At 57.1% G+C, this 57,671-nt stretch carries 47 protein-coding genes (2 of these 47 only partly in view); 37 read left to right on the forward strand and 10 right to left on the reverse strand.

Annotated features, from left to right (window positions below):
• The 6 genes from BLQ12_RS09255 to BLQ12_RS09280 all read left to right on the forward strand — a co-directional run.
• A protein-coding gene (locus BLQ12_RS09255) for an amino acid ABC transporter permease (RefSeq protein WP_092210358.1) crosses the window boundary here: on the forward strand, nt 1-361 show its final stretch. 662 nt of this gene lie to the left of the window's left edge; 361 of the gene's 1,023 nt are visible here — the last part of the coding sequence; its start codon lies off the left edge, out of view; the stop codon is at nt 359-361.
• On the forward strand, nt 348-1,148 hold the full coding sequence (locus BLQ12_RS09260) for an amino acid ABC transporter ATP-binding protein (RefSeq protein ID WP_092210359.1): 801 nt from the start codon (nt 348-350) through the stop codon (nt 1,146-1,148). The genes BLQ12_RS09255 and BLQ12_RS09260 overlap by 14 nt, the downstream gene beginning before the upstream one ends.
• 398 nt (nt 1,149-1,546) lie before the next feature.
• Entirely contained in the window at nt 1,547-3,949 is a 2,403-nt protein-coding gene (gene lon / locus BLQ12_RS09265; RefSeq protein ID WP_092210360.1) for an endopeptidase La, read from the forward strand.
• A gap of 185 nt (nt 3,950-4,134) precedes the next feature.
• The gene (locus BLQ12_RS09270) at nt 4,135-5,178 is read left to right on the forward strand and encodes a sensor histidine kinase (protein ID WP_175469606.1); all 1,044 of its coding nucleotides are present in this window, start codon (nt 4,135-4,137) and stop codon (nt 5,176-5,178) included.
• 131 nt (nt 5,179-5,309) lie between these two features.
• Nucleotides 5,310-6,134 carry an SDR family oxidoreductase gene (locus BLQ12_RS09275; protein ID WP_092210362.1) on the forward strand — a complete coding sequence of 275 codons (825 nt, stop codon included), beginning with the start codon at nt 5,310-5,312 and terminating at the stop codon, nt 6,132-6,134.
• A 47-nt stretch (nt 6,135-6,181) separates the two neighbouring features.
• Nucleotides 6,182-6,724, forward strand: coding sequence for a GNAT family N-acetyltransferase (locus BLQ12_RS09280; RefSeq protein WP_092210363.1), 543 nt, complete (start codon nt 6,182-6,184; stop codon nt 6,722-6,724).
• 247 nt (nt 6,725-6,971) lie between these two features.
• Here BLQ12_RS09280 and BLQ12_RS09285 read toward each other — a convergent pair whose 3' ends face one another.
• From BLQ12_RS09285 to BLQ12_RS09295, 4 genes are all read right to left on the reverse strand, one after another.
• A complete protein-coding gene (locus tag BLQ12_RS09285) occupies nt 6,972-7,397 on the reverse strand; it encodes a DUF3783 domain-containing protein (RefSeq protein ID WP_175469607.1) in 426 nt (141 codons plus the stop codon).
• A gap of 19 nt (nt 7,398-7,416) precedes the next feature.
• Nucleotides 7,417-8,544, reverse strand: coding sequence for a hypothetical protein (locus BLQ12_RS27380; RefSeq protein WP_175469608.1), 1,128 nt, complete (start codon nt 8,542-8,544; stop codon nt 7,417-7,419).
• Between the two features lie 77 nt (nt 8,545-8,621).
• On the reverse strand, nt 8,622-9,926 hold the full coding sequence (locus BLQ12_RS09290; protein WP_092210365.1) for a COG3014 family protein: 1,305 nt from the start codon (nt 9,924-9,926) through the stop codon (nt 8,622-8,624).
• A gap of 149 nt (nt 9,927-10,075) precedes the next feature.
• A complete protein-coding gene (locus tag BLQ12_RS09295; RefSeq protein ID WP_092210366.1) occupies nt 10,076-10,678 on the reverse strand; it encodes a penicillin-binding protein activator LpoB in 603 nt (200 codons plus the stop codon).
• Between the two features lie 949 nt (nt 10,679-11,627).
• On the opposite strand from BLQ12_RS09295, the gene BLQ12_RS09300 reads away from it, so the two are divergent.
• From BLQ12_RS09300 to BLQ12_RS09385, 17 genes are all read left to right on the forward strand, one after another.
• A complete protein-coding gene (locus BLQ12_RS09300; RefSeq protein WP_175469609.1) occupies nt 11,628-12,047 on the forward strand; it encodes a cytochrome c3 family protein in 420 nt (139 codons plus the stop codon).
• Between the two features lie 112 nt (nt 12,048-12,159).
• Nucleotides 12,160-12,831, forward strand: a complete 672-nt coding sequence (locus BLQ12_RS09305; RefSeq protein ID WP_092210367.1) for a methylenetetrahydrofolate reductase C-terminal domain-containing protein — start codon at nt 12,160-12,162, stop codon at nt 12,829-12,831.
• A gap of 149 nt (nt 12,832-12,980) precedes the next feature.
• Nucleotides 12,981-13,616, forward strand: a complete 636-nt coding sequence (locus BLQ12_RS09310; RefSeq protein WP_254782028.1) for a respiratory nitrate reductase subunit gamma — start codon at nt 12,981-12,983, stop codon at nt 13,614-13,616.
• A 36-nt stretch (nt 13,617-13,652) separates the two neighbouring features.
• Nucleotides 13,653-14,051: a 4Fe-4S dicluster domain-containing protein gene (locus BLQ12_RS09315; protein WP_092210369.1), complete on the forward strand. Its 399-nt coding sequence runs from the start codon at nt 13,653-13,655 to the stop codon at nt 14,049-14,051.
• A 75-nt stretch (nt 14,052-14,126) separates the two neighbouring features.
• Nucleotides 14,127-15,053, forward strand: coding sequence for a methylenetetrahydrofolate reductase (locus BLQ12_RS09320; RefSeq protein WP_092210370.1), 927 nt, complete (start codon nt 14,127-14,129; stop codon nt 15,051-15,053).
• A 118-nt stretch (nt 15,054-15,171) separates the two neighbouring features.
• On the forward strand, nt 15,172-16,641 hold the full coding sequence (locus BLQ12_RS09325) for an ATP-binding protein (RefSeq protein WP_254782029.1): 1,470 nt from the start codon (nt 15,172-15,174) through the stop codon (nt 16,639-16,641).
• The gene (locus tag BLQ12_RS09330; protein WP_254782030.1) at nt 16,638-18,155 is read left to right on the forward strand and encodes an ATP-binding response regulator; all 1,518 of its coding nucleotides are present in this window, start codon (nt 16,638-16,640) and stop codon (nt 18,153-18,155) included. The genes BLQ12_RS09325 and BLQ12_RS09330 overlap by 4 nt, the downstream gene beginning before the upstream one ends.
• Nucleotides 18,152-18,436 (forward strand): hypothetical protein, encoded by a 285-nt coding sequence (locus BLQ12_RS09335; protein ID WP_092210371.1) that lies wholly within the window; start codon nt 18,152-18,154, stop codon nt 18,434-18,436. The genes BLQ12_RS09330 and BLQ12_RS09335 overlap by 4 nt, the downstream gene beginning before the upstream one ends.
• Before the next feature lie 326 nt (nt 18,437-18,762).
• Complete coding sequence (locus BLQ12_RS09340) at nt 18,763-19,533, forward strand: enoyl-CoA hydratase/isomerase family protein (protein WP_092210372.1); 771 nt, start codon at nt 18,763-18,765, stop codon at nt 19,531-19,533.
• A 240-nt stretch (nt 19,534-19,773) separates the two neighbouring features.
• The gene (locus BLQ12_RS09345) at nt 19,774-20,841 is read left to right on the forward strand and encodes a sensor histidine kinase (RefSeq protein WP_092210373.1); all 1,068 of its coding nucleotides are present in this window, start codon (nt 19,774-19,776) and stop codon (nt 20,839-20,841) included.
• Nucleotides 20,828-21,592, forward strand: coding sequence for a LytR/AlgR family response regulator transcription factor (locus BLQ12_RS09350; RefSeq protein WP_092210374.1), 765 nt, complete (start codon nt 20,828-20,830; stop codon nt 21,590-21,592). The genes BLQ12_RS09345 and BLQ12_RS09350 overlap by 14 nt, the downstream gene beginning before the upstream one ends.
• 552 nt (nt 21,593-22,144) lie before the next feature.
• Nucleotides 22,145-24,559 carry a 3-hydroxyacyl-CoA dehydrogenase/enoyl-CoA hydratase family protein gene (locus BLQ12_RS09355; RefSeq protein ID WP_092210375.1) on the forward strand — a complete coding sequence of 805 codons (2,415 nt, stop codon included), beginning with the start codon at nt 22,145-22,147 and terminating at the stop codon, nt 24,557-24,559.
• 100 nt (nt 24,560-24,659) lie between these two features.
• Nucleotides 24,660-25,832, forward strand: a complete 1,173-nt coding sequence (locus BLQ12_RS09360) for a thiolase family protein (protein ID WP_092210376.1) — start codon at nt 24,660-24,662, stop codon at nt 25,830-25,832.
• Between the two features lie 646 nt (nt 25,833-26,478).
• Entirely contained in the window at nt 26,479-28,818 is a 2,340-nt protein-coding gene (locus BLQ12_RS09365) for a molybdopterin-dependent oxidoreductase (protein ID WP_092210377.1), read from the forward strand.
• Between the two features lie 119 nt (nt 28,819-28,937).
• Nucleotides 28,938-30,521, forward strand: coding sequence for an FmdE family protein (locus BLQ12_RS09370; protein WP_092210378.1), 1,584 nt, complete (start codon nt 28,938-28,940; stop codon nt 30,519-30,521).
• 33 nt (nt 30,522-30,554) lie between these two features.
• Nucleotides 30,555-31,388, forward strand: a complete 834-nt coding sequence (locus BLQ12_RS09375; RefSeq protein WP_092210379.1) for an alpha/beta hydrolase — start codon at nt 30,555-30,557, stop codon at nt 31,386-31,388.
• 446 nt (nt 31,389-31,834) lie between these two features.
• Nucleotides 31,835-33,100: an OmpP1/FadL family transporter gene (locus BLQ12_RS09385; protein WP_092210381.1), complete on the forward strand. Its 1,266-nt coding sequence runs from the start codon at nt 31,835-31,837 to the stop codon at nt 33,098-33,100.
• Nucleotides 33,101-33,164: 64 nt separating this feature from the next.
• Here BLQ12_RS09385 and BLQ12_RS09390 read toward each other — a convergent pair whose 3' ends face one another.
• The 5 genes from BLQ12_RS09390 to BLQ12_RS09410 form a co-directional block, all read right to left on the reverse strand.
• Nucleotides 33,165-34,148 (reverse strand): alpha-L-glutamate ligase-like protein, encoded by a 984-nt coding sequence (locus BLQ12_RS09390; RefSeq protein WP_092210382.1) that lies wholly within the window; start codon nt 34,146-34,148, stop codon nt 33,165-33,167.
• A gap of 2 nt (nt 34,149-34,150) precedes the next feature.
• Nucleotides 34,151-35,665 (reverse strand): UUP1 family membrane protein, encoded by a 1,515-nt coding sequence (locus BLQ12_RS09395; protein ID WP_092210383.1) that lies wholly within the window; start codon nt 35,663-35,665, stop codon nt 34,151-34,153.
• Nucleotides 35,666-35,668: 3 nt separating this feature from the next.
• Complete coding sequence (locus BLQ12_RS09400; RefSeq protein ID WP_092210384.1) at nt 35,669-36,199, reverse strand: ATP-dependent zinc protease family protein; 531 nt, start codon at nt 36,197-36,199, stop codon at nt 35,669-35,671.
• Nucleotides 36,200-36,594: 395 nt separating this feature from the next.
• Nucleotides 36,595-37,314: a BON domain-containing protein gene (locus BLQ12_RS09405; protein ID WP_175469610.1), complete on the reverse strand. Its 720-nt coding sequence runs from the start codon at nt 37,312-37,314 to the stop codon at nt 36,595-36,597.
• A gap of 35 nt (nt 37,315-37,349) precedes the next feature.
• Nucleotides 37,350-38,384 carry an NAD(P)H-dependent flavin oxidoreductase gene (locus BLQ12_RS09410; protein WP_175469611.1) on the reverse strand — a complete coding sequence of 345 codons (1,035 nt, stop codon included), beginning with the start codon at nt 38,382-38,384 and terminating at the stop codon, nt 37,350-37,352.
• 752 nt (nt 38,385-39,136) lie between these two features.
• On the opposite strand from BLQ12_RS09410, the gene BLQ12_RS09415 reads away from it, so the two are divergent.
• From BLQ12_RS09415 to BLQ12_RS09450, 9 genes are all read left to right on the forward strand, one after another.
• On the forward strand, nt 39,137-40,657 hold the full coding sequence (locus BLQ12_RS09415) for a DUF1846 domain-containing protein (RefSeq protein WP_092210387.1): 1,521 nt from the start codon (nt 39,137-39,139) through the stop codon (nt 40,655-40,657).
• Between the two features lie 538 nt (nt 40,658-41,195).
• Complete coding sequence (locus BLQ12_RS09420; protein WP_139163920.1) at nt 41,196-41,996, forward strand: DUF3592 domain-containing protein; 801 nt, start codon at nt 41,196-41,198, stop codon at nt 41,994-41,996.
• Between the two features lie 203 nt (nt 41,997-42,199).
• Complete coding sequence (locus tag BLQ12_RS09425; protein ID WP_139163921.1) at nt 42,200-42,919, forward strand: esterase/lipase family protein; 720 nt, start codon at nt 42,200-42,202, stop codon at nt 42,917-42,919.
• A gap of 116 nt (nt 42,920-43,035) precedes the next feature.
• A complete protein-coding gene (locus BLQ12_RS09430) occupies nt 43,036-43,605 on the forward strand; it encodes a response regulator transcription factor (protein WP_092210389.1) in 570 nt (189 codons plus the stop codon).
• Between the two features lie 263 nt (nt 43,606-43,868).
• Entirely contained in the window at nt 43,869-45,200 is a 1,332-nt protein-coding gene (locus tag BLQ12_RS09435; protein ID WP_175469612.1) for a metal-dependent hydrolase family protein, read from the forward strand.
• A gap of 30 nt (nt 45,201-45,230) precedes the next feature.
• Complete coding sequence (locus BLQ12_RS27385) at nt 45,231-45,401, forward strand: hypothetical protein (RefSeq protein ID WP_175469613.1); 171 nt, start codon at nt 45,231-45,233, stop codon at nt 45,399-45,401.
• 425 nt (nt 45,402-45,826) lie between these two features.
• Complete coding sequence (locus BLQ12_RS09440) at nt 45,827-47,335, forward strand: DUF1214 domain-containing protein (protein ID WP_092210391.1); 1,509 nt, start codon at nt 45,827-45,829, stop codon at nt 47,333-47,335.
• Nucleotides 47,336-47,423: 88 nt separating this feature from the next.
• Nucleotides 47,424-49,142: an alkaline phosphatase family protein gene (locus BLQ12_RS09445; RefSeq protein ID WP_175469614.1), complete on the forward strand. Its 1,719-nt coding sequence runs from the start codon at nt 47,424-47,426 to the stop codon at nt 49,140-49,142.
• Nucleotides 49,143-49,500: 358 nt separating this feature from the next.
• Nucleotides 49,501-49,908: a hypothetical protein gene (locus tag BLQ12_RS09450; protein ID WP_139163923.1), complete on the forward strand. Its 408-nt coding sequence runs from the start codon at nt 49,501-49,503 to the stop codon at nt 49,906-49,908.
• 162 nt (nt 49,909-50,070) lie between these two features.
• Here the strand turns inward: BLQ12_RS09450 and BLQ12_RS09455 are convergent, their stop codons facing one another.
• Nucleotides 50,071-51,594 carry a purple acid phosphatase family protein gene (locus BLQ12_RS09455; RefSeq protein ID WP_175469615.1) on the reverse strand — a complete coding sequence of 508 codons (1,524 nt, stop codon included), beginning with the start codon at nt 51,592-51,594 and terminating at the stop codon, nt 50,071-50,073.
• Between the two features lie 699 nt (nt 51,595-52,293).
• On the opposite strand from BLQ12_RS09455, the gene BLQ12_RS09460 reads away from it, so the two are divergent.
• The 5 genes from BLQ12_RS09460 to BLQ12_RS09480 form a co-directional block, all read left to right on the forward strand.
• Complete coding sequence (locus tag BLQ12_RS09460) at nt 52,294-52,944, forward strand: flavodoxin family protein (RefSeq protein ID WP_092210395.1); 651 nt, start codon at nt 52,294-52,296, stop codon at nt 52,942-52,944.
• Between the two features lie 267 nt (nt 52,945-53,211).
• Nucleotides 53,212-53,430 carry an amphi-Trp domain-containing protein gene (locus tag BLQ12_RS09465; protein WP_092210396.1) on the forward strand — a complete coding sequence of 73 codons (219 nt, stop codon included), beginning with the start codon at nt 53,212-53,214 and terminating at the stop codon, nt 53,428-53,430.
• 310 nt (nt 53,431-53,740) lie between these two features.
• The gene (locus tag BLQ12_RS09470) at nt 53,741-55,012 is read left to right on the forward strand and encodes a paraquat-inducible protein A (protein ID WP_092210397.1); all 1,272 of its coding nucleotides are present in this window, start codon (nt 53,741-53,743) and stop codon (nt 55,010-55,012) included.
• A 75-nt stretch (nt 55,013-55,087) separates the two neighbouring features.
• Nucleotides 55,088-56,671 carry a PqiB family protein gene (locus BLQ12_RS09475; protein ID WP_092210398.1) on the forward strand — a complete coding sequence of 528 codons (1,584 nt, stop codon included), beginning with the start codon at nt 55,088-55,090 and terminating at the stop codon, nt 56,669-56,671.
• A 457-nt stretch (nt 56,672-57,128) separates the two neighbouring features.
• On the forward strand, nt 57,129-57,671 hold the 5' portion of the coding sequence (locus BLQ12_RS09480) for a phage tail protein (RefSeq protein WP_092210399.1). Its footprint extends 57 nt past the window's final position; the window shows 543 of its 600 coding nt (coding positions 1-543); it begins with the start codon at nt 57,129-57,131; the stop codon falls past the right edge of the window.

Consider the following 57,671-nt stretch of genomic DNA (forward strand, 5'->3'; position numbering starts at 1 on the left):
GGCGTATCTGGCGGAAATTATCCGGGCGGGCATCGAGAGCATCGACAGCGGTCAGATGGAGGCGGCCAAGGCCATCGGCATGACCTACACCCAGGCCATGCGCCGGGTCATCGTTCCCCAGACGTACAAGCGGCTCATGCCCCCTGTGGGCAACGAGTTCATCGCATTGATCAAGGACACCGCCCTGGTCTCCACCATTGCCATGGTGGAGTTGATGCGCTCAGCAAACCAGATGTTCAACACCTACTTCAACGTGAACGTCCTGATCATTGCCGCCATGATTTACCTGTTGTTTACCACCGTGTTTACGGTGACCTTCGAGAAAATTGAAAAGCGAGTCGGAGCCTATGAAAACAGATAACGTTACAAACCCGACCCCGGGCAATGCACCGATTATCAGCCTGTCGAAGATCACCAAACGCTTCGGAAAAACAACGGCCGTGGATGCCGTGGACCTGTCCGTCATGCCCGGAGAGAAGGTGGTGATCATCGGGCCCTCCGGTTCCGGAAAGTCCACCCTGTTGCGAGCCGTGAATATCCTGGAAGAGATCGACGACGGAGACCTCATTTTTGAAGGTCGGACGGTGGGTTATGTCGAGAAAAAGGGAAAACGGGTTTTAGATACTCAGAAGAATATCTGTGCCCTGCGAGCCGAGATCGGCATGGTGTTCCAGCATTTTCACCTGTTTCCTCACATGACCGTCCTTGAAAACATCATGGAAGGGCCCGTTACGGTCCAGGGCAAGAGCCGTGAAGAGGCGCATATCATCGCAGAGGACATGCTGGAAAAGGTGGGCCTTTCGGAGAAGCGCAAGGTCTACCCGGCCACCCTGTCCGGCGGTCAGAAGCAGCGGGTGGCCATTGCCCGCGCCCTTGCCATGAAGCCCAAGATCATGCTTTTTGACGAACCCACCAGCGCCCTGGACCCCGAGCTTGTGGGTGAGGTGTTCAATACCATCAAAGGCCTGGCAGATGAGGGGATGACCATGATCATCGTCACCCATCAGATGGGGTTTGCACGGGAAATCGCAGATCGCGTTATCTTTATGGAAAAAGGGCAGTTTGTCACCGAGGCGCCCCCGGATGAGTTCTTCGGGTCCTGCATGACCCACTCCCGTGTGGCAAGTTTTGTGGATTCCATTCTCTGAAGAACAGGCCGCAGTCATCTCACCGGTTGTGAAACCGGAAGACCCCCATCGCTTTTTGCAAGCGGTGGGGGTTTTTTTATGGCAGGCGGAAACACCGGGGAGAAAACAAACGCGCTGTTTTTGAGGATTCCATCCGTGATTTTGAGTGGTTGTTGACAGATTGCGAAGTTCACAGACGGCGGGCTTTGTGCAATAATGACTCATCGGCTTGAAATGATGAGAAGGTGCCTTACCTTTTATCAATCAGCGATCGGTCTTGAAGGCATGGGGTTCCTTAAAGGCCCGAAGAGTCATCTTTGCAAGCCCGTCTCCCGTCGACCCATTTTCCGGTCCCGCTGAATCCATAGCATAATTCCTTAAGCAGACAACCCATGCTTATTCGTGAAAGGAGCCTGACCATGGAAAACGATGAGCCCATTACTCCTGAAGTCGTGTCTGAAAACGAGGCAGATCAGACCTCAAGCCTTGCCATTCCTCATCAGATTATGCCCGATAACCTGGTGATCCTTCCTGTCACCGGGCGTCCCTTCCTGCCGTTTCAGGCCCAGCCCCTTATTATCAGCCAGGATAAGTGGCAGCCCACCATAGAAAAAGCCATCAACGAGAGCAACGGTCTGGTGGGTTTGGTGCTGGTGAGGCCCGAAGCCGGAGAGGTGCTCGGTCCCGACAGTTTTTTCCGCATGGGGTGCGTGGCGCAGATCCACAACGTCATGGCCGACGGCGAAAAACTGCAGGTGGTGGCCCAGGGGGTCCGGCGGTTTACCATTGAGGACTTTTTGTCCAAGGAGGCCCCCTTCCATGTCCGGGTGACCTATCCCGTGGAGACAAGGGGGGACACGGAAAAGCTCAGGGGGTACTCCGTTGCCGTGATCAAGGGCATTCGCGAGATCATCCCCTTGAACCCCCTGTACGGGGAGGAGGTCAAGAACTTCGTTACCCGGTTCAGCCCCAACGATGCCTCGCCCCTGGCCGATTTCGGGGCGTCCATCACCACCGCCCCGGGCAAGGACATCCAGGACATCCTGGAGACCACCTCTCTGATGGATCGCATGAAAAAAGTGCTGGTCCTGTTGAAAAAAGAACACGAGTCCCTGAAACTCCAGAGCGAAATCAGCCAGGAGGTGAACAAAAGCCTCAATGACAATCAGCGAAAATTTTTCCTCCGGGAGCAGCTGAAGGTGATCCAGAAGGAGCTGGGCATCGCCAAGGATGATCGCACGGCAGACATCGATCAGTTCCGTGAGCGCCTGGAGAAGCTGGACCCGCCCGAGCATGTCCTGGAGCGGGTGGAAAGCGAGATAGACAAGATGCAGGTCCTTGAAAAGGGCTCGCCCGAATACGCCGTGTCCCGCAACTACCTCGACTGGATCACCTCCGTGCCCTGGGGGGTCTCCTCCGAGGACAAGCTGGATATCAAGGGGGCGCGAAAAATACTCGACCGGGACCACTCGGGGCTCATGGACGTCAAAGACCGCATCATCGAGTTCCTGGCCGTGGGGGTCTATAAACAAGAGGTTTCGGGCTCCATCATGCTTCTGGTGGGCCCTCCGGGGGTGGGCAAAACCTCCATCGGAAAATCCATTGCCGAGGCCCTGGGGCGGAAATTTTACCGGTTCAGCGTGGGGGGCATGCGCGACGAAGCGGAGATCAAGGGGCACCGCCGAACGTACATCGGGGCCCTGCCGGGCAAGTTCGTTCAGGCGCTCAAGGACACCGGCGTCTCCAACCCCGTAATTATGCTTGATGAGATCGACAAGGTGGGGGCCTCCTACCAGGGAGATCCCGCCTCTGCCCTTCTGGAGGCCCTGGACCCCGAACAGAACAGCGAGTTCCTGGACCATTACTTCGATTTGAGGCTGGATCTGTCCAAGGTGCTTTTTATCTGCACGGCCAACCAGCTGGACACCATCCCCCAGCCCCTTTTGGACCGCATGGACATGACAAGGCTCTCCGGGTACATCACCGCCGAAAAGGTGGAGATCGCCCGCAAGCATCTCTGGCCCCGCCTCATGGAGCGGAGCGGGATTCCCAAAAAACAGCTGAAGATCACCGATGCGGCCATTCGGACCATTGCCGACGGCTACGCCAGGGAAGCCGGGGTCAGGAACCTTGAAAAACAGATGAACCGCATCGTCCGAAAAGCGGTGGTGAGCTTTCTCACAACCGGGGACAAGCCTGTCTCCGTGGGGGTTAAGGACATCCCGGAGTACCTGGGGCCGCCCATTTTCCGGAAAGAGCGTCCCATGGAAGGGGTGGGCATCGTCACGGGCCTTGCCTGGACCACCATGGGGGGCGCCACCTTATCGGTGGAGGCCACCAAGATCCACGATCTTGCCAAGGGCTTCAAGCTCACCGGGCAGCTGGGGGACGTCATGAAGGAATCAGCGGAGATCGCCTACAGCTTTGTCTCCTCCCACACACGGGATTTCTCCGTGGACAAGGCCTACTTTGATTCGGCCTTTGTCCACCTGCATGTGCCGGAAGGGGCCACCCCCAAGGACGGCCCCAGTGCCGGGGTGACCATGAGCACGGCCCTGATCTCCCTTGCCACCGGACGAAAGATTGACCGGCCCCTGGCCATGACAGGGGAGATTACCCTGACGGGAAAGGTTCTTCCCGTGGGAGGCATTCGCGAGAAGGTGATCGCGGCCCGTCGTATCGGTATCCGGGAGCTGGTGCTTCCCGACGACAACCGGCGGGATGTGGACGAGTTGCCCGATTACATCAGCAAGGGCATGACCTTTCATTTTGCAAAGGTCTACAAAGATGTCTACAAGGTGGTGTTTGGCAACTCGAAATAACGCACAGCTGCCTGCTGCGGCGTTGACAGGGCTGTTCCTTTCCAGCCGCAGCGGGCATGGCATGCTTCAACCCAAGGGCAACGGAGGGTCGAGCCGTGGATCAAGCGGTGACGCAATTTGCTTCGGTGGAGCGACTTGGGCCAGGTGAAATCAGGGCTCAGAGCCAGCTTTTCACGAGTTTTGAAATGCGCGAACTGGCCGAGGCCCTCCCCGTGGTGTTTCTGGTCCTTAACCGGTGCCGCCAGATTGTCTGTGTGAACCAGCGGTTCCTTGAACTTGCCGGGGTCAAGGACTCGGAGCAGGTGTACGGCAAGCGTCCCGGGGAAGCACTGGGGTGCGTCAACGCCCTCTCCTCGGAGTCTGGCTGCGGCACCACCGAGTTCTGCAGCGTCTGCGGAGCCGTGAAATCCATCCTGGCCTCCCAGGATGAGAAGCCTTCGGTGATGGAGTGCGTCATCACCAGTCAGGGGGGCGGGGTTCTGGAACTGCGGGTCCGGACCTCACCCATCTGGCGTGGGGGGGAGCTGTTTACTATTTTTTCCGCGGTGGATATCTCCGACGAGAACAGGAGGAAAAGCCTGGAACGCACTTTTTTCCATGATATCTCCAATACCGCAGCCGCCATCTCCGGTACCGCCGAGCTGTTGATGGACGGCCCTGGCTTCGGGCCGGATGCAGGGGAAGTGGAAACGGTTTTTTACGCGTCCCAGTGGCTGTTGGACGAGATCCGTTCCCACAAGAATCTCCTGGAGGCCGAGGCCGGTGAGCTTCAGCCCCAGTTCATACCGGTCTCCGCCCTGGAAACCCTCCGACAATGCCTGGGGCTTTACACCCGGAACAAATCCACCCATTCCCGCACCCTGAGTCTCTCCCCGGATTCCCGGGACGCCGTCGTCGAAACCGACCCGGTCCTTTTGCGGCGCATCCTTATCAACATGTTCAAAAATGCCCTGGAGGCGACCCCCGAAGGGGGCCGCGTGGATACCGGCTGTACCCCCTGCGGCGATGCCGTTCATTTTTCAGTAACCAATGCCGGCTACATCCCCCGCGATATTCAACTTGGGATTTTTCAGCGTTCCTTTTCCACCAAGGGCAGCGGGCGGGGGGTGGGCACGTACTCCATGAAGCTTTTTGCCGAGCGATATCTCGGTGGCACCGTCAGTTATACCTCTTCGCCGGATTCCGGCACCACCTTCTCCCTTTTCCTCCCTTGTCGCAACGAGGAGTAACGAATACCTTGATTCCTCGCATGCATGGTGTATGATCCCCTGTAGTCCCATGGTTCATGAATGCTTGTTTGTGTTTCTCTTGATTTCCAGTGTGTTGTTCTCAATTTAAATCGCACGGCAAAGGAGCGGAGATGTCTGAAAAGAAGCGAATTGTGATCACCGGAGGAGGCTCCGGACTGGGAAGGGCCCTGGCCCTTGTCTATGCGAGAAAAGGGTGGCGGGTCTGTGTCGCGGATATGGACGCGCGAACCGTTGAGGAGACGGGGCGGATGATTGGCGACGCGGGCGGCGAAGGGCTGACCCGGCTGTGCGATGTCACGGCGGAGGGGGCTTTCGAAGAGCTGGCCCGGACGGTTAAAGACCAGTGGGGGGGCCTTGATGTCCTGGTCAACAATGCCGGGGTGGGTGCTGCCGGGACCCTGGATGCCATCCCCGAGGATCGCTGGGAGTGGATCATGGATGTGAATTTAAAGGCGGTGATCCAGGGGTGTCGTCACTTTATCCCCTTCATGGAGGCCCAGGGCAGCGGCCACATCGTCAATGTCGCCTCCAGCGCGGGCATCGTCTCCTTCCCTGAGATGAGCAGCTACAACGTGACCAAGGCGGGGGTGATTTCCTTGTCCGAGACCCTTTTTTCAGAACTCGCGCCCCAGGGCATCGGTGTTACTGTGGCGGCTCCTACTTTCTTCAAGACGAACCTGATGGAACGTTTCCACTCCACGGACGAGCAGCAGCGAAAAGTCGCCGAAGGGCTTTTCGCAAAGACAAAGTATACCGCTGAGGATGTGGCCCGGGAGATTGAGAAGGCCGTGCGAAAGAAGAAGCTTTATGTTATTCCTCAATGGGACGGCAAGATCATGTGGTGGATGAAGCGGCTGAGTCCCGAGCTTTTCCACAGGGGCATGGCTGTGTTTACAAAAAAAAGAGGCTTTGAGCGGATGTTCGCCAGGGCATGATAAGACAGGGCTCCCTGGCCCGCGGAATTTTTTAAGAGAAGGTGGGTATGGATTTGATCAGTTCCCGGTTGCGTTTTCGCCCCATGGAGGAACAGGACCGGCGCTTTATGCAGCGTTTTTTAAGCGATGGAGAGCTGACACGCTGGCTCCCCGTGGATTACCCCTGCCCCATAGAGCAGGTCCACCTCCATGTGGACCGTCGGCTTGAACACTGGGACCAGTACGGTTTCGGGACCTTTGTGCTGGAAGAGCTGCACGGCAGGGAGCCCGTGGGGTACTGCGGGCTGGAGCATGTGGTGGAGAGCCCCTTCATCGATCTGCGTTACGGTTTGATCCAGACGGTGCAGGGCCGGGGGCTGGCCTTTGAGGCGGCCATGCGGCTTGTTCTGTATGGCTTTCAGGGGCTTCAGCTGCCTCGGATTTACGGGGCGGCCATGCCGGAAAACAGGGCCTCGGTGGCGGTGCTGACCAAGGTCGGCATGCGTCCGGACAAGCGGTTCGATTGCTACGGATCCAATCTGTTTACCGCCTCCGTGGACCGGGCCACCTTTGAGCAGGCCATCCTGGCAGGTGTGGAGCAGGGGACGTGACCACTTGACCCGTCAGGGCTCAGGCACAAAAAATGCCGCTGCGCTTTAACCCGAGGGACGAGGGTTAAAGCGCAGCGGCAAACAGCTTTCAAGGTGGCTCACCTTGCCGCCGGAGGCATCGCTTTTGAATGTTTTATTTTTGTCCCGTTTTGCAAAACCGCTTCGATACCGAAGCGGTTTTTTTATTGTCTGCAGGCAAAGCGGCGTCAGGATAGAACGGCACCGGATGAACGGATTCGTCTTGCTTCTATCTTTTGCGGCGGGCGGCCTTGGCCATCTCCTTCTGCTCTTCGGAAAGGTGCTTGAGGAGGGTGCCCAGGGGCCAGGTCTCACTGGTTTCGGTGAGGGTGGCCCACAGGGTTCGGGGAAGGGCGTTTTCGCGCCAGCTTTTCATGAGCTGCTGGAGCTGGTTTCCAGTGATACCGGCCATGACCACGGCCACCCCGCCCAGGGCTTCCCAGTTGTTCGGCTGCTCGGTAAAGAGCTTTCCCACCGGGGTCGCCAGATCGTCTCGTCCCGCAAAGGCGATGGGCAGGTCGCTCCACCCGAGTTGTCCCACCAGGGACACCAGGGCGTCTGCCGTTTCGGTTTCAAGGCCGCAGACCAGAAGGCCTTTGGGGCCGTAAAGCGGGGTGTCGTCGATGTCCATGGGCTGCATGGTGCCGTCGGTCATGGTTGCTCCTTTCAAGGCGTTAGTTGAAATAGGCGACAATTTCAGCGGACAGAGCACCTGCGAGGCTGCGGGTGGCTTTGACGCCGGCTTCCTGATAGGTGATGTGGCCTTCGCGTTTGTTTTCGTTGAAGCTTCCCACCATCTTGCCTGTTGTGGGGTCGATGATGGCCACATCGGCTGTTGCGCGCATGAATTTGAAATTGGGGTTGTTGAGCTCCACCCGGGAAAGGGTCATGGAGATGTGCAGGGTGGCATCGCCGCCGCGCCCGTTGGATTCCACAAGGAAACCGGCTTCGGTGAGCTTTTTGGCCAGCTTGCGGGATAGCTCCTCGCCGTTGGGTGCATCGACCTTGAGGTTGAGCCGGAAATCTGTTTTGACCTTCTGAAGGGTTGAGACAAGGGCCTCGAACTCCTTGTGGTCAGCTCCCCGGGTCGGACGGTTGATGACGCGGAGGCGGCTCACCAGGGCCTCGCGCTCAATGAAGAGGTCCATGGCTTCGTTGAGGTGCTTGAGCTGCATCAGCTTTCCGCGGCTGGCCCGGGCTGCCTGTTCCTCCACCTCGATGCGGGCGTTGAGCCGGTTGATGTCGTGTTGCCATTTCTCAGCGGCACGTGCCCGGTCCAGGCCCGCCTCGGCCATATATTCCCGTCCGTCTTTGGTGACGGACCCTATCTCCACGCCTTCCAGTTCAACGGAAGAAGCCACACGGATTTTGGACTGCACGTTTTTGTAGAGGGTGTCCCCCTGGGCGGAGTCCGTGACGGCCCGGGTGACCGAAGAGATGTCGCTTTCGATGCGGGACTCGAAAATATTGGAGAGCTCCGCTTTGGCCCGACGCACGGCTTCGGGACGGGATTGCCCGTACCCTTTGGCGATGAGATGGGTGGACTCGGAAAAGTCTGGCGCAGGGGTCCCCTTGGCCGGGGCGGGCCTGTACTCTTCACGGTGAGGGGGCTCAGGGGCCGGTTTGGACGCAGGGGCCGCGGCCTGGGCCGGAGGACGCCCTTCCAGTTCGTCAAAGGCTTGTCTGGCGCGCTCTCGCTGGGCCTCACTGCTGCTGCTGGTTCGGGCCTTGCCCGGAGTGGAGGCCACGCAGCCGGAAAGGGCCAGTGAGGTGGCAAGTATCAGGGGCATCAGTCGTTTCATGTGTTCACTTATCTCCCTTGCTGGGCGGGCATCATGGGCGTGTCCGGTGCCTTGCTGGGCACCGGACGTACCGGTGGTTAATGCATGGTATGGTTAAAGACAAAGACGGTCTCTCCCGCCTTGACGTTGACCGTTTCAAGGTAGGCGTCGACCCCTGCGCAGGTGATGGCCGAGGCCTTGTATTCGCCGGGTTCCACAAACCGGCTTGCGAGATAGATTTCACCGGGCAGCGTGCGCCAGGAGCGGGTGTCCGCTTTTTCCGTTGCACTGGCTGCCACCTGGCCCGCAAGCTGGGCCAGCATCCCGGCAAATTCGCCCTGTTCTTTTTCTATCTGCTTGGCCGCCGCATGAACGGCCACCTGTTTGGCAACGGCCCGGGCAATGGTCTTGGTCCAGATGCGGGTTTTTCTGTCGTCCAGGTTCTTGACGGCAATGGCGGTGATGTTTTCCGCCAGGGCCGACGGCGTGGTGAGGGTGCTGCCGTTTGTGTCGGTCAAGACCAGGCCGCTGTCCCTGCACCCCGGCGGAAAGGTGACGTATCGGGGAAAGGCGATGGAGACGGGGCCTGTGGGGGCCAGGTGGGTGATCTTGTTTTCCACCTTTTTGGGGGCCTTCCCGTTTAACTGCACATAGACGATGCGTCCCTTTTTACGGGTGGCACGGTGGGAGGGCACCGTACCGGTGTAGCCCTTTGTCAGGCGCTTGGCTTCCCGGACCCTGTCTGCGGGAACAGCCACGCGCAACAGGTCGGCATACAAAGAGGGCGGGGTGGGGGTGCCGTAAGCCGCGTTGTAGTCTTTGTAGGCCCTGAACGCCTCGTAATAATAGATGTAGGCGTCGCTGTATTCGCCGTCCATTTCGCTCAGGATTCCGCTGATGTAGCGGCCCAGTGCGTCTTCTTTGTACACGTTTTTCGACTCGTACTGGTCGTTGTACTCCGTCAGGAGGGTGTTGAGCTTCCGGCACTCCACAAGGGCGCTTTCGTAGTCGCCCCCGCGGATATAGGTGAAGGCGGCCATCATGTTGATGAGGGCCCGTTCAAAGTCTTCACCCGGGTAGTCGATGATCAGGTCGTTCACCAAGAACGAGGCGGCACCGGCGCTGAGGCTTTTGGTCCAGAGGGCCTGGGCCATTTCATCGGCTTGGCTGAACTCGGCCGCGGCACTTTTGAGGTCGCCGCACTCGTAGAAGATCATGGCGCAGTCGAGGTGATAGAGCAGCTGGGCATGTTTGCCGTAGTCGGATTGCCTGGTTTTGATCATCTCCTTGGAGGCGACGCAGTCACCGGCCTTGAGAAGGCTGTCCAGGTTGGCGTAGTTAAATGTAGGAGCACATCCGGTGGTGGCGATAAGAAGCGCCACCAGAAGAACAAGTCGTTTCATGGGGGTCACACCTTCCTCATGAGAGCATTACACGGAGCGAGTGGACGGGCAGCCGGGCTGGCCGGAGACCGACCAGCCGGAATGCCGCCGATCTCCTGATGGAGATCGGGCGGTTTTTCGTCAATCGATACGCTGGGAAAACAGGCAGATTAAAATTTGAAACGGCTCTGCTTGATCACTTTTTTGATCTGTTTTTCCCCGATCCATACTTTTTTGTTTTTTTCCAGGTCAATAAGGGTCAGGTCTACCTGGTAGAACCGTACGGATTTCCCCCCGTCCTTGTTGACGATGCTGTTCAGTTCCCCCTGCAGCATAAAGTCGGCCCCCACCTCCTGGCCGGCTGATTTGGCGGTCTCTTCCGAAGCGTGGGACGCCTGGTCCAGACGTTCGTCGCGAATTTCGTCCCGCTCGCTGCGACTTGCGGCGAACTCCACCTGGCCGGAGTTGAGCAGGGCACGTTCCAGGTTGCGGACGAAGGTTTTCACGTTGATGTGCTCGTGGCTCTTGTTTTTTACCGAGCCGATGATGACCACGGGGTTCTCGCCGTTGTTTGCCTTGTAAAACCGGTTCAGCCAGGGGCGGGAGAGCACATCGTCGATCATTTCGTCGGCAACGAGCCGGGAGTCGGTATCGTTCCATTTGTCCCCCACGTCCGTGACGCTGTCGGTCTCCACGCGCTGGGTGGAGACGGTCTGGCATGCCGTCAGGAGGGCAAGCAGGACGAAGGCAACAAGAAGGGCACTTTTTTTCATGGGCTACGGTTCCTCGATTTGTCTGAATAAAAAAAACGGTCCCCGGGGATGCCCCGGGAGCTGGTTGCAGGCCAAAGGGACGCTTGGTTGTCCCCTGAAGGGTCGCCGAGGCAGTGAACAGGTAACCATCGGTTTTCACTTCGTGACGAAGGGTGTCCCCCCTCCTATTTCTCAGGCACCCGTGCCTGAAACTTAGAAATTATAGGAAGCCGCATCAAGTGATGTCAACATGAAAAACGGTTTCTCGTAAAGTGACGGCAATGGAAAGAATGCCCTGTGAATTTCGAGTGATATAGATCACAGCGTTCCCTTTCGCATGAAGGAAATATGGCTGTCGGTTGAGGCCGTGGGGCGAGGGCGGTCGATATGTCCTTAGAAAGCGATGAGATGGGACTGGACCAGGGGCACCTTGGGCAGGAAGAAGAGGTATGTTTGGTTGAATTGTCCGATTGTAAAATTTTTGCATAGGGATATAATGGGGGCCTTGTCGGGGTCCAGGGGCTTCGGTGGGCTCCGGCCTTGCGTGTACTTAAGGGGGTGGCGTTTTGTCCGCAATATGTGGCACGCAAGGGGGCTGTGAAGACAAATGTTTAGCTATTGCTGCAGGTGTTCCTTGCGTGGTGATTCCGTTATTAATTTGAACTCTTTCTTGTTTTGAAAGGGTTTCAGGATTGGCTACGAAGAAATCAAAAGTTGAGTTTTATAGTTACTTGACATCAGAAGTCAATTTGCGTATTGAAAGTATCACGTGTCTGATAGGTGTGCTTGAGGCTGAACGGTGTACGCTTAGGGCGGGCCCGGCATCGCGCGTTGCGATTCAGGACACGATCCGTGCATTTTCTCTCTCTTATTGTTTTTTCCTTTGACGACACCTGGTTGTGATGGCTGGAAGGGATGCTTCCACCATCATCTTATGTTCATCCATATCTGCGAGGAGTGTGACAATCCCATGGATAAAATCAGAACACGATCTTGCGTAACGTCGTTTTTCATGCTCGCGGCACTGGCCCTGTGCCCGGTGGCGCCGACTGCCGGGGCAGCGGAGGCGGACGCCAAGCAGAGACCTTCGGTCTCCTTTCCCCATGAGATGCATTTTGATGTGGCCGAGGACTGCCTGTCCTGCCATCACGACTACCAGGACGGGGAGAATGTCCTTGATGAGGACCTTCTCATGGAGACGGAGCCGGAGGAGACCATGGTGCTCAACAGCATGGACCGGGAGGAGCTCAGTGCCGTGTCCTGCGTCTCCTGCCACGGAGATGATGCGAAAACAGGACCCATGGATGCCTTTCATAACCAGTGTATCTCCTGCCATGAAGCCGAAAAAGCCGGTCCGGTCATGTGTGGTGAGTGCCATGTAAGGCCGTAACGGTTCGTCATGGAAAGATGCCGCCGGGCAGCCGCCTGGTCGGCGAGGGATCATGCCAGATGACAGCCTCATCCGGGGATGGGGTTGAGATAACTTATAATGGGAGGGAACCGTGGTTAAAGCCAAGAGAAAACCGTTGGAAGAGATCGCAGATGCCATATCCGCTTACGGCAAGGTGCTGACCGTGGGGTGCGGCGGCTGCGTATCGGTGTGTCTGGCCGGAGGGCAGCGGGAGGTTTACGAACTCAATGCCGAGCTTGAGCTGACGTTCAAGCAGAGCGGCACCTCCAAACAGCTGGGCAACTACACGGTGGAACGGCAGTGCAACATGGACCTGATGCAGGAGCTGGACGACATCGCCGTGGACTACGACTGTATCCTCTCCATGGCCTGCGGGGCCGGGGTGCAGCTCATGGCCGAGCGCTACCCCGACAAGCCTGTCTTTCCGGCGGTCAACACCATGTTCATCGGTGTGGACCGGAGCCTGGGGATGTACGAAGAGAAGTGCAGGGCCTGCGGGGAGTGCGTCCTGGCCTACACCGGCGGCATCTGCCCGGTGACCCGATGCGCCAAGGGCCTGTTCAACGGTCCCTGCGGCGGCACCAACAACGGCATGTGCGAAGTGAGCCAGGAGGTTCCCTGTGCCTGGCTGGATATTTACGAACGGCTCAAGGCTCAGGATCGCCTGGACGATATCCTTAAACTCCAGAAGGTGATGCAGTGGCAGAACCAGCTCCAGCGCACCGTGGTTCAGCCGAAATACGAGAAACGCTATTACAAGTGATGCCGTGGTGCCTCCTCAGCAAGGAGCCTTCGGGCCGATGGTGCATCGGCGGCTCCGGGTACCGGTGAAAGGGGCATCCCTTTTCACGCAGACGTCAACCCATTGAAAAGGAAAGTGGGGCTCTCATGTATGATTTTATAAGGGGTCCGATGGTCTGGATTTCCATTGCGATCTTCTTCGGCGGCATCATCTGGCAGGTGATTCGGTTTCTCTCCCTCTCCAGTCCCGTTGAGGATCCGAAACTGAAGCGTCCGCAGGGCCTGGCGGCCGAGGTGCCGCCTGCCGGGGCGGGGGGATTTCTCCATGCCCTGAAGCTCTCCATCTTTAAAACGAGCCCGGGAATGATCATCGTCACCTCGGTCTTTCATTTTTGCCTTGTGGCTGTGCCGCTGTTTCTCCTGGGGCACAACATCCTCATCGAGCGGGCCATCGGGTTTTCCCTGTTTTCGCTCAGCGAACGAACCTCGGATGTGCTCACCGTGGTGTTTCTGCTCTGCGGCGCGTTTTTTCTCTACCGCAGGCTCTTTCTTGCCCGGGTCCGGATTATCACCAGCGGGTACGATTACCTGATGCTGCTCCTGGCCACGGCTCCGTTTATCACGGGGTTTCTTGCGTATCACCAGGCGTTTGACTACAAACTGATGATCGTTTTGCATATCCTGGCCGGTGAGGCGATGCTGATTTTTGCGCCCTTCACCAAATTTGTCCACATGGTCTACTTCTTTGCGGTGCGGTTTTCCGTCAAGGGCGAGTGGGCTCTGGGCAGCGGCAACAGAAACTGGTAGCCCGTTCAGGGGCTCCCTTCCATACGGAGAGTCGACATGTTCAAGAAAAACACAGCCGGGGTTGACACCGACCTTATCAAGAAACGGCTCGACAGCAGAAAGGCAAAGATGAAGCTCTCTCTGGCCGCATGTGCCCACTGCACCCTGTGCGCCGAGAGCTGTTTTCTCTTCAACGCCCGGGACAACGATCCCACCTACATGCCCTCCTACAAGTTCATCAACTCCATCGGGGTGCTGTACAAGAAAAAGGGGATGGTGGACCGGGCCACCCTGCAGGATATCCGCGACGTGGTGTGGGAGCGATGCGTGCTCTGCACGCGGTGCTATTGCCCCTTCGGCATCGATATCCCGGAAATGCTCGCCTTTGCCCGCACCATCTGCCGCGAGCAGGGCGTTTTTCCCGATTTTGAGAAAGAGCAGAAACATGCGGGTTAACTGAACGTCGATATGGCTTGTTCTACCTTTTGCGAGGCCATGGAAACATAACACACAGCGAAGGAATGTGCCGATATGAAATCAGGAAGCAATCTTGAGAAAATTCTCGCAGCAGGACACTTTGCATTTACCGGCGAGCTGGGTCCCCCACGCGGTTCCAACGTCGAGCATGTCAAGGAGAAGGCCCAGCACCTGGTCGGCCATGTGGACTCAGTGAACATCACCGACAACCAGACCGCCATGGTGCGTATGTCCAGCTGGGCCGCCGCGCTCCTGGTCAACGAGATGGGGCTGGAGCCCAACTACCAGATGGTGTGCCGGGACCGAAACCGCCTGGCCATCCAGGCCGATGTCTTAGGGGCCTCGGCCATGGGCATCCGCAACATGCTCTGCCTCACCGGCGACCACCAGATGTTCGGGGACCATCCCAACGCCAAGGGTGTGTTTGATATCGACTCCATTCAGCTCATCAACACGGTCAAAACCATGCGCGACGAGGGGACCTTCCTCTCCGGCGAAGAGATCGACGGGCCCCCGAAGATGTTCATCGGGGCGGCGGCCAACCCCTTTGCCGATCCCTTTGAGTGGCGGGTTCACCGCCTGGCCAAGAAGGTGGAGGCCGGGGTGGATTTTGTCCAGACCCAGTGTGTCTACAACATGGACAAGATGCGGGAGTGGGTGAAGCAGGCCGTGGACATGGGCCTCACCGAAAAGGTGCACATCCTGGCCGGCATCACCCCCATGAAGAGCGTGGGTATGGCCAAGTACATGAAAAACAAGGTGCCCGGCATCGAAGTGCCCGATGATGTGATCAAGCGGCTCCAGGGCGCGGGCAAGGGCAAGGTGGCTGAGGAGGGCATCAAGATCGCCTGCGAGCAGATCGAGGAGTTCAAAGAGATGAAGGGCGTTAACGGGGTGCACCTCATGGCCATTGAGTGGGAGCACCGGGTGCCGGAGATCGCCGAGCGTGCGGGCGTTCTTCCCAGGCCCGTTGTGGAGTAACGTCTGGGTGTGTGCATGATGTGAGTGTTCAGAACAAAGCACTGGATTTAATGTTGAGGCCGCGATGCAATCGGAAGACCGTTGTACGCGGCCTTTTTTTTGATGGAGCCGACTCACTGTGTATCCGGACAAACGCGATGGAACCATACGGGCCATTGAGGAGAAGAAGCGAAACCTGATGCTGGTTTCGCGGGATCTGCGGGTGATTGCCACCAACTTCCGCCCGGGCCTTCGCCGCATGGGCCGGCAGTGCCTGGGCCGGACCTGCCATGAGCTTCTCTACCGGCGAGGCCTGCCCTGCAGCCCCTGCCTTGCCGTGGAGGTGTTTCGAACGGGCATGCGGGCCGTTCGAAAGGTGGAGGCGGTGGACGGCAAGCCCCTGCCTGAAGCCTGCCACTACGCCTACCCCCTCTACAGCGGCGATGAGGTCGCCTATGTGGTGTTGCTGGACTACGATGTCTCCTCCTTTGAGGAGATGGAAGAGAGCCTCGTTCGCTCCAACGCGTTTTTGAAAAACCTCATCAACAGTGCCGTGGACGGGGTGATCGCCGCCGACATCCAGGGCCGGATCCTGATCTTCAACGACGCGGCCTCGGACATCTGCGGGTTTTCCGTGGAGGAGGCCGTGGGCGGTATGGACATCCGCAAGGTCTATCCCCCGGGCGTGGCCGAAGAGATCATGAAGAAGATGCGCGGTGCGCCCCACGGAGGCCCGGGCAAGGTAAAGGCCCTTCGGGTGGACGGCATGAACAAGAGCGGGGAGCGCGTGCCCATCAACCTGGACGCGGCCATTGTCTACGAGGAGGGCAGGGAGGTGGCCTCCATCGGGTTTTTCCGGGACATGCGCGAGGTGCTGCGCATGGAAGCCGAGCTCAAAGGGACCCAGCTTCAGCTCCTCCAGGCCGAGAAAATGGCCTCCCTCGGGAAGCTGGCTGCGGGCGTGGCCCATCAGATCAACAACCCCCTGGGCGGGATCCTGCTGTTTGCACGCCTCCTTTTGGAGGAGTACGAGCTCCCCGAAGAGGCCCAGCAGGACGTCAAGCGGATCCTCCGCGACGCAGGCCGGTGCCGGGACACGGTGCGCGAGCTTTTGGAGTTTGCCCGCCAGACCCAGCGGGAGATGTCTCCCCTGGACATCAATCGGGCCATCAGCCGGACCCTCTACCTTTTGGAGAGCCAGACCATTTTCCAGAACATCGAGATCCGCCAGGAGCTGGACGCTTCCCTTCCCCAGGTGGTGGCCGACGGCCAGCAGATGAACCACCTGTTCATGAACATCATCTTAAACGCCGCCGATGCCATGGACAACGAAGGCGTGCTCACGGTCAAGAGCGGCGTGGCGTCCAAGGGCCGGGTCTTCGCCGAGGTCTCGGATACCGGTTCCGGGATCCCCGAAGCCCTTCTCAAGCGGATTTTCGAGCCCTTTTTTACCACCAAGGCGGCCGGGGAGGGTACGGGCCTGGGGCTGAGCCTGGCGTACGGCATCGTGGAGAGCCATGGGGGGACCATCACCGCGTCCAACAACGAGGGGGCAGGTGCCACATTCCGAGTGGAGATTCCCTGCAGCCGATCACAAGGAGAGCCATGAAAGCGATGGACGAGGATGCCGTCAAGGTCTTGATCATCGATGACGAAGAGGACATCCGGGAAGGGTGTCGGCGTTCGCTCTCCAGGGGAGAATGCGAGGTGCTCACCGCGGCGGACGGGGCCGAGGGCCTTTCCGTCCTGGAGGCAGAGAGCCCCCGGGTGGTTTTTCTGGACCTGAAGATGCCGGGCATGGACGGCATGGAGGTCCTGGCCATGATCCGGGAGACGGCCCCTGCCTGCCTGGTGATCATCATGACCGGGTTTGCCACCGTGGAGTCCGCCATCATGGCCATGAAGAACGGGGCCTATGACTTTATCGCCAAGCCCTTTGAGCCCGAGCAGATCCGGTTGGTTGCCGGGCGGGCCCTGGCCCATATCCGTGTGGTCCGCAGAGCCGAAGAGCTCAAGCGGGAGCGGGAACGCACCCTGGCGGACCTGGGGACCGAGCAGAGCCGGGTGGCTGCGATCCTTGAGTCCCTGCCCAACGGGGTGGTGGTGACCAATGCCTTTGGCATGGTGGTGCTGATGAATTCGGTTTTTCAGCGGCTTTTTGCGGGTGGGGTTCCGTTGACGGGGCAGGACCACATTTCACGCTACATCGACAATGCCGATTTCTGCCTCTGGATCAACAGCATCTCCACCGGGGTGTTCATGACCGACGGCAAAATCCCCTCGTGTGAACTCCAGGTGCCGGGAAACGGCTTTTTCCTTGCCAGGGGCCAGCATGTGCTCTCGGCGGAGGGGGAGTGCCTGGGGGCGGTGGTAACCTTGACGGACATCACCGACCTCAAGACCTTCGACCAGATGAAGTCTGAGTTTGTCTCCAAGGTCTCCCATGAACTCCGCTCCCCCCTGACGGCCATCTGCGAGCAGCTCTCCATGGTGGACGAGGAGGCAGGGGACGCCATGGGGGAGGAGAACAGGGGCATGGTCCGCCGGGCCCGGGACAAGACCGGGGCTCTGATCTCTCTTATCGGCGATCTTTTAGACCTTCAGCGCATTGAAGGGGGGGCGGAGTTCTCCCAGCCCCGTGAGGTGGAGCCTGCCGGTCTGCTATCCGCCATGGTGGATTTTCTGAGGGCACGGGCCCAGGCCCAGGGGGTCTCTCTGGAGCTGGCGCTTCCTCCCGAGTCCCTGCCCATCCTCTACGCCGACCCCACGGCCCTTGAGAGCATTTACGGCAACCTCATCACCAATGCCATCAAGTACACGGGGAGCGGGGGGCATGTGACGGTGACCGTGTCCGTGCCGGATGCCGGGGGACTCCGTGTGGCGGTCACCGATGACGGCTTTGGTATCGAAAAAAAGCACCTGGAAAAGATTTTTGACAAGTTTTACCGCATCAAAGATGATAAAAGGCGGTTTATCGTGGGGACGGGGCTCGGGCTCTCCATTGTCCGCCAGCTTGTGGACGGACTTGCCGGGGCCATTGAGGTGACAAGCCAACCCGGTGTGGGCAGCACCTTTACCGTCACGCTTCCAGCTAAAAACCAGGTCGCTGCAGAGGATGCATGAACCCGAAGAACCCCTTTAGAAACGAAAAAGTCGAAGGCCTCATCACCGAGTTAAGGGGTGCTGCCACGCGCATGGAGCGCCTCATCAGAGAACTGCCCACCACGGATTCCGCGGTGCTGGGGGAGCTTCACAGCCTCTCCATGCGCATCGACCGCATGGTCTCGGAAGACCCGGGCAGGGAGCGTCGCTCCATGCTTCTGGACCAGGCCAGGCGAAAAGCCATGTTCCAGAGGCAGCGGTACATGAAAATAACCCACTCGGGCTACCTTCGAAATCGCTGAAAAGGGTGGCCGTGCCCTTTTCTCCTCTCCGTATTCCTGCCGCAGGTTTGCCCCCCTTTGTGGCGCGTCAGAGCCTGTTCATCACCGCATAGTCCGGTTCGTCGCCGAAAGTTCGAAATGCCGTGCCGTTTGTGGCTCTCTGGGGGTGCGGCGAGGCGGGGTTGCCCCGGGTTTTCCGAAATGCGGGATGGACATTTCGGGGCAAGTCGGGTATATCCATTTTTTGCCGCCTGTAAAAAAAGACAGACGGCCGGTGAACAAAGTTCTGTGTGTTTATATAGGTATTTTTGTGTATTTTGTGACCATTGGTCGTTTCGGAGGGAATTATGATTAAGGAAAGAGTCGAAGACGGAATCGTCATTATCACCTTGTCCCATGGTGCCACCAACTCCATTACCCTTGACACCCTGCGCCAGATGGATGCCATCGTCAAGAAGGTCAATGAAGACGACGCCTTGAAGGGAATCGTTTTGACCGGGGACGGGCGTTTCTTCTCCAGCGGGTTCCATCTTCCGGATTTTATCGGGTTCCAGTCCCATGAAGAGGCGGTTGCCTGGTTTGAAGAGGAGGAAGAGCTTCTCACCAACTTTTTTACCTGCGAAAAGCCTGTGGTCTCCGCCATCAACGGCCACTGTGCCGCCGCCGGTCTGATCTGGTCCTTTGCCGCCGACTACCGCCTGGTTAAAAACCATCCCAAGATCCGTATGGGCATGAGCGAGATCAAGATCGGCCTGCCCCTGTCCATCGCCCAGTACCATGTGGTTCGCTATGGCCTGAATGACGACCGCACCTATCGCAACGTCATGTTCTTCGGTGAGATGATTGGCGTTGAAAAGGCCCTTGAGATCGGCATGGTGGACGAGATTGTCGAAGAGGACCAGCTCATCGAGCGCGCCAAGCAGATCGTGACCTCCTGGATCGATACCCCGAACCGGCCCTTCCTTGTCATGAAGAAAATGATGCGGCTGGACACGGCCGACAGCATCCGCAACCGTCTGGCCAGCGAGCCCTGGCGAGACGGCTTCGATATCTTTACCAAGCCGGAAGTGCGCGGTACCCTGGAATTTGTTCAGTCCATGATGGAAGGCAAGAATTGATGTAAGGGGCTGGAAAGAGTACTGGCTTAAAAGAGCCTCCGGCGGCCCTGCCGGGGGCCAAACTTTTGCCTGATCTTAAAACGACGGTTTAATAAACAGATTCAGTTTAATCTGAACCAAAGGCGAATGTGATTTTCCCTGAGGAACGAAGGGGAAAGCGCATTCGCAACCTGCTTTCGAGGTGGCTCACCTCGCCGCCGGAGGCAGGCTTTTCAACAGGCCCCAACATCAAGGTGTGAGATGCGTGAGGTAGAACCCGGAAAGGCCTTTGTGTTGCGTGACCACGCAGGGCTCATTGCGCGCAAGTATGCATCGGCTGTGCTCACGGTGACCGTCATTGTGATGCTCAGCACCATGATGGGGTTTGGTGAGGGGTTTTCCACCAACCTGATCATCGGTCAGTGCGTGGGAACCTGCGCCTTTGCCTTTACCTTCAGCGCCTTGGTGTGCCTGCGCTGGAAAGGGCCTCTGGTCCAGATGGGCGGGGCCGCCCTTGCCATGGCGGCCGGTGCCTGTGCGGGCATCATTCTGGGTGCCTTTTTTTCCGGCAAGGACCTTTTCTTTTACCTCCCGGAAAAGAGCGAACTCATCGTCCAGGTGGTGATTTTAACCGTCATGGGCGGTTCCCTGTTCCGGTTTATCTTGAATTCCCAGGAGAAGATCCGGCAGGCCCGGGAGCGGATCCAGCGGGAGAAGATCAAACGGCTCACCATCGAAAAAAAGGTGGTGGAGACCAACCTCCGCATGCTTCAGGCCCAGATCGAGCCCCATTTTCTTTTTAATACCCTCTCCAATATTTTAAGCCTGCTGGACACCGATGTGGACCGGGGCAAGGTGATGATCAGCGACCTCATCGCCTACCTGCGGATCTCCCTGTGCAAGAGCCGTGAGGAGATGGCCACCATCGGCCAGGAGATGGAGATGATCAGGGCCTACCTGAACATTTTCAAGATCAGGATGGGGGAGAGGCTCTCCTACGAGATTGACGTCCCCGACGGCCTGCGGTGTATCCCCTTTCCTCCCATGCTCATTCAGCCCCTGGTTGAAAATGCCATCCAGCACGGGCTGGAACCCCGCATCGAGGGCGGCGACATCCGTATTGCCGCCTCGGCCCGGCCCGGAACCCTGCGCATCGACGTGGCCGATTCCGGCCTGGGGTTTCATGAAGGCAGTCACTGGGGCGTGGGATTGACCAATATCAAAGAACGCCTCGACACCCTCTACGACGGCCAGGCCAGGCTCAGTCTGGGGGGCAACAGGCCCAACGGATTTCTGGCCACCATTGAGGTGCCCCATGGGACAGATTAAAGCCATCATCGCTGATGACGAAGAGCAGCTGGTCATCTATCTGGAGTCCATGCTTTCACGGATCTGGCCGGAGCTGCGCATCTGCGGCAGGGCCGGAAACGGCCGTGACGCCCTGTCGCTGATTGAATCCGAATCTCCGGACATCGCCTTTTTAGACATCAAGATGCCCGGGCTCTCGGGCATGGAGGTGGCGGCGCGGTGCGGCGGAAGCACCCGGGTGGTGTTTATCACGGCTTTTAACCAGTATGCCGTGGACGCCTTTGAAAACGAGGCCATGGACTACCTGCTGAAACCCGTCACCAACGCGCGCCTTGAAAAAACCGTTGCCCGTCTGAAAAAGCAGGTGGCAAAAAACACCCCCCCTGCGGAACTCAAGGCCGTCATCGAAGAGGTGATCCGGGCCGTGGGCCCACCGGCCCCTGCACACCACCTGAAGTGGATCAAGGCCCAGCACCGGGACAGCATCCGCCTCATTTATGTGGACGACGTCCTTTTTTTTAAATCCAGCGCCAAATACACCACCGTCCTCACCGCCGAAGGGGAGTCCCTCATCAAAAAGCCCATCAAGGATCTGAGCGAGGAGCTGGACCCCGAGACCTTCTGGCGCATCCACCGCGGCACGATCATCAACGCCGGGTGCATCGACAAGATCAGCCACTCCCTCACCGGACGTCTCGCCGTCAAACTGAAGGGGTCTTCAGAGATCCTCACCGTCAGCCGCAGCTACTCCCACCTCTTTAAACAGATGTAGAAAGAAGGCCCAGGGCCAAAGACGAAGGGGTGACTCGTCGTCTCTTAAAAAAAATGCCTCCGGTGGCAAGGTGTGCCACCTTGAAAGCAGGTTGCGAATGTGCTTTGCCCCTCGTTCCTCGGGTCAAAACACATCCTCTGTTCAAACAGGCGTCGGCCTTGATCCTCGTTTGGACCATCGGCCCAGTGACATTACCCCCGACACCCTTGTCCTCTGGAGCTCCGCACTATTCCCTTTCGCCTTCTGAACCTTTCCTCACCAGGGTAGCTCCCTTTTAACACGTAGAAACCACATGTTCTGTTCGCTTTTTTGGGTGATTGGACAGGGGCGTGGTTGTGCTTAGTCGCGTGAATAATGGTGAATCAAGCTTCAGTGTGTCGAATCAAGAAACAACGTTTGTCTTAATATACAGTCGGTCGTCTGAGCATACGGTCATTCGTCGCATTCCATTTCCCAGCCCCTTCCTCCACTCCGTAGGATCCATAAAAATGTGAGTTCGTATTTTACGTGGCCATCATGATTGTTAACAAAATATACACGTAGGAGGAATTTATGGTTAGAAAGATCAGTAACGCTGCGGTTATCGGTTCTGGTATCATGGGTGGCGGAATCGCCGCTCTCCTCGCCGGTGCCGGGGTGAAGGTCCTGCTTCTGGACATCGTTCCCTTTGACCTCACAGACGACGAAAAAAACGACCCCGCAGCCCGCAATCGCATTGTCAAGGCGGGGATGGACGGCGCCCTCATGGCTCAGCCCCCCCTTTTCTACAACAAGAAAGACGCAGGGCTCATTGACATCGGCAACCTCACCGACGACTTCGACAAGCTGGCCGACTGCGACTGGATCTGTGAAGTGGTTGTGGAGAACCTGAAGATCAAGCAGGAGCTCTTCAAGCGCATCGAGGGCATCCGCAAGCCCACCTGCATCGTGAGCTCCAACACCTCGGGCATTCCCTTAAAGGCCATGAGCGAGGGCCTGAGCCCCGAGTTCAAGACCCATTTCTTGGGCACCCACTTTTTCAACCCCGTTCGCTGGATGCACCTTCTGGAGCTTATCCCCGGTGAAGAGACCGCCCCGGAAGTCCTTCGCTTCATCGAGCGGTTCGGTGAGATCAACCTCGGCAAAGGCATTGTCTGGGCCAAGGACACCCCCAACTTCATCGGCAACCGCATCGGTATCCAGGGCATGGGCAAGATCATGCAGGAGGTGGTGAAGCAGGGGCTGACCCTGGCCGAGGTGGACGCCCTGTTCGGTCCGGCCATGGGCCGTCCGTCAAGCGCCATCTTCGGAACGGCCGACCTGGTGGGCCTGGATACCATGGCCCACGTCATGGAAAACTCCTACGATCTCTGCCCCGACGACGAAGAGCGCGCAACCCACGTCCTTCCCGATTTCGTGACAAAGATGGTGGAAAAGGGCTGGCTGGGCAACAAGACCAAGGGCGGTTTTTTTAAAAAAGTGAAAAACGCCGACGGTAAAAAAGTCAAGATGATGCTCGATCCCGCCACCTGCGAGTACGTTGAGTTCGTCAAGGCGGACCTTCCCTGCATCACCGCCGCCAAGGCCGCTGCCACTCCCGCTGAAAAAATCAAGGCCATCGTGTACGGCGACGACAAGGGCGCCAGGTTTGCCTGGGACTGCTCGGCCAACGGCCTGATTTACGCCGCCAACCGGATTCCCGAGATCGCCGCCTCCGTGGTGGAGATCGACAACGCCATGAAGTGGGGCTATGCCGTTGAAACCGGTCCCTTTGAGACCTGGGACCTCGTGGGCGTCAAAGAGTCCGTGGCCCGGATGGAAGCCGACGGGCTGGCTGTCCCTGAAAAGGTCAAGGCCATGCTGGCAGCTGGCAACGACTCCTTTTACAAGGTGGAAGGCGGGCGTCAGTACTTTTATGATTTCACCACCGAAAGCTACCAGCCCGTGAAGCTCAGCGACACCGCGCTCTCCCTTGCCACCTGCAAGGCCGACGGCAAGGTGGTCAAGAGCTGTCCGTCCGTCTCCCTGGTGGACATCGGCGACGACATCTTCTGTGTGGAGTTCACCACCAAGATGAACGCCCTGAACCGCGAGATCATCGAGTTCATGGGGGACGTCAAGGAGTTCGCCCTTGAAAACGCGGCAGGCATCGTCATCGGCAACCAGGCCGGCGGCATGCCCGGGGCGTTTTCAGCCGGTGCCGACCTCGATTATGTCCTTGGGCTCTGCAAGGGCAAGAAATATGCGGAGATGGACGAGTTTCTCTCCCTTGCCCAGAACGGCATCAAGGACATCCGGTACGCCAACGTTCCCGTTGTGGCGGCCCCTTACGGCATGACCCTGGGCGGTGGGTGCGAGGTGTGCCTCGGCGCGGCCGACAAGATCGTCGGTGCCGCCGATCTCATGATGGGCCTTGTGGAGATGGGCGTCGGCCTTCTGCCCGCCGGCGGCGGGTGTACCAACCTCTGGAAGAAGTTTGTCTTCTCGCTTCCCGATCCCGTTCAGAAAGACACCGACCTGTCCAAGCTCTTTGTACCGGTCTTCATGGCCATCGGCATGGCCAAGTACTCCATGAGCGCCAAGCAGTCCTTCAGCCTGGGCCACATGCACCCCTGGGCCGACCGCATCGTCATGAACCGCGATCTTCTCATCGGCGAAGCCAAAAAAGAGGTCCTGGCCATGGTGGACGCCGGGTACGCACCTCCCGTGAAGAAGCCCGTGCCCGTCATGGGTGAAGCCGGGACCGGCATGATCCACGCGCAGATCTTCAACATGTTGAAAGGGGGCTTCCTGAGCGATCACGATGCCCTTATCGCCACGCGCATCGCAACGGTTATCTCCGGCGGTTCCGTCAAAGAGGGCACGGCCATTGACGAAGACGTCATGTACAAACTCGAGCGTGAAGCCTTCATCGATTTTGCCAAGGAAGAGAAGACCATCGCACGTATCGAGCACATGCTCAAAAAAGGCGCTCCCCTGCGGAACTAAGCCGTCGGCGGGCCGATCCCGCCGGAGATGTGCACGATGTGGCTCGTCTTGCGTGAAAAGACGAAACGATGAAAAAACGACATCAGGTAAGGAGTGAAATATGCGCGAAGTATATATTGTTGAATCCGTTCGAACCCCCGGATGCAAGAACAAGAGAGGGCAGTTCAAGGAGACCCGTCCCGAAGACCTCCTCTCCTTTATCATGAAGGCCTGTGTGGAGAAGACCGGCCTCGACCCCAAAGAGATTGACGACGTCATGTGCGGGTGTGCCTTCCCGGAAGCGGAGCAGGGCCTCAACATCGGCCGCGTGGCCAACCAGATGGCCGGGTTCCCCGAATCGGTGTCCGGTGCCACTGTCAACCGGTTCTGCTCTTCCGGCATCGAGGCCATCGCCCTGGCCCATCTGCGCATCGCCGCTGGATGGTCTGAGATCACCCTGGGTGCAGGCATCGAGTCCATGACCTACGTCCCCATGGGCGGCAACAAACCCCGCCCCCATGCCCAGTTTGCCGCCTCCAACCCCGAGATGTATATCTCCATGGGCGTTACGGCCGAGAACGTGGCCGAGCGCTACGGCATCACCCGTCAGGAGTGCGACGAGTTTGCCGTTCGTTCCGTGACCAAGGCGGCCAAGGCCCAGGAGGAGGGCTGGTTCACCGAGATCGTCCCCACCCCGGCCTACAACTTTGTCCTGGGCGAGAACGGGACCTACGAGAAGAAAGAGTTTATCGTGGACAAGGATGACGGCGTCCGGGCAGGTACCACCGTGGAAGGCATTGCTCGCCTGAACAGCCCCTTCAAGGCCGGCGGTGTGGCCACCGCCGCCAACTCGTCCCAGACCACCGACGGTGCTGCCGCCACCCTCCTTGCCAGCAAGGAGGCGTGCGAAAAGTTCGGCCTGAAGCCTGTGGCCAAGCTGGTGGGCTACGCCGTTGCCGGCTGCAAGTCTGATGAAATGGGCGTGGGGCCCAAGTATGCCATTCCCAAGGTCCTTGAGCAGACCGGCTTCACCCTTGACGACATCGACGTCATTGAACTCAACGAAGCCTTTGCCACCCAGTCCCTGCACTGCATCAAGGAGCTGGGCCTTGACGAGTCCAAGATCAACCTCAACGGCGGTGCCATTGCCCTGGGCCACCCCCTGGGCTGCACCGGCGCCAAGCTCACCGCCACGCTCCTTGCCAACATGAAGCGTGTGGGAGCCAAGCGCGGCATCGTCTCCATGTGCATCGGCGGCGGCATGGGTGCCGCCGGGGTCTATGAGCTTGTCTAAGGCTGTGTGCCCGCTTCGGCGGGCATAACAGGGGTTTGACGGGATGCGGGAAGGGCCGGACACCCTTCCCGCATTCCTGTGCAGCAAGCCCGGCTTGACAAGCGGGCCGGGGCGCGAGTGACGGAAACACCCTGGAATTCTTCCACGCATATATTCAAAAGCCTGATTCCCTTCTGTGTGTATGTGGTTTCCGACATAAAGCGCCTCGGTTTTTTTGGGCTCACAGCCCGGTGAGAGGGGGAGACTGAGGCATCGTTCAGGAAGGTGCTTTCTTTAAAAACAGAGCGTTTGAGCAGGTGGTGTGTGTTTTTTTACTTGCCGGATGTTCTTTTTTTTGGTTTTGTATATTACGCATGTGAAATAAATTTAGGTCATAGGGGAGACACGCAAGGGGGGATCTGGGGCGTAGGGGCAAAGCGAATCCGCAGCCTGCCTTCAGAGGCTAAGCTTTAAAAATTTGAATAAACAGGCTTTACAAAATCGATTCAGGCCACTCGAAATCAAAGGCGAATGTGATTTTCCCCGAGGAACGAGGGGTAAATCGCAGCGGTAACCAGCTTTCAAGGTGGCTCACCTTGTCGCCGGAGGCATCGCTTTTGTAGGTTTTGTTTTTGTACCGTCCCTAAAGGCAAGCAAGGAGAGAGAGATGGGGGAGTGGAAGAAGACGGGGTGTGTGTTGTGCGCGCAGAACTGCGGGCTTGAGGTTCAGACCGAGGGGCACCGCATCGTGAAGGTCCGGGCCGACAAGGAGAACGTGAGGAGCCGGGGGTACATGTGCCGGAAAGGGGCCAACGTGGCTTTTCACCAGAACCACGAAGGCCGGTTGACACAGCCCCTGAAGCGCACCGAAGACGGGTTTCAAGAGATCTCCTGGGAGCAGGCGTTTTCCGAGATCGGTTCCAGGCTGCGCGGCATCGTGGATGAGCACGGCCCGAAGTCTTACGCCTACATGGGGGGAGGGGGGCAGGGCTGCCACTTTGAGGCGGCCTTCGGCATGACCCTCATGAAGGCCGTGGGTTCCAAGTACTCCTACAACGCCCTGGGCCAGGAGCTCACCGGCTATTTCTGGGCCTGCGGACGCATGATGGGGCGTCAGAACCGTTTTGCCATCCCCGATGAGCACCATGCCGAGATGATCCTGGGCATCGGGTGGAACGGCATGGAGAGCCATCAGATGCCGAGGGCTCCCCTGGTTTTGAAGGAGTTTTCCAAAAACCCGGACAAGTTCCTTGCGATTATCGACCCCCGGAAATCCGAGACGGCCCGGGTGGCCAACCTGCATATCCCGGTGCGTCCAGGCACCGATGCCCTTCTGGCCCGGGCCATGATCGCCCTGATCCTTGAAAAAGGGTGGGAGAAACGCGATTACCTTGAGGCGTACTGCACCGGGTTTGCCGATATCGAGCCCTGGTTCAGGGGCTTTGACATCCAAGCGGCCCTGTCGGTGTGCGAGGTTTCGTATGAGGACGTCTATGCCCTGTGCGAAAAGCTGGTGACCCTTTCGTGGTGCATGCACTTTGACCTCGGGATTTACATGAACCGCCACAGCACCCTGACGAGCTATCTCTACATGCTCCTGGCATCGGTCTGCGGGCGAAGCGGCGTTGCCGGCGGTAACGTGATTCCAGGCACCATCGTGCCCCTGGGCAGCCACACCGACGAACGGGACGAGAAAAACTGGCGTACGGTGGAGACCGGGTTTCCCGCCTTGAACGGTGCCTATCCCCCCAACGTCATGCCGGAAGAGATCCTGTCGGACCATCCCGAGCGCCTCCGGGCGGTGCTCTGCTCCGGGTCCAACCCCCTGCGGAGCTATGCGGATACCACGGCCTACGAAGAGGCCTTTAAAAAGCTCGACCTGCTGGTGGTCTCAGAGCTGGCCATGACGGAGACCGCCGAGCTGGCCCACTACGTGCTCCCGGCCAAGAGCGGGTACGAGTCCTATGACGGCACCTTTTTTCCCTGGAACTACCCCGAGGTCTATTTCCAGATGCGCCATCCCATGGTCAGCCCCAAGGGGGACCCCAAGGAGGTGGGGGAAATCTACACCGGCATTGCCGAGGCTGCCGGGTACATCCCCGAGATCCCTGCCTACGTCTACGAGGCGGCCAAAAAAGACCGGAAAACCTTTGCTGCGGCCCTGTTCAGCTTTGCCTCCAAAAACAAGAAAGCCATGAAGGTGCTTCCCTTTGTGCTGGCCAAAACCCTGGGGGAAGAACTGGGTTCGGCCAACTTGGCCGCCCTCTGGGGCATCACCCTGGCCATGCCGAAATCCAACCGGAAAAATGCGGCCCGGGCCGGTTTTCCCCTGCCCAAACTCTGGCAGACCGCCTTGAATCCGGCCAATCTCGCAAAGGCCCTTGCCGGCATGGTACGCCATGGCGCCGTGGCTCCTGTGGCCCTGCTTACTCCGCAGATCGCCCAGAGCGAGGCCGTGTTCCAGGCCATTGTCGATCATCCCGGCGGCCTCTGGGTGGGCAAGATGGATCTGGACGGGAACCTTGCCGAGATTCGGCATCCCGACGGGAAGATGCATCTGCACATTCCTGAAATGGATGCGTGGGTGAAGACCGTTACCCCCGAGGCCGAGGCCGCAGCCCTTAAAATGACGGAGGAGGCCCCCCTTGTCCTCATGGCCGGGCGGCACACCGCACAGAACAGCAACACCCTCATGCGCGACCCCGCCTGGAACGAGGGCAGGCGTGCCTGCACCCTTGCCATGCATCCCGGTGATGCCGAGCGGTTCAACCTGACGGACGGCCAGATGGTAAAGATCATCACCGAGGCTGCCTCCGAGGTGATCGAACTCGAAGTCACCGACCACATGCGCAAGGGTCAGGTGGCCATTCCCCATGGGTTCGGACTCACGCACAACGGAGAGGTCTTTGGCGTCAACGTCAATCGTCTCACCAAAAATACCCACAGGGACTCCTTTGCCGCCACCCCCCTGCACCGGTTCGTACCCTGTCGCGTGGAAGGTCTGTAGGAGAAAATACGGCCTTGAGTCTGTCCGGGGTAGGTAGTATACAAATAAGGTATTTTTTGTCTCTTTGCCCCCTTGTGTCTCTGTGGTTAATTTATGTCCTGTTCTGATGAGAGGTATTTATGACAATTCGTGGGTATTCGTTTGACGGGTATGTGGATGAGGTGAAGGCATTTCACGGTCATGTGGCCCCGGGGATGGTGGCCGGCGGCTTTATGGTGGAGCTGGCCCTGTCCAGCCTGCCTGAAGGGGGGCTCTTCGATGCGGTGAGTGAAACCCGGGCCTGCATTCCCGATGCGGTTCAGCTCCTCACTCCCTGCACCGTCGGCAACGGATGGCTCAAGATTGTTCCGACGGGACGGTTTGCCCTGGCCCTGTACGACAAGCACACCGGCGAGGGGGTGCGGGTGGCTCCCGATTACGGGGTCCTGGACCGGTGGCCTCAGTTCAAAGCCTGGCTGCTCAAGCTGGTGCCCAAAACAGAGCAGGATACCCCTGCGCTGTTAAACGAGATACGGGAGGGCGGCGTCTCCCTTTTTACCTGTGAGCCTGTTTCCCTTGATCCGTCGTTTTTAGGCGGCAAGAAAAAGAATGTCAGCCATATCCATCGGTGCTCGCTCTGTGGTGAAGGGTTCCGGGCCGTTGAAGCCGCCGAGATCTGCCCTGCCTGTTCCGGGGAAGCCACCCTTTACGTTCAGAATAACGAGGATGAGGTGCGCCTGACCTCCACAGCCCTTGAAGAGGCCGTGGGTGGGCACGCCCTGCACGACATGACCCTTATCGTGCCCCGGAAACAGAAAGGGCCCGCCATCGTCAAGGGACAGCGCATCACCGACGCCGACGTCGAGGTTCTCAAGAACATGGGCAAAAACAGGATCTACCTGGAAGAGCAGAACCACCGGGAGAGCCTCGTCCACGAAAACGACGTGGCCATTGCCTTCGGAGACACCCTGGGAGGGGAGGGCGCAGCCGTTGCCGGTCCCCCCAAAGAGGGGAAGGTGGAGTTCAGGGCAGAACACGACGGGCTGTTCTACGTGGACACCCAGCGGGTCAACAGGCTCAACGCCATGGCCGATGTCATCCTCTCCACCATCCATTCATGCACCCCCGTCTCCAAGGGGGAACTCCTTGCCGGAACAAGGGCGGTGCCCCTGTTTCTCTCCCGGTCCGAGTTTACACGGTGCATGGCCCTGGCCCATACCCCGCTCTTCCATGTGGCCCCTTACATTATTCGTGAGGCAGGGATCATCATCACCGGCACCGAGGTGTACGAGGGCCGCATCAAAGACGGGTTTCTCCCCTACGCCGAGACCATCCTCGGCACCTACGGAGCCACCGTCGCCACGTCCGCCTTTGTGCCCGATGAACCCTCCAGGCTCGCAGCCGAGGTGACCCGCATGGCAGGCGAGGGCGTCAAGCTCATTATCACCACCGGCGGCCTCTCCGTGGACCCCGACGATGTGACCCAGAAGGGCCTTGAAAAAGCAGGCGTCTGCGTCTCATCTTCCCGGTCTCCGGTTCTCCCCGGAGCCATGACCCTTCTGGGGACCCTGGGAGAGACCACCGTCGTGGGGGTCCCCGCCGGGGCCCTGGCGTCGAAAAAAACAGCCTTTGACCTCCTGCTGCCAAGGCTTCTTGCCGGGATGGAGGTCACGCCCGACGATGTGTACGCCATGGGGGTCGGCGGGTTGCTTGTGGGGGCCTGAATACCCTTTTTCAAACAGACGGGATGACAAGGTATGATGAACATGGCCTGGACCCATCACCCCATGCCCGGCGGCGTCACCGTAGAAGCCGCATGGAGCCCCTGCAGCACGCCGCGGTCCAAAGGGTGTGTGGTACTCTGGCCCTGCATGGGAGGCGATTGCCGCATGTATGCCATGCCCGTGGAGAGCTTTACGTCAGCGGGCTGGCATGTGCTTTTCTACAACCCGCGGGGCCATGGCGGATCCACGGGCTACCTCTCCGTTGCCACCGCAGGGGATGACCTGAAACGCCTTCTGGATCATTTTGGCCTTTCGGGCCTGCCCCTGAGTGCCCTCGGCCATTCCGGTGCCTGTGCCGCCTGGCTCAAGGCTGCTGCTGCCGGTCTGCCGGTGAAGGACTTTTACTTTGCCGCTCCCGTCATCAACTCCCGTCGGTCTCTTTTTTACATGTACGAGGCCGGAACCATCGGGGAGTTTGTCTTTGTCACCTCCCGCCTTGCCGCCGATCCGGTCCATTTCAAGCGCATCCTTGCCGACACCGACTGGCTTGATCCGAGTTACTGGCACGAAAACAACCTGGAGGATGTGTTAAACGGCACCACCGGCACTTTTCCCATGGGCAGTTTTCTCCGGGAACTCTTTATCCCGGGGGTTGACGCCATGCCGGAGCTTGTGGGCAGGGCGTCTGATGTAACGGTTTTTTTTCCTGCACGGGACAACTGGTACCCACACCGGGAAACCCTTGATGGCTGCCCGGAGCATCTGACAGCGGTTGCCGTGGAGGCGGCCAGGGACCATTACTTCTCCTGCGGGTGGGACTCTGTGTGGGCAGAGACCGTGTCCCGGCTGGTCAGCCAGAGGGGCTGAGTCCGGGTGAGCCTGCGCCCCAAGGCCCGTCCCTTTGGCTGTCAAAGGCGCATGGTGCCTTGAATTATGGTTTTATTCTTGATCATTGATCCAGTATTACGTATATTTACAGAGTATTATTGAGTTGCAGGTAGCTGCCTGTCACGCCCGCGGGTTGTTTTCACCAAACCGTCATGGATTTTTCCCTCACCCAAGAAGATGAGAGGCAAGGCCTCACCGGCCCTGTCCATCCCTTTGCCCGACACCTCCTCCTGTAGCCGGTTCCATGGCTGGATCGTACCTCTGCGATCGGCACGATTGTATTCCCGATACATTATGATCAATGTGCTCGGTACCTTTTTCTTTCCGTGTACTGAACCCGTCAAGACTTCATCCCATGGGATGTTCAGGTCTTCGGCCAACATGCGAGGTTTCATTGAATCCATCATTTTCTTAAAGGTGACGCTATGAAAACAACGGGATGGTTTTTGGTGGGTATTGGTTTGCTCCTTCTGTCGGCCCAAGCAGCTTTTGGGGGCGGTGTCTGGCTCTATGAGGCCGGGACACCGGATATGGGCACGGCCCAGGCAGGACGTGCGGCCCTGGCAAGTGATGCCTCCACGGCAAGCTTCAACCCGGCCGGCATGTCTCGCCTTGATCGATCCCAGCTCATGGTGGCCTTGGTGGGGCTTGAGGTCAAAGCCAAGTTTTCTTCGTATGAGTCGAACAAGGGCGGGGGCGACGGCGGTGATGCCGGAGGGTTTGTTCCAATTTTTGGTTTTCATTACGTTCACAAGCTCAATGAGGATGTCAGCCTGGGCATCTCCACCGGGTCCTACTTTGGCCTGGGGCTGGATTACGGTGCCACCTGGGCCGGGCGTTACTATATCCAGGAGGCCGAACTCATTACCTATGCGGTCAACCCCGGGATCTCCTACCGGGTCAATGAGATGCTCTCCTTCGGGTTCGGCATCAGCCTGGTGTACGGAGAGCTGGACCAGAAGGTGGCCCTTGCAAACCTGGAGCCCGGAGCGGACGGCCAGCTGAGCGTTGAGGAGGACGACACCGAATTTGGATTCAACCTGGGCGTTCTCGTGGAGCCCACGGAAAAGCTCCGGCTCGGGTTGACCTACCGTTCGGAGGTGGAGATGGAATTCAAGGATTCTGCGACGCTGAATAACATCGGGCCGGGATTGCAGGTGTTGCTGGATAGCCTGGGGCTCACCGACAGCACCGTGGACCTGGGGTTGAATATCCCCCAGGCGGTCATGGCCAGCGGGGTGTTCGAGGTTTCGGACCAATGGGCTATTTTGGCCAACATCGGCTGGCAGGATTGGAGTGCCTTCGGGCAGCAGACCTTGACGTTGAAATCCGACACGTCCACGAGCCTGGTTCAGGACCACGACTACGACGATACCTGGCATTTTGCCCTGGGCGCCCAGTACCGCTTCGACGACCCCTGGCTCTGGTCCTTTGGCATGGCCTACGACACCTCGCCCATGGACAGAACCACACGCACACCCGACGCCCCGTTGGATCGGCAGGTAAGGATCGGCACTGGGATTCAGTATGATATCAACGCGGACATGACCGTGGGGGCAGCCTACGAGTTCATCGATGCGGGGGCGGCGAACATGGATCTGGAGAGCGAGCCCCTGCGCGGAACCCTCCGGGGCGACTATGCCACCAATGAGATCCACGCCTTTGCCGTGAACATGAGCTATAAATTTTAGATTGGGAGAAGGTCCTCGGCGGGGCGGCGCCGAGGACCGGGTGAGTTGCAGGGCATTCGGTGGGTCATACCCTGGCTCCGGATTTCAGGGCGGGGGTGTTGCGGTGGGCCGAGAAGGTGTCCATGGCAAAAAGGGCTCTTTCGTAAGGTCCCCGTGGTGTGTGGCGTTCCTGATCAACGCCGTCCACCCTGGGCTGGATGCCGGTGCCGTTGGCAATCTGGATGGCAAGGCCGGGCCTGGCGTTCAACTCCAGGATCATGGGGCCTTTGGTGCTGTCCAGGACGATATCCACGCCGAGGTACCCCAGGTCGGTGATGTCGTAACACCGTGCCGCCAGCTCTGCAAACCTGGGCCATTCCGGGACAACAAAGGTGGAGAGGTCTTTGCCAGTGTCCGGGTGGTGGGTGAGGGGGCGGCCGAACTGAACCGCTTTAAGGGCCTTGCCTGTTCCGATGTCGATGCCCACGCCCACGGCCCCCTGGTGAAGGTTGGCCTTGCCGTCCGAGGCCGTGGTGGAGAGACGGGTCATGGCCATCACCGGGTACCCTTTGTACACGATGACCCGGATATCGGGGACTCCCTGGTAGGAGAACCCGTCAAAGGCATCGGAGAATTCCACCATTTCTTCGATCATGGCCACATCATTGCTGCCTCCGAGGCTGAAGAGGCCGCTCAAGGTGTTGGATGCGTGACGCTTGACCTCACCGATCGAGACGCGCCCGCCGCCTGGCTTTAAAAAATCCCGGCCCTCACGGCCGCTGATGACAAGAATCCCTTTCCCGCCGCTTCCCCTGGCCGGCTTGATCACAAAGGCCGGGCACCCTTCCAGAAAGCCTTCCAGCTCCCTAACATTCCCTTGGGTTTTCACCACGCCAAGAAGCTTCGGGGCCGAGATCCCGGCCTTTTCAAGGATGATTTTGGTCCTGAGCTTGTCGTCCACAAGGGGATAGAGCCGCCGCGGGTTGTTGCGGGCTATCATCACGACGTTGCGGCGGTTCATGCCGACGATACCGGCCTTTTTGAGTTTTGACGGAGAGGTCATGAACATGGTCACCTCCCTCCGGCAAGGGGTTCGAACCGGCGCAGCTCGGTGAGTCGGTACCCGGAGTAGCTTCCGATCATAATAATGACGGCCAGGACCACGAGCAGCAGCTCAGGAAAGGAGTAGGCCAGGTGCCCAACGAGTTTGCTCTGCATGGCAAGAAAGATAAGGGAGGCGGAAAAGAGGCTGCCTCCCCCTTGGATCAGGACATCCCTGGGGCCTTCCTCCTCCCACAGGACCGACATGCGCTCAATGGTCCAGGAGATAATGATCATGGGGAAGAAGGTCACCATGAGGCCTGCCTCAAAGCCCATCTTGATGCTGATCACGCTGATGGCTACATAGATGATGATGACAAAGACAAGGACCGCGGAAATCCGTGGAACAAGGAGCAGGTTCAGGCTGCTCAGGTAGGAGCGCAGGACAAGCCCGATGCCCACGATAAGGACAAAAAGGGCGAGGCCTGCCAGGAGGTTGACTTCAAGAAAGACCATGGCAATGAGAATGGGCATGAAGGTGCCCGATGTCTGGATTCCCACAAGGTTTCGAAGGATTACCACGATGAGTGCGCCGATGGGAATGAGCAGCAGGAGCTTGAAGGTGTTCTGCTGGGAGACAGGGAGGCTGTAAATGGAAAAATCGATGAGCATGTTTCTATCGAATTGACCGTGCCTGACGGCGGCTGTTTGTGCTGAGACGGCCCTGGCCAGGGTGGCAAAGGTGATCTTTCCACCCGAGCCCCCGGTGATATCGAGAATGGCATCGTTGCCATACCGCCAGAGGAGGAACTCGTCCCGGTTTTCAAGTTCACCGGATCTGGGGTTCATGAGTTTCAAGCGGTTGCCGTCAAGGATCTCTATGTAGCCTTTGAGTGTCTGTTTTTTTTTGCCCTCCGAGAGCTTGAGGCCTTTGACCTTCCGTGCCTTGACCCCCGCCATATTGATAAGGCCGCTGGCAAGAATGTATTTTCCGCCGTGCTCCTCCGCATGGGAGAGGAGCAACACGGCGTCATCGTTCACGGGATCGTTCAGGGCGCTAATGATGGTGTTGGCCATATCAACCGGTTCATCCTCGGTCTTTTTTGCCGCCGCGACAATGTGGGTCGCGGCGGTTTGCTGCGTGCCTGCAAGGGAAAGGGGGGGCGTTGTTTCCATGGTGCCACCGGGTTTTAGTTTTTCGCCTTTGGTGTGGCGGTATGCCGTGGTCCGAAAAAAGATCTTCTGATTGCCCTTTGCCTTGTCGGTGGTCCAGATACCTTGGTTTCCTTCCCGTTTGAAGGTATATCCTTCCGTCACGGATTGCCTGCCAATGGTGGAAAGCGCATCCGTTTTCGGCATGTTGACCGAGACCTCTGCGGGGCCGCCTTGGGCCGTGAACGTGATGGTCGCCTCAACGGTCCAGACCGTCTCTTTTTGTTCCGGTAAGAACGGAAAACCGAGTTTGATGTGTTTGTATGCGGCGGCACCTGCCCCCAGCGCAATGAGCACGACGATGATGGTGATGATCTGGATGCGTTGCTTCATGAGTTATTCCTCGTCCATGGGGGTAGTGACGTTTTTCAGGGTGACGTCTACGATGAATTCGCCCTCAAGAACGTTGCGCCCGATGAGTATCTGGTAGGTGAACTCCGAACGGTCCGTGAGGGTGAACTCTTTGTAGAGCTCGACACCGCCCAGCATGATCTTCATTTTGATCACGGGGCGCCCCTGGCTCTTCTTGCCGTGGCTGGTGATTTTTACGGTGCGGGACAGTTTTCGCTCAAGTTCCCGGGCTTCTTTGCTTTTCCTGTCTGTAAGGGTAAAACGGACCCATTTTTTGCCGTCACGCTCGAAGTTCTTGATGTTCGTGGCATCCAGGGAGGAGGTGGTTGCGCCCGTGTCGATGCGGGCGGGCAGGGTAACCCCGGCTTTGACAAGGGTCACCGGTTCCACCTCACCGATAACCTGCCGGCCGGGGGGAGCATCCGGGTGCGGCCGGCTTCCGGCGCATGATGCGCAAAGGATTGCAACAGACACGGCGATAAGCATGGGAACGGTCACAAAGGATGTTTTTTTCATGGGAGGTACGCTGTCCTTTTGGGTGTGAGAGTTTGTTTATGCAGACATCTGTTCATGGCTTTTTGGGGCATGGCCGCTTATTGGGGTGCAACGGGTTCGGCCAATCCCGGAAGGCAACGCCATGGGGGCGTTGAGAGTCACCGGGACGGGACAAGGTGGGTTTTGTTGTTTTTCAGGTGTCGGGGTCGGGCCGTAAAATGAACTGCCACGGGCCGTCGGGGGCATCTCGTGTGTTCATGACCGCTGGGTTTTATATGGCTTGCTTCTCAGGGTAAGGGCAGTGGTGGTGTTTTGGAAAACCTTTTTAATTAAAAAACATACGGCATAACTATCCGCTGTTCAATAGAAAAAAAGAAGTGATGTGCGGTTTACATATCGGTGAGCAACGGGTCATCTCACGGAACAGGTGGCGCGGTCTCTTCCGGCACCATGACGGGAGGCAGCGGGTCCAGCGCCTCAGGCTGATCCTCGGTGATCAACTCCTCATCCTCTTTCATGGTCATCTCGGCGATGGCGTCCATGACAGCTTCCCAGGACCGACCGGTTCCCGTGGCCACGAGAAAGGAGCGCACTTTTTTGACCCCGGGGGTGTGGCGGGCGTGGTACTCGGCGGCCTGCATGGCTCTGTCCGAGCTGACCACCCCGAGGAGCACGGCATGGCACTGCACGGACTTGACAAAAATATTGGTGGAGAAGACCGCGCTGTCCGCAACCAGCCGTGCGTTAAGCTCGGTTGTGATACGCAGGTTGTCGGCGAGGGTGCAGAACCGCTCATCCCCTTTTTTCAGGATATAGGGGACCGGTGGCTTGCCGGTGACCTCCCTGGCGATGGCCACAAGGCGTTCGGCCTCGGCCAGGGTGTCGCACTGCCCCACGATAAAGGGGTAGCCGTAGTAACACTTGGCCGAGACGTCCAGGACCATGGTGACGTCATCGGCCAGGATCTCTTCCATGAGCAGGGCGGTGAGTTTTTTATCGTTTAAGATGTGCTTGATGCTGCGCTCGTCCACGGCGGTTTTGTAGACGGTCCTCGCCCCGCTTCGTATGGCCGACCCCACGCTGCAGGAGGCAAGCAACAAAAGGCCCAAGACTGTGAGTGTGACATATCGTTTCATGCATGCACCGCAAAAGGGAGGGGCCGCCGGATATCTCATGCCGAGCTTTTCTGCTGCCACGCCCCTTCGTTTTCTGACAAAAGGCCCCGGGCCAGATCAAGGGACTCCCGGGCCTCTGCGATCATTCGCTCCATGAGCTCTCCAACGGTGGGGATGTCCTCGACGAGGCCCACGGATTGCCCGATGGTGAGCATGGCTTCCTCCGCGTTTCCCTCTTTCCAGACGGCCTTGGCCCGCTCACCGGAGATGAGGGGGAGAAGGTCGGTCAGGTCGCCTCCGGCATGTTCCACATCCGCCACCTGTTTCATGATGGTGTTGGACAGGGCGCGTACCTGCAACCCGAAGGCGCTCAAGAGGGATTGAAGGTTCAGGGAGGTGTCGTACTCTTTTTTATCCACGAGCACCTTGTGGATGTTGGGGTGGACCTCACTCTCCCGGGTGGCAAGAAAGCGCGTGGCCATCATGATGCCGTCGGCACCTAACGAGAGGGCCGCCGCCAGGCTCCGGCCGTTGGCCATGCCCCCTGCGGCCAGGACGGGGATGTCCACCTCCGAGACCACCCTGGGCACCAGCACGAGGGTGGAGACATTGTCTTTGTGGGGGAAGCCCCCTTCCTCGAACCCGGCGATGGTGACAGCGTCGTAGCCCACCTTCTGGGCGTGCACGGCGTGCTTGACCGTACCCACCTTGTGCAGCACCTTGACCCCGGCCTCTTTGGCCATGGGGATAAATTCCGGGCCGAGGAACCGGTCCACGGGTGCACCGGCGATCTCAAGGGCCGTGACCTCTTTTTCACAGCACACCCTGAAAAAATCCTGGAGCAGCTCAACGGGAAGGCGGATGGAGGGCATGGTGGTGATGTTGACGATGAACGGGGCGCGGGTCAGCTGGCGGGTTTCATCGATGGCCGTTCGCAATTCATCGGCGCTGTTGTAGTTTCCCGAGGTCAGGTTGCCCAGGGCGCCCGCGTTGCTGATGGCAGCGGCCAGGGAGGGTTTGGCGATCCAGAGCATACCGCCGCACTGAATGGGGTACCTGCATCCGAAGAGGTCCGTCATGCGTGTTTTCATGGGGTGTCCTTTGCGGTTGAGTGGGTTTGGGACGTGGGGGCGCTGAAAAAGAAATGCACTGAGATGTTCATACGTTAGCACAGGCGGGGAAAACGGGTCAACGACGGGGAGACCGCACGGCTCCGGATGGGGCGGATAAAAGGGCCCGGCCTGCATGAAACAGGGGGCTTTCCATGCAAAGATGAGAAGAAAAACAGGCTGTTTTGTCTCCACGGGTGACGCCGGGCGGGAGGCTGCGGGCTTCAGGGAAAAACCCAAAACCGGCCCTATGGGGCCCGGGGGATTCCTCGGGTTGCCCCCGCCGGAGTTTCTTTTTATCTCTTCCGTCCCACGGCCTGAAAGCCGGACCCCCCGCCATTTGGCTTTCTGCGGGATTTTTCCCGGAAGACCGGCTCCACGGCGTGAAAGAATCTTCTTTGCAGTTCTCTTCACCTATGGTAATCCCGGAACATTGTGGCAATAGATAACCCGTTCACCACCCCTTAACCCGGTTCCGGGCTGAGTTTAGATGTTGTCTTACGAAGTCTATGATACGACCGCCCTGTCCAGCCAGCCAGTGCTTCTGTGACGGTGTGGCCATCATGCAGTGTTCCGCCGCAGCGGGGCCCTGCATTTTTTGGGACCATCATGCCAACCCCCTGAAAGAGTCGTTTGAATGATACACGCAAGGTAGTGCGGTACGGTTTTGCTGTGCCGAAGGGTTGACTGCGTTTTCATGACGGCTTTTGAACCGATCCCTTGAGGTTTTGATTATGAGTGCAAATCAGATTTTTGATAATGAGAAGTACCTGCGGGAGCAGGCCGGTGAGATCCGGAAGCGTATTGAACGATTCGACAACAAACTCTATCTGGAGTTCGGCGGCAAACTGATGTTTGACTATCATGCCGCCCGCGTGCTTCCAGGCTACGATCCGAACATCAAGATCCGCCTTCTGCAGAAGCTTAAAGACCAGGCGGAGGTACTGATCTGCATTTACGCCGGGGACATCGAACGCAAGAAAGTCCGCGCCGACTTCGGCATCACCTACGAGACCGACATCCTCAAGATTATCGACGATCTGGCCGAATGGGGGATCGAGGTGCGGGGTGTTATCATCACCCGCTTTGAAAACCAGCCTGCGGCTGTGCTCTTTAAAACCAAGCTTGAGCGCCGCGGCGTCAACGTCTACACCCACTATTTCACCAAGGGGTACCCCACGGACGTGGACACCATCGTCAGCGACGAAGGCTACGGGGTCAACGACTACGTAAAGACGGAAAAACCTCTGGTTATCGTCACCGGCCCCGGTCCCGGCAGCGGCAAGATGGCCACCTGCCTTTCCCAGCTTTACCATGATCACCAGCACGGCATCCAGGCCGGTTACGCCAAATTCGAGACCTTCCCCGTCTGGAACCTGCCCCTGAAGCACCCGGTGAACATCGCCTATGAAGCGGCCACGGCAGACCTGGCCGACGTCAACATGATCGACCCTTACCACCTGGAGGCCTACGACACGAAATCGGTGAACTACAACCGTGATGTCGACGTCTTTCCCGTGCTCAAGAGGATCCTTCAGAAGATCACCGGCGACGAGTCCTGCTACCTTTCCCCCACGGACATGGGCGTAAACCGCGTGGGCTTTGCCATCGCCGACGACGAGGGCGCCAAAGAGGCCTCCAAGCAGGAGCTGATCCGGCGCTACCTGCGTTACCGCTGTGAATACGTCCTCGGCATGGTGGACAAAGACACCGTCCAGCGTGCAGAGCTGCTGATGAAGGAGTTTGATCTCACCGAAGAGGACCGCTCCGTGGTGGGACCCGCCAGAAGGGCCGCCGAAGAGGCCAAGGCCGATCCCCGCCTGGGCAACGAAGGGCTCCATTGCGGCGCCGCCATCAAGCTGAAAGACGGCACCATCATCACCGGTTCCAACTCCCCGCGCATGCACGCCGCAGCCAGCGCCATCGTGCGCGCCTTGAAATACCTGGCGGAGATCCCCGGAAAGATCCAGCTCCTTCCCCAGGCCACCGTGGACTCGGTGAACAACCTGAAAATCGATGTCCTGGGCGAGAAGAACCTCTCCCTGGACCTCCAGGAGACCCTGATCACCCTTGCCATCAGCGCCACCAGCAACCACGCGGTGCAGCTTGCCATGGAAGGGCTCAAGGAGTTCAAAGGGTGTGAGATGCACATGACCCACATGCCCACCCCCGGCGATGAAGCGGGGTTGAGGCGACTGGGCGTCTACCTCACCACCGACCCGGTTTTCTCGTCCAACAATCTCTATACGGCTTAGAAAAAAGGCCCGCTTTGCGGGCCTTTTTTAGGTCACAGGGCAGGGCGTGGGGGACTTTCCTTGCGGTAAACCCGGACGGTTTGGGTTGCTGCCGCTTGATGCCGCGACCTTAATTAAAGAGTATCAGAAAAGCAGAACGCACCGGAGCACAGCTCTCCGGTGCGTTTTTTTGTAGGCATGTCCTGAACCGGATTGGAGCGCCGCACTCCAGTGCGGCTTTTTTTGTCATGCCCCGCATTGCATTGAAACGCCACGACTGCGTGTCGTCCTTTTCTATAGATGAGCCTTTGGCTCCACCGGAGCGCAGTGATTTCGACGGCAAGGGATGCATGTAAACACGCCGAATTTTCATTCACAGCCCTGAAAACAAAGAACACCTTTTGTCTTTCAAGCTAGCTGTGATACGTGTGTGTTTGACATGTTTCGGACACGTTAGACGTGCCGGGGTTTTGTTTTTTTGTCTGTTTGTCGAACGTTTCAAAAGTTTGGCCCCTGGCAGGGCCGCCGGAGGCAAGATTTTTTTATCCTTAAGGGGAACATGATGAACGATGCAGCATCCCGGCGCGTGCCCGCCGGCCTTTTCATCCGTTTTTTACTGGACCGCCCACGGGCCCTCTCCGTTGGGCTTATGCTGACGGTCCTGCCCGCAGGCGTCCTGATCCTGCTCAGCTGGCTCATCACCTCCATGGACGGCAAGGGGCCTGATTTTGACTCCCTTTTAGCCGAGGGGGCCTCCGTTGCCGCCACCGTGGTGGACGTGACGCCGGTGACCCGCATCACCATTGAGAATCGAAATCCGGTGCGCATCACCTATCGCTATGAGGCCGGTGGCTCACCGGTTACCGATGTTGTTCAGACCATGGCCGAGGCGGGATATGGCCTTAAACCCGGCCAGGCTGTGACGGCGCTCGTGGCAGGCGGCGATTCCATCCTCCCCGATTTTCCGCCGGTGGTTTTTCCCCATTGGGCCATTGCCGTCATCGGCGGCATATTTGCCATGATGGGCCTCCCGTTTCTGCTCTACGCATGGGCCGGAGCCGTTGCCAGACGGCGGCTATACCATTGCGGCGTTCTCATTGACGGCACGGTGGATTCCCTTTCACCTTCCCACTGCGTGCCCTTCACCGCCACCCGGATGCAGGTGGCCTTCACCGGGACGACAGAAGAGGGCAGGGCCGTGAAAGGCACTTCCGTGGTGGTGGTTGATGAAAGCTGGCACGGAAAAAAAAGGGGGAGCGCGGTGCGGGTGCTGGTGGACCCGTCATTGACCGAACACGCCTGTGTTGTGGAAGGGGCGGTGCTGGTGCAATGTGATGAAGGGCTAAAGGCAAAGGGCTAAAGGTGAAGGGCCTCCGCACTGTATTATTAAGGAGGCATGCCCTGCCGGGCTTTACCCTCATACGGGAATGCCTGGAAAGCGACTGCATAACCATGATCCCATACCTTTGTTGCAGGGTTTCACGGGTGCCCCTCTTGTCGCGGAGGCTTTGCCCTTGTGTGTGAGCCTGTGTTGACCATGGCATTTCCCTCGGAGATATGACGATGAAATATGGAGTTTTCTTCCTGCTCTTTTTTTTGATTTTTGATTCAGCTGCCCTGGCAGAAACAGGCCCGGGTCACCCCAAAGGCGTGGTCCTTCTCCACGGCCTGGCGCGTTCGGCGTCCTCCATGAAAAAGATGGAAAAAGCCCTGCAAGCCGCCGGGTACCAGACCCTCAATATCGACTACCCCTCCACCAGCCATCCTGTGGAGGTCCTCTGCCGGGACCACGTGGCCCCGAAGGTCAACGCGTTTTCCAAGGCCACCGGAGGGTCCCTCGCCTTTGTCACCCACTCCATGGGCGGGATTGTCCTTCGGTACCTGGTGAAAGAGGGGCTCATCGAAACCCCGCATAGCGCCGTCATGCTTAGCCCACCCAACCAGGGCAGTGAAACCGTGGATAAACTGGGCGGCCTTCGGCTTTTCAAGCTCATCAACGGCCCTGCAGGCAACCAGCTCGGCACCGGCCCGGATCAGCTTCCAGCCACACTTGGCCCGGTGACGTTCCCCTTAGGCATCCTCACCGGTACCCGTACCATCAACTTTATCCTTTCCGCCCTGATTCCCGGCCCCGATGACGGCAAAGTGGCCGTTGCCAGGGCCCCTGTGGCCGGTATGGCCGATTTTAGAGCCATCCCCGCCACCCATCCCTTTATCATGAAGAACAGGACAGCCATTGAAGAGACGTTGGGGTTTCTGGAAAAGGGGAGGTTTAGTGAATAGGAAACAGGGCGCGTTTCATGACACCAGCGTCTCTGCCAGTCATCTTCGGTTTGAGAAGGGCCGTCAACGCCCCCTGACACTGGTCACGGCACCGGCCGGTTACGGGAAGAGTCCCCTTGCCAGTTTATGGGTTACGGCTTGCGGCTTTTTCTGGGCAGGTTCTGAAGCAGGATCCGGTGCTGCTCACCACGATGATCGTTCTCGGCACCGATCTATGCAAGAATATCGATATCTACTCGTTCACAGAAAAAGCGTCGCACATGTTGGCGGGGCTTTGGCCGGAATCTGAGATATACCGCGAATTAAAAGGCGAGGCACTGGTGCTGCAGGGCCTTCTGACTCTTTTAAGGGGTGACGTTTTCTCTTACGTTCGAGAGGCTTTGAAATACCGGCGTGAAGGGGCCTGTGTGGTCAGGTCGCTCCTTGTTTTTGTTCTCTTTCGGGTATCAGATGGCAGAAGCCACCTCCGAACAGCCCTTCACCGATCTTTTACCCCCCCCCGTGAAGCCGAATTGCTGCCTCTTATGGCCCAAGGTGTGAGCAACATGGAAATAGTCGAAAAACTATGTATTTCCACTGCAATCGGTAAGGCCCATTTGAAACATGTCTTCAAGAAATTGACCGCAACAAATCGTATCGGAGCTCTCAACAGCGCGCGCGATCTTGGACTCATCAACCCCACATGATGTTGTTTTTGCCCATGGCGGTGAACCATAAAAATACCTCTTTAGTGGTATTTACATCGCGAATGCAACGTTGTAGGTCCTAGTGAACAGTCGGTATCGCCATCGGTGTGGATCGCGTGACGTGTCGTAATAAGGGCGATGGCGATTAGTGATCGTGTCTGTGACCCCGTTCCTTGCAAGGGTGATGAGCCTGCTTCAAAGGGCAATCGTTTAACAAGTCGGTTTAAAAGACGTGGAGACTACCCATGAAGAAGAGAATGATTGTGATTGTTGCCCTGTTCGCGTTGACAGGGCTTGTCGGCATGGTGCAAGCCGCAGGGCATGAAGATGCAGCTACCTCAGCCGTTCTTATTAAAAACGTGAATGTATTTGACGGAAAAAGTGACCAACTGATCCCCCGTCAGGATGTGCTTGTGAAGGGCAATATCATCGAGGCCGTGGGGCAACATATCGCCGCGCCCCAGGGGGCGATAACCATTGACGGAAACGGGAGGACCCTGACTCCGGGGTTCATTGACGCCCACACCCATCTCCAGTGGAATATGGGGGTTACCGAGCACATGTTTAAACCCCTCGATTATCAGGCGGCCCTCTCCCTGGTCGAGGCGGAGAGTACCCTGATGAGAGGTTTTACGACAATCAGAGATGTAGCCGGCAGCATTTTCGGTGTCAAAAGTGCCATTGACGAAGGCTACTTTGTTGGACCGCGAATCTACTCAGGTGGGGCCGCCCTCAGCATGACGACCGGCCATGGTGACTTCAGGTCCCCGTCCACCATGCCGCGGATGATGGGAGGCGCCGGGGTAACCGACGTCGAGTATGCGGGACTGGTCATTTTTGCCGACGGCGTTCCCGAAGTCCTGACGGCCAGCCGCATGCAGTTTCGCAAAGGGGCGCACTTCCTGAAGGTATTCACAGGTGGTGCCGTCTCCGGCTTGTATGATCCCCTTGATATCGCAGAATACTCCCTTGAAGAGCTTAAGGCGGCCGTCGGTGAAGCCGAACGCTGGAACACCTACGTTGCCGTGCATACCTACACCGATGCGGCAACCAGAATGGCCATAGAGGCCGGCGCCAAGACCCTTGAACACGCCAACTTGATCACGGAGAAAACAGTAAAGTTGGCCGCCAAAAAAGGGGTCTATATCAGCGCGCAGACCGCTCTGTTTATGAGTCCTCCTCCCGAGAGCTTCACCTTGGCCCAAAGGGATCGCCAGCAGCAGGCCAAAAAGGGCCTGGACAACCTGATGACCTCTTGCAAAAAGCACAAGGCCAACGTGCTGTTCGGCACCGATATGGTCGGCTCAATGGAATTGAAAAAACTGCAGGTCACGGAGTTTACCAATCGTACCCAGTGGTTCACAAATGCGGAAATTCTAAGGCAGGCCACATCGGTTAATGCCGAGGTGCTTGCGTTGTCCGGCCCACGAAACCCCTACCCCGGTAAACTTGGTGTGATTGAAAAAGGGGCATTGGCTGACATTCTTCTGGTGAACGGAAACCCCCTGGAGGACATCAGCATTTTGACAAAGCCCGACGAGAACCTGGCGCTGATCATGAAGGATGGAAAGATTTATAAGAATACCATTGAGTAGCCTGTACTAAATTCAAAGGAGGCGCCAGTTATGGAACACGTTAAGGGCAAGACATTAGCATTACGCACGCTGCTTACCTTGCAGACCACCTATGGGGTGATGGCGCTCTCCTTTCTTTTTGTCAGCGGGTGGTATGCCCGTACAACGGGCAAGGCCCTCAGTGCTCAGATAATCCTTTTTTGGGACTTATTTCTTCATTAATTAAGTGGTTTAGATTTTTCGTGCAATGTGGTACGTTATTGCGATAAACGCAACGTCATTTCTTGCAAGCCTCTCAATCCATGGAAAAGTCCTCCCCTGCGTGCAGTTTCGCGTCTGTTGAATCGTAAAATTGCCTTCGTCCCTCTTCACCATCCCTTGATCCGTTTTTCATGGGTTCTCTTGGCTGGCAGTACAGCTGATGACCAGAGCCAAATGTATAGACCCCATTTGCCCCATTTTTGCAGGGCTGTCTTGTGTTACACCAAAATTTCCATGGGCTGGTGACTTGCCGGATCGAGTCGTGGCCTCCCCCGTCGAGCCTGGAGGACAAGCGGAGCCCCCCAGGGCTTGACTCCTACAACGGGGCCTTTTCGAAGACCTCTGGGGCGGATCCCAATCATAGAACAATCTCAAGGAACATTCAGATGAAGAAGAAGATAACCGTCATGGTGACTATGCTGCTGCTGATGATGGTGGCGGTCGGATCGGTACAGGCGGCAGAAAAGTTACCGCCGGAGAAGACATTTGATCAGACAGACGGGGTACTCGATCGAGCCCGCTCTATAGAGGATATTGAGTACAAGATCATGGTCCAGCGCGCCACTCAGGGAGCAATCTACTACATGCCTGCCGTCGTCATGGTGGACTTTGTCAAGGCGATCCGTCGTGATTTGGGTGGAGACCTCAACGATGTGGCTTATCTGAACGCACCGTTGGGCTCTGACGACGGCTTTCTGACTGCAAACGATGTAACGGCCTATGCCTGGGCATCCCTGTCTTCCAGCCGTGGTCCCATTATCGTCGAAGTGCCTCCTGCAACGGACAAGGTGAGTTATTTCGGCTCCATCCTGAATGCATGGTCACAGCCCATCGAAGATGTCGGACCTGCTGGCAGAGATAAAGGCAGGGGTGGAAAGTATTTGCTGTTGCCTCCCGGGTACGATGGCGAGACGCCAAAATCCGAGCTGGAGAAGGATGGCTATTTTGTCTATGAAACAGACACCTATGAGTATGGTTTTTCCTTTAGGCCGCGTCTTTACAACAATGCCACCGACAAAGACGCCGGCGACTACGCGAAGGGGGTTAAAATCTACTACCTGTCCGAAGCGGCCAACCCGCCGCCGACCAACCACCTCAATGCTACCGAAAAGAGCTATGATTGCCTTCCATATTACAACTATACATTCTTTCAGGACATGGATCATGTCGTTCAGAACAACCCCATTCGCACCCAGGACAAGGCGATGGTCTCGCTTCTCAAGGACCTGGGGATTGTAAAGGGGAAACCGTATGAGCCGACTGAGCGGCAACGCAAAGCAATGCATGAAGGTCTGCTCCTCGCCTATGCCTCAATGCAGAAATACTTTGTGACACCCGGCAAGTCCATGGAACCCCTGTGGAAAGATAAAAACGGGAAGCCGAAAGCCCAGTGGATGTTCTGGCTATTTGGCCCGGGGCAACCCGAAGCGGGATTCACCCATGAGACTGAGACAGAGATTCTGGTGGACGACAGGGCTGCAAAATATTTCTATGTCACCTATTTACCGAGGTACCTGGGCGGTGGCACCTTCTACTTGACGGGACTGTTTGATTCCCACGGCGACATGTATGACGGCAAGTCCACGTACAAGCTGAATGTACCGAAAGATACCCCTGCCAAGGATTTCTGGTCGGTTATTGTCTATAGCCTGGAAACGAAGAATTTTATCCGTGATGTTGACAGAGTAGGGCTTTCATCCCGTAATGCCGACGCCATGCAGATCAATGATGACGGCTCCTGTGATGTCTATTTTGCACCTGAAGCGCCAGAGGGCAAAGAGTCGAATTGGATTCCAACCGGCGAAGACTTTTTTCTGCTCTTTCGTCTGTATGGACCCGAGAGCAAGGATTTCTACAAGACCTGGATGCTTGGCGATCTTGAAAAAATCAATTAGATGCGCAGGTTCAAATATCCGAATGTGGCGGAGCCCCCCCCCTATGGCCTTTTTTTATGGCGAACCTTATAAATACTGGAACAGGGATATGAAAAAAGAATCGGATTTAGAAAGCTTTAAACGCCGCCTCTGTTTTCTGCTTACCTTGACAATCATGGTGTTTGGCACAAGCCCGTTTTTTCTGGCGAGCGGCCAAACTCAACATGAAATTAAACTTGTTGTGCAAATTACTGTGGATGGGTTGCGTGGCGATTTACTGAATCGGTATGGCAGCCATTTTGGAAAAAAGGGGTTTCGGCTTCTTCTCAAGAAAGGAACCGTGTACACCAACGCCCACTACCAGCATGCCAATACGGAAACGATTGTGGGGCATACAACATTGGCCACGGGAGCGTTTCCATCGGAACACGGCATGATAGGCAATGTCTGGTTTGATACCGACAGCAAAACATTGGGGTACAATATTGAAGACCCGGACTGTCCCATGCTTCCAAGCCGGGAGGTGAGCACAACCGGTGATCAGGTTGACCCGTCCCAAAAGTTGTCACGAACAGACGGACGGTCGCCGAAAGCGATTCTTGCTCCAACGTTCAGCGATTCCCTTGCCGCCTATTACGGTGGCCGTTCAAAAATTTTTGCGGTATCCGCAAAAGACCGGGGGGCAGTCCCCATGGCCGGACAGGTGGGGAAGGCCTTTTGGTTTTCTGTAAACAATGGTGATTTTGTCACCAGCTCCTATTACTATGAACGTTACCCGGAATGGGTGAAAAAGTGGAATGCCCTTCGTCTTGCCGAAGCGTATGCCGGTAAATCATGGTCTCTGTTGAATGATAAACCAACCTACCTATTAGGGGCCCAGGATGACCGGGCTTATGAAACAGACCTGAAAGGGTTTGGCCGTGTTTTCCCCCATTCCTTCGGTGATGCAGGAAACAAACTGCTTTATACGCAGATTCTTGCAAGTCCCGTCGGAGACCAGCTTCTTCTGGATTTTTCCAAAGATTTGATAGTCAATGAGGCGCTTGGTCGGGATGAATTTCCTGACTATCTATCCATCAGTTTTTCGTCAGTGGATGTGATCAACCATTTTTTCGGGCCGTCCAGTCTTGAGAGTGAAGACATTGTCGTCCAACTGGATCATACCCTGGCGGACCTTTTTGCCTTTGTTGATAAGAACGTCGGCCTTAAACATACCTTGCTCATCTTGTCTTCTGACCATGGTATGGCGGATATGCCGGAATACATGACGGCGTTGGGGTTTTCATCCCATCGCCTCTATCCTGACACTATTGTTGATTCCACAAATGAGATAGGGCAAAAGCTTTTTAACATCCAGGATGTCGTTCGTTTCTTCTACCGCCCGTACCTGTACCTTCATGAGGAGAAAATACAGGCTGCAAAGCTCGACCTTAAATACGTAGAACAACAGATCGCAGCCACATTGACTGAAAAGGAAGGGGTTGCCCTTGCCGTATCGCAGAGTGGCTTGCCGCCACTTCAGACAACACAATTGCTAAAACAGGTTCAAAACAATTTTCATCATTCCCGCTCCGGCAATATTTATATTATTCAAGAACCTTATTGGTTTTTATTTGATAAAGGCCCTGTGGCAGGTATGCACGGTTCTCCATGGCGCTATGATACACATGTGCCGATTGTTTTTATGGGACCCGACATAGATTCCCAAACCATCCACCGCCTGGTTCACCCCGTGGATGTATCACCTACAATTGCAGCATACCTTGGTATGACGCCACCGGGTTCCGCACAGGGGGATCTGTTAAACGAGGTTCTTTCTGAAAAATAAACCATACAAAAGCGATGCCTCCGGCGGCACGGTGAGCCACCTTGAAAGCTGTTTGCCGCTGGGCTTTAACCCTCGTCCTTCGGGTTAAAGCCCAGCGGCATTTTTTGTACATTTCCCTTCAGTGGTCAGCCATGCCTTAGGGCACGGCCGGAAAATAATTCTACATCCTGATATGTTGGCCGTTTGATCGGTGGCGGGAATTCACCGATGGGTAAGTCATTTATGGAATGCTATACACGCCAATACGTGTATATTTTATTTTTGTCATAGCCCTATCCCTTACACTCCTATAAGTATTGATTCCGTCGGTGAGGACCTCGTTATGCAACCTCAGAACATTACCACGAATAAGGATTCTATGAATAAGAACAGAAAACAGTATTATTACTACTGCCTGTGGGTGATCGGTTTTCCCTTGTTGATGAGCTCTATACTCCACTGCGTGTTGTCTCTCAGGCGAATCGGCCCGGGATCTGAGCTGCTCTTTTGCGCCATTCCTTACTTGGTGTGTATTTATGTTTACCTTGCGATAGAAAAATCACCATTTCATTGGGTGCAGTCATGGGTAATGAAACATAAAGATGAATTTGAAGAAATGTTAGGTAACTCAATTAAAATAGGAATAGGGCTTGCTTTCGTATTTTTCTTCTTGATGGAAGCCATGTTGAACTGCTTTGGCTATGAGAAAGTAGATATACGAAGATCAGGCAGAGGTGATAGCTACTATTACGTGAAGTCGTCAAGTCCACAAGACAGCAAGCGGTAGTGCGGGAAGGAAGCCGGGGTCAGGCTCTCTGCGGTGACATAATAACTATCCGAGCCTTGGATTTGGGGTTTAGAAAGGAGGCCCGCCTCGTCACCACGAGGCGGGATTTTTTTTAGGGGCAAGACGATGGGGTGCCGTTTGACGCGCGGGCAGCAAAGCTCTTTATCGTATTGTATCCGGGGGCAGCGTTGCCGATACCGCCTCAGACCAGGGGGACCAGGCGAGCCCCTCATCCCGGTACCTCACACGGGCGGAATAGGTTCCTGTGGGCAGTTCTGGTATCGCATGCCGCGTAATGTCCGCACCGTCTTGAATGTTCTCTCCCATCCAGATGTTTTCCGTCCGGGTGTGATTGCCCCAGATGTCGATGACCTTTCCATCGCCTGTTTCCGCTATGAGCTGCCAGTGCGACTCCAGGTGAGCATCTCCATCCGGATCGATAAAGTCCGTGCCCTGGAGGAAGAGAGATCCGGCGTATTCGGTTGCCGCGATTCCCGGCATCTCGGGTGCCTGGTTGTCACGGTGGATCGCAAAGGCGTCGGCGATGGTGTCGTCGGTGTAGTTAAACCACTGGATACCGTTTCCCCCGGACCGCCTCACCATCTCAACGGCGGGGCGTTCTCCGGCCTGGAGGGTGATGAGGCAGTAGCCGAACTCATCCACAGATTTCTGAAATTCATCGTAATCGGCCATGTCGTATTCGCCCCAGTAGTCGATGTCACCTGCCGTGGGGGCTACGTTGAGCCAGACATGGGGTACGTCCCGGCTCTGGCCCCGGGAGTAGGCGTGGGTATGGCCGAAGAGGTGGAGGCTGGGTTTGCCTGTGTCGGCGGTGAACCGTTCGAGCATGGCAACAAAGCGGCAGGACCGCTCGGTTTCACCGGGGGGCCAGAGTTCGGATTTGCAGGGGTGGTGGAACTGGGCGAGGACAAAGTCCGTTGCCGGATCGTCTTGGGCGTCATAGAGGTGGTCAAGGAGCCATTCCCGCTGGAGGAGTCCCCCTGCATCCGGGAGCCCGTCGACCTGGATGAGGTCGTTGCTGTTGAGGGTGAGTATCATGGTGTTCAGCAGGTTGTAGCGGGATAGTTTCAGGCAGTGCTCAAGGCTGCCGTCGGGAAACATGTCAAAGTAGCAGGTATAGAAGAAGGGCGTCATGTCGTGGTTGCCCAGGGCCGGAATCAGGGGGACCCTTGAGGCAAGGGGCTGGAGGTTCGCGAAGAATTCATTTACCCACTGGGCTTTGTTGTCGCCATGGGTGACCAGGTCACCGGTCACGAGGAGGGCGGAGATGGTTTCGGAACAGGCGTCCACGCTTCCTTTTCCCTCCACGGCGATGATGCCGTTGGTGATGACATCGGCAAGGCGCTCCGGGTGATCGCCCTGGCTGTCGCTGATGGCAACGAGTCTTGCAATCGTTTTGTCCCCCCCGGTACGGGGCCATGTATGAAAGCGGTACTCCGGGCTTTTTCGAAGAAGCGTCTCCACTTTGTAGAAATACGTGGTGTCTGCCTTGAGCCCGGTGATCCGAGTTTTGCGAAGGGTGGGCAGGACCGGTGTGATGCTTGGGGCGATGCGGGTCCATGACGAGGTGCCTGCCTCCTTGACACAGAGGGTGGGTGAGAGGCAGAAGGCTTCGAACATCACCGTCATGGTGTCGGAGCCAGGCTTGATCAGATAGGGTTCCACAATAAAGTTTAGTTCGGTTTTTTGCCCAAAAGCCGCGGATGCCGGTTGCCATGGCGTCAGTACAAGGAGCAGTGAAAGGCAAAGAGTCGCCCATGGGGCACGTGGGACAAGGTGCTTTTTTTGCATCGTAACCTCCTGTGTGGGTAAGGGCCGTCAATGATTGCTGGGTGTGTTTACACGCTGTCGACTGTGGCTGCCGGGGGGGCTGTCCGGTGACATATGTTCAGCTCACCGTGTGGAGAGGATGTGGGCAGGGTTAGAAATGCGTGAGGAAAGATTAGGGAGCCGGTGGATCTCCTCATCTGAGCCACTTTTTTGAGTGTCTCTGGATTTTTATGTTTTTTAAGTCACCAATCTTACATGGTATGTGGTAAATAAATAAAGCATGCTCACGGCTGAGAGATGAGCAATTAGCCCACGTTCCTCGGGCCATCTCACAGCGGCACCCATGGTTGATGTGCACCTTTTGTTTGATCCCTGACGCCATGCCTATATGAGGCTTCGATTTCGGTACCATGTATGTATGGAGCCTTTGGGCTCATGGCCCGGGAGGCGGATGCCTCCGGGGTATTTCAGGTTCCGGCCTGACCATGCACGCAGTCGGGTTGAACATCTCTTCTTACCGTTTCGCAGGCTTTCTCCGGCAGCCGTTTCAGGTCGCGGGTGTCGGGCCATATTACTGACGCAGGAGGCTATCCCATGAAGGTTCTGGCAGTCAACGGCAGTCCGAGAAAGACATGGAACACGGCGACATTGCTTGAAAAGGCCCTTGAGGGGGCTGCCTCTCAAGGGGCGGAGACGGAGTTGATTCATCTGTACGATCTCGACTACAAGGGGTGTCGCAGTTGTTTTGCCTGCAAGCAACGGGATAGAAAAAGCTACGGTATCTGTGCGGTGAAAGATGGGTTGACGACTGTGCTGGACGGCATCAGGGAGGTTGACGCCCTGATTCTGGGCTCGCCCATCTATTTCGGACGGGTGACAGGGGAGATGCGCTCGTTTATGGAGCGGCTCATGTTTCCTTTCCTGGAGTATACTGACCCGTGGCAGTCCATCTTTCCGCGCAGCATGGCCACCGGGTTTATCTACACCATGAACATCACGGAAGAGGAGATGGAGGAGATGCGCCTGAGGTACGCCCTTGAGTCCAATGAGATGAGCCTGGGTATGATTTTCGGTTCCTCGGAGGCTCTCTACTGCCATGATACCCTTCAGTTTGAAGATCACACAAAGGTTGTGTGTGACAGGGTCGATGTGGACGCCAAGATGCGGCGGCACCGGGATGTGTTTCCCGTGGATTGCGAACATGCCTATGCGCTTGGGGGCAGGATGACCCAGGCTGTCACCTGATGAGTTAACCCGGATATTTCATGAGAAAACAACCGCCCAAAAGGAAAGTTATATGATTTCGGGTGGCTACAATGAAAATGTTAGCTATTTTGAAAATGTAAAATGTAAATCAGCGTTTGCTGTTTGATTTTCTCACCCTTCGGGCGAGCCGAGTGCACCCATCTTCTGCGTTATCAGAGCTTTGAGGTAAACCACTACATCTGCAGCTCTGATGCCTTGAATATGGGTGCACTCGACTCGTGAAATATCCGGGTTAAGGAGAGCACGATGAAGAAAGAACGGGATATTGAAAAAAGTTATACTACATCCGAGTTTGTGGCCAAGCTGAGGCGACTGGCCGATGCCCTTGAGACGGGATCCAAATTTGAAATCCAAATAGCCGGGGAGAGGATTTACGTCCCGGTACGGGCTGAGTTTACGGTTGAACACGAAAGGGAAGGGGCGGAAGAGGAGATTGAATTTCAAATCCGGTGGACAAACGATTAGCCTGAGGGACAGGAATCGCCGGTGATTGCCCCGAACCCTTCCACCGGCAGCGTGTTGCCCGGGAGCCACAGGTCTCGTCTCGGTCAGGGCGTCCTCCGGCGTTGCGAAACACATATCGCCTCCTTCGGGGATGGATGACGATGGGTCGTGACAACTGTCTTTAATCTCTGCTATAATTTATTTTAATGTGATTTACTTGCCAGGATATCACGCCTTTTATTATCACGTTTTCTCGGCACACTCCATGTACGGATGACGATACGCCTTGAACGGCGCCATCCCTTCAGAATGCTGTATCTTAAGGTGCACGATGATACCTCCACGCGTAACCTCATGCCATGGCTGCGACCTGCTTTTGGAAGCCGATGATCTCCCGCCGGGCAGCTCCGCCTATTGTCCGAGGTGCGGCTCCAAAACCCATGTTGCCAAAGCCGATTCCATCAACCGGACGCTGGCCTTTACGTTCATGGTGCTCCTGGTGTTCTTCCCGGCGGTCTTTACGCCGCTTATGACCTTGAACGCCCTGGGTATGGAGACGAGCGGGAGCATTGTGGACAACAGCATCCTGTTGTACCACCAGGGGTATATTTCCGTGGCGGCCATGGTGTTTCTTACGGCGGTCCTGCTTCCCTTTTTAAATCCGGCGCTGCTCTTTCTGCTGGCCCTGCTGGCCAAGGTAAGACGCTGGCCCCGAGGTCAGGCATGGCTCCTGAGAACCTTTCAGTCCCTTGAAGAGTGGGGCATGGGCGAGGTGTATCTCATCGGCGTCCTGGTGACCATCATCAAGGTATACTCCATGGCCAGCATCTCCTTTAACCTGGGTTTTTTCTGCTTCCTTGTGATGGTCTTCATGAACCTGTGCGCCTTGTCTTTTTTGGACAAATCCGGTCTTTGGGTTCAAATAGAAGAGCAGCTTGGCTTGGAAGATAACCGGGATATCCCGGCACCCGGACCCGGGAAGGAGACCGCCATGGCGGCGGGATTGATGTGTTGCCATGACTGCGGCCGTCTGTCCCCCGGTGACGTTACCGATTCCGAGGGGGAGGCGGAATGCCTTCGGTGCGGCGCAAGCCTTCACTATCGAAAACCGGACAGCATAAGCCGGACCTGGGCTCTGGTGGCGGCTTCGGCCATTTTGTTGATTCCGGCCAACCTGTTGCCCATCATGCGGGTGGATTTTCTCGGGTCCTCCCAGTACTCCACCATCATGGACGGGATTATCTATTTTATGCACTCCGGGGAATACGGAATCGCTGTTGTTATCTTTGCCGCCTCGGTGCTTGTGCCTGTCTACAAAATCATCGGCCTGGCCCTTGCGCTTCTCTCCGTCCAACTCGGGTGGAAGACACGCCTCCGGCAAAAAACCCAGATGTTTCGTTTTATTGAGTTCATCGGCCGGTGGTCCATGCTTGATATTTTTGTCATCGCCCTGATGACGGTGCTTGTGAATTTCGGTGGGTTCTCCTCCACCCATGCGGCCATCGGGGCCCCGTTTTTCGGCGGGGTGGTGGCCTGCACCATGCTCGCTGCCCTGACCTTTGACGCCCGGCTTCTTTGGGACGGAAACCATGGGGATGCCTGACCATGGCTGGGCCCTGCTGATCGTTTTCATCGTGCGCATCTCTCCAGAAATCTTTTAGTGTAAGGATAGGACACCATGAACAAAGCCGTCGTGAAGACCAAGAAAAGCATCTCCCCCGTATGGATCCTTCCCCTTATCGCCTTGATGATCGGGGGCTGGCTGGTGTTGAAAAGTGTTCGAGAGGCCGGTTACGAAATCGCTGTGCGCATGGAGGACGCCGTGGGGATTACGCCGGGGAAGACCCAGGTCCTCTTCAAGGGCATTCCGGTGGGCATGGTCAACAGGCTGGTCGTCTCCAGGGACCTGCTCTACGTGGATGCGATTGTTGAAATGAAAAAAGAGTCCAGGGAGCATATTGTTGACGACACCAAATTCTGGGTGGTCCGCCCGGAAGTGTCGGTGAATCAAATCTCCGGCCTCGATACCATTGTCTCCGGGAGCTATATCGGTGTGTTGCCGGGATCTTCGGAGACGATCTCATCCCGATTTATCGCTCTGCATGACCCGCCAACCCTCCTTGAAAGTGCACCGGGCCTTCACCTGACCCTCCAGACACCCTCATCCAGTATGCACGAACAGGGAGCCCCCGTTCTTTTCAAGAAGATCCAGGTCGGCGAGGTCCTTGCATCGAGCCTGGGAGATGATTCGATGATTCGGGTGGATGTCCTGGTTTACAAACAGTACGAGCACCTTGTGACAAGCACATCGTACTTTTGGGATGTGAGCGGGATCCAGCTGAAAGCGAACCTTCCGGAGGTCAGCTTGAAAATCGGAACCTTCAAGTCCATGTTCGCAGGGGGGGTTCAGTTTGCAACACCCCCGGGAGGAAAGGCGGTTGCTGCGGACCATACCTTTCCCTTGTATAGAGACGCTCGGGAGGCCCGCCAAGCCGATGATGTGAAGATCACCTTGCATATGCCTCCCCATCGAGGTGTCAATATAGGGGCGGAAATTACGTATCGGAACGTGACCATCGGGGAGGTGAAGGACGTCAACCTGGCCAAGGACATGCAATCGTTGGTGGCAGTGGCCGGTGTGTCGAAGAAATCAGCAGCCCTTCTGCGCAAGGGGACGTATGTCTGGGTGGTGAGCCCTGAGATCGGTGTGGCGGGAATCCGCAATATCGACAGCGTCATTAAAGGATCGTACCTGAAGCTCGAACCCGGTACCGGAAAACGGAGCCGGTCGTTTACGGTCTATGAAGAGCCTCCGGTTCGCATGCATGAGGCCTCCGGCTTGAACCTGGTGCTGGAAAGCGAGACCCTGGGATCTTTGAAAAAGGACCGCCCGGTGACGTACAGGCAGGTCAAGGTCGGTCACGTAACGGGCTCCGAATTATCTGAAAACAGGGACAAGGTGTATGTTTACATCAATATCTACAAACAGTTCGCCGACCTTGTCAGTAGCGATACACGGTTCTGGAATGTCAGCGGTATACGCATTCAGGGCGGGTTGATGACGAAGATGAAGATCTCTTCCGAATCCTTTGAAGCCCTGGTGGCCGGAGGCATCGCCTTTGCCACGCCTGAAACTGAGGCGCAGGGCAAACAGGTGAAAACGGATCACCATTTTGTCCTGCACAAAGAGATGGATGAGGCGTGGCGGGAGTGGCTGGCGTGGGATTCCGATGTTGTTGTCACCCTTGAAGAGAAGGAATAATTTTCGCTGAGATGTGCGGGAAACATATGGCGTCATTGATATTGACGTCCGTAACTACAGGGGGCCGTAAGGCTCCCTTTTTTTATTCGTGGGGCAAGCCGTCGCGACCGCGGTACAGGCAGGGCTGCGTCTTTGGGCAGCTCCCCCCATGGACGAATCCGTCCATGTTGACCCTTTTGTCCTTTCGATTTCGTCCACAGAGATGGGAGCTATAGCCATGCGGTTCCCCATTTTACGGTCCTTGCCGGGGAAAGGGCTATTGGCACGATCCTTGAAAAGTGTTGTCCAATGGCCCGATGGTCGGGCCGGTACCCGTTGCCGGGGCCTCCGGGAAACGAAAGGGAGGAATGTTGCCTGACGCCTTGCTTTGCCCTGTGACTCCATATCCGGAGGCAGTGCTTGCAGCGGAGGACTTTCTCAATTTGTGGCAGACACATTTTTTCGAAAAGGAGGGTTTATGGACGCTTTTATGGCGATGATCGCAATGTTCGGGATGAACTGGATTCCTCGTAACTGGGCCGGCTGCTGGGGCCAACCCCTGGATATTGCCAACAACACGGCTTTGTATGCTTTGATCGGCCTGATTTATGGAGGGGATGGACGGGTAACATTTAACCTGCCGGATCTGCGTGGAAGGGTCCCCATGGGCACGGGGCAGGGGCCGGGCCTCCCCCGTTGCGACAGCGGTGACAGGTACGGGTACTGGAGCCGGACCCTGTTGGTCCAGAACCTGCCGGCCCACAACCATCTGGTGGAAATTCCGGCCCCTGCCATCTCTGTTGAGTTCAAGGCAAGTGCCCAGCCGGGCACGGAAGCCGTTGCCGGGACTTCCAGCGCCACGACCCTCGGGGCTCCGGACAGCCGTTTCGAGACCAAATTGTTCAACAGTGAGGCTCCGGGAGTGGCCCTTGACGGGGTTGAGGTCACCAACTCGTCCGGGCCCCAGACGGTGTCTTCCTCCCTGACGGGATCGGGCACGGCATTTGATGTGGTCCAACCC

Source organism: Desulfoluna spongiiphila, assembly GCF_900101345.1.
In the GTDB taxonomy this organism is placed as follows: domain Bacteria; phylum Desulfobacterota; class Desulfobacteria; order Desulfobacterales; family Desulfolunaceae; genus Desulfoluna; species Desulfoluna spongiiphila.

Excerpts from the sequence above, each read along its gene's own strand:
- BLQ12_RS09260 (WP_092210359.1), top strand. The coding sequence starts at position 348 with ATGAAAACAGATAACGTTACAAACCCGACCCCGGGCAATGCACCGATT.
- lon (WP_092210360.1), top strand. The coding sequence starts at position 1,547 with ATGGAAAACGATGAGCCCATTACTCCTGAAGTCGTGTCTGAAAACGAG.
- BLQ12_RS09270 (WP_175469606.1), top strand. The coding sequence starts at position 4,135 with ATGCGCGAACTGGCCGAGGCCCTCCCCGTGGTGTTTCTGGTCCTTAAC.
- BLQ12_RS09275 (WP_092210362.1), top strand. The coding sequence starts at position 5,310 with ATGTCTGAAAAGAAGCGAATTGTGATCACCGGAGGAGGCTCCGGACTG.
- BLQ12_RS09280 (WP_092210363.1), top strand. The coding sequence starts at position 6,182 with ATGGATTTGATCAGTTCCCGGTTGCGTTTTCGCCCCATGGAGGAACAG.
- BLQ12_RS09285 (WP_175469607.1), bottom strand. The coding sequence starts at position 7,397 with ATGACCGACGGCACCATGCAGCCCATGGACATCGACGACACCCCGCTT.
- BLQ12_RS27380 (WP_175469608.1), bottom strand. The coding sequence starts at position 8,544 with ATGAAACGACTGATGCCCCTGATACTTGCCACCTCACTGGCCCTTTCC.
- BLQ12_RS09290 (WP_092210365.1), bottom strand. The coding sequence starts at position 9,926 with ATGAAACGACTTGTTCTTCTGGTGGCGCTTCTTATCGCCACCACCGGA.
- BLQ12_RS09295 (WP_092210366.1), bottom strand. The coding sequence starts at position 10,678 with ATGAAAAAAAGTGCCCTTCTTGTTGCCTTCGTCCTGCTTGCCCTCCTG.
- BLQ12_RS09300 (WP_175469609.1), top strand. The coding sequence starts at position 11,628 with ATGGATAAAATCAGAACACGATCTTGCGTAACGTCGTTTTTCATGCTC.
- BLQ12_RS09310 (WP_254782028.1), top strand. The coding sequence starts at position 12,981 with ATGGTCTGGATTTCCATTGCGATCTTCTTCGGCGGCATCATCTGGCAG.
- BLQ12_RS09315 (WP_092210369.1), top strand. The coding sequence starts at position 13,653 with ATGTTCAAGAAAAACACAGCCGGGGTTGACACCGACCTTATCAAGAAA.
- BLQ12_RS09320 (WP_092210370.1), top strand. The coding sequence starts at position 14,127 with ATGAAATCAGGAAGCAATCTTGAGAAAATTCTCGCAGCAGGACACTTT.
- BLQ12_RS09330 (WP_254782030.1), top strand. The coding sequence starts at position 16,638 with ATGAAAGCGATGGACGAGGATGCCGTCAAGGTCTTGATCATCGATGAC.
- BLQ12_RS09335 (WP_092210371.1), top strand. The coding sequence starts at position 18,152 with ATGAACCCGAAGAACCCCTTTAGAAACGAAAAAGTCGAAGGCCTCATC.
- BLQ12_RS09340 (WP_092210372.1), top strand. The coding sequence starts at position 18,763 with ATGATTAAGGAAAGAGTCGAAGACGGAATCGTCATTATCACCTTGTCC.
- BLQ12_RS09345 (WP_092210373.1), top strand. The coding sequence starts at position 19,774 with ATGCGTGAGGTAGAACCCGGAAAGGCCTTTGTGTTGCGTGACCACGCA.
- BLQ12_RS09350 (WP_092210374.1), top strand. The coding sequence starts at position 20,828 with ATGGGACAGATTAAAGCCATCATCGCTGATGACGAAGAGCAGCTGGTC.
- BLQ12_RS09355 (WP_092210375.1), top strand. The coding sequence starts at position 22,145 with ATGGTTAGAAAGATCAGTAACGCTGCGGTTATCGGTTCTGGTATCATG.
- BLQ12_RS09360 (WP_092210376.1), top strand. The coding sequence starts at position 24,660 with ATGCGCGAAGTATATATTGTTGAATCCGTTCGAACCCCCGGATGCAAG.
- BLQ12_RS09365 (WP_092210377.1), top strand. The coding sequence starts at position 26,479 with ATGGGGGAGTGGAAGAAGACGGGGTGTGTGTTGTGCGCGCAGAACTGC.
- BLQ12_RS09370 (WP_092210378.1), top strand. The coding sequence starts at position 28,938 with ATGACAATTCGTGGGTATTCGTTTGACGGGTATGTGGATGAGGTGAAG.
- BLQ12_RS09375 (WP_092210379.1), top strand. The coding sequence starts at position 30,555 with ATGATGAACATGGCCTGGACCCATCACCCCATGCCCGGCGGCGTCACC.
- BLQ12_RS09385 (WP_092210381.1), top strand. The coding sequence starts at position 31,835 with ATGAAAACAACGGGATGGTTTTTGGTGGGTATTGGTTTGCTCCTTCTG.
- BLQ12_RS09390 (WP_092210382.1), bottom strand. The coding sequence starts at position 34,148 with ATGTTCATGACCTCTCCGTCAAAACTCAAAAAGGCCGGTATCGTCGGC.
- BLQ12_RS09395 (WP_092210383.1), bottom strand. The coding sequence starts at position 35,665 with ATGAAGCAACGCATCCAGATCATCACCATCATCGTCGTGCTCATTGCG.
- BLQ12_RS09400 (WP_092210384.1), bottom strand. The coding sequence starts at position 36,199 with ATGAAAAAAACATCCTTTGTGACCGTTCCCATGCTTATCGCCGTGTCT.
- BLQ12_RS09405 (WP_175469610.1), bottom strand. The coding sequence starts at position 37,314 with ATGAAACGATATGTCACACTCACAGTCTTGGGCCTTTTGTTGCTTGCC.
- BLQ12_RS09410 (WP_175469611.1), bottom strand. The coding sequence starts at position 38,384 with ATGAAAACACGCATGACGGACCTCTTCGGATGCAGGTACCCCATTCAG.
- BLQ12_RS09415 (WP_092210387.1), top strand. The coding sequence starts at position 39,137 with ATGAGTGCAAATCAGATTTTTGATAATGAGAAGTACCTGCGGGAGCAG.
- BLQ12_RS09420 (WP_139163920.1), top strand. The coding sequence starts at position 41,196 with ATGATGAACGATGCAGCATCCCGGCGCGTGCCCGCCGGCCTTTTCATC.
- BLQ12_RS09425 (WP_139163921.1), top strand. The coding sequence starts at position 42,200 with ATGAAATATGGAGTTTTCTTCCTGCTCTTTTTTTTGATTTTTGATTCA.
- BLQ12_RS27385 (WP_175469613.1), top strand. The coding sequence starts at position 45,231 with ATGGAACACGTTAAGGGCAAGACATTAGCATTACGCACGCTGCTTACC.
- BLQ12_RS09440 (WP_092210391.1), top strand. The coding sequence starts at position 45,827 with ATGAAGAAGAAGATAACCGTCATGGTGACTATGCTGCTGCTGATGATG.
- BLQ12_RS09445 (WP_175469614.1), top strand. The coding sequence starts at position 47,424 with ATGAAAAAAGAATCGGATTTAGAAAGCTTTAAACGCCGCCTCTGTTTT.
- BLQ12_RS09450 (WP_139163923.1), top strand. The coding sequence starts at position 49,501 with ATGAATAAGAACAGAAAACAGTATTATTACTACTGCCTGTGGGTGATC.
- BLQ12_RS09460 (WP_092210395.1), top strand. The coding sequence starts at position 52,294 with ATGAAGGTTCTGGCAGTCAACGGCAGTCCGAGAAAGACATGGAACACG.
- BLQ12_RS09465 (WP_092210396.1), top strand. The coding sequence starts at position 53,212 with ATGAAGAAAGAACGGGATATTGAAAAAAGTTATACTACATCCGAGTTT.
- BLQ12_RS09470 (WP_092210397.1), top strand. The coding sequence starts at position 53,741 with ATGATACCTCCACGCGTAACCTCATGCCATGGCTGCGACCTGCTTTTG.
- BLQ12_RS09475 (WP_092210398.1), top strand. The coding sequence starts at position 55,088 with ATGAACAAAGCCGTCGTGAAGACCAAGAAAAGCATCTCCCCCGTATGG.